Annotated in this window: 56 protein-coding genes (2 of these 56 cut by a window edge); 29 read left to right on the top strand and 27 right to left on the bottom strand. The window is 64.1% G+C overall.

Annotated elements, in window-relative coordinates; all coding sequences use genetic code 11:
* The 10 genes from IVB31_RS05780 to IVB31_RS05735 all read left to right on the top strand — a co-directional run.
* Positions 1-2,557, top strand: the 3' portion of a protein-coding gene (locus IVB31_RS05780; RefSeq protein ID WP_247319722.1) for a cell division protein. It extends 422 nt beyond the left edge of the window; the window shows 2,557 of its 2,979 coding nt (coding positions 423-2,979); its start codon lies off the left edge, out of view; its stop codon occupies positions 2,555-2,557.
* Positions 2,558-2,696: 139 nt separating this feature from the next.
* Positions 2,697-2,849, top strand: coding sequence for an aa3-type cytochrome c oxidase subunit IV (locus tag IVB31_RS05775; RefSeq protein WP_008136857.1), 153 nt, complete (start codon positions 2,697-2,699; stop codon positions 2,847-2,849).
* 137 nt (positions 2,850-2,986) lie between these two features.
* Positions 2,987-4,114, top strand: coding sequence for a Re/Si-specific NAD(P)(+) transhydrogenase subunit alpha (locus tag IVB31_RS05770; protein WP_247319719.1), 1,128 nt, complete (start codon positions 2,987-2,989; stop codon positions 4,112-4,114).
* A gap of 11 nt (positions 4,115-4,125) precedes the next feature.
* Positions 4,126-4,443: a proton-translocating transhydrogenase family protein gene (locus IVB31_RS05765; protein ID WP_247319717.1), complete on the top strand. Its 318-nt coding sequence runs from the start codon at positions 4,126-4,128 to the stop codon at positions 4,441-4,443.
* A gap of 39 nt (positions 4,444-4,482) precedes the next feature.
* Positions 4,483-5,883 carry an NAD(P)(+) transhydrogenase (Re/Si-specific) subunit beta gene (locus IVB31_RS05760; protein WP_247319715.1) on the top strand — a complete coding sequence of 467 codons (1,401 nt, stop codon included), beginning with the start codon at positions 4,483-4,485 and terminating at the stop codon, positions 5,881-5,883.
* Positions 5,884-6,034: 151 nt separating this feature from the next.
* Entirely contained in the window at positions 6,035-6,832 is a 798-nt protein-coding gene (locus IVB31_RS05755) for an alpha/beta hydrolase (RefSeq protein ID WP_247319713.1), read from the top strand.
* The gene (locus IVB31_RS05750) at positions 6,786-8,285 is read left to right on the top strand and encodes a sodium:proton antiporter (RefSeq protein ID WP_247319712.1); all 1,500 of its coding nucleotides are present in this window, start codon (positions 6,786-6,788) and stop codon (positions 8,283-8,285) included. Before IVB31_RS05755 ends, IVB31_RS05750 begins: the two co-directional genes overlap by 47 nt.
* 48 nt (positions 8,286-8,333) lie before the next feature.
* Positions 8,334-9,428 carry an ionic transporter y4hA gene (locus tag IVB31_RS05745; protein ID WP_247319705.1) on the top strand — a complete coding sequence of 365 codons (1,095 nt, stop codon included), beginning with the start codon at positions 8,334-8,336 and terminating at the stop codon, positions 9,426-9,428.
* A 35-nt stretch (positions 9,429-9,463) separates the two neighbouring features.
* Entirely contained in the window at positions 9,464-9,748 is a 285-nt protein-coding gene (locus IVB31_RS05740) for a cupin domain-containing protein (RefSeq protein WP_247319703.1), read from the top strand.
* 92 nt (positions 9,749-9,840) lie between these two features.
* Positions 9,841-10,815 carry a hypothetical protein gene (locus IVB31_RS05735; RefSeq protein WP_247319701.1) on the top strand — a complete coding sequence of 325 codons (975 nt, stop codon included), beginning with the start codon at positions 9,841-9,843 and terminating at the stop codon, positions 10,813-10,815.
* A 20-nt stretch (positions 10,816-10,835) separates the two neighbouring features.
* On the opposite strand, the gene IVB31_RS05730 is transcribed toward IVB31_RS05735, so the two are convergent.
* Positions 10,836-11,486, bottom strand: a complete 651-nt coding sequence (locus IVB31_RS05730; RefSeq protein ID WP_247319693.1) for a tetratricopeptide repeat protein — start codon at positions 11,484-11,486, stop codon at positions 10,836-10,838.
* Between the two features lie 129 nt (positions 11,487-11,615).
* On the bottom strand, positions 11,616-11,924 hold the full coding sequence (gene rpsU, locus IVB31_RS05725; protein ID WP_247319692.1) for a 30S ribosomal protein S21: 309 nt from the start codon (positions 11,922-11,924) through the stop codon (positions 11,616-11,618).
* A gap of 260 nt (positions 11,925-12,184) precedes the next feature.
* Here rpsU and aqpZ point away from each other — a divergent pair, with 260 nt between their 5' ends.
* Positions 12,185-12,907 (top strand): aquaporin Z, encoded by a 723-nt coding sequence (gene aqpZ, locus IVB31_RS05720; protein ID WP_247319691.1) that lies wholly within the window; start codon positions 12,185-12,187, stop codon positions 12,905-12,907.
* Positions 12,908-12,946: 39 nt separating this feature from the next.
* On the opposite strand, the gene IVB31_RS05715 is transcribed toward aqpZ, so the two are convergent.
* Both IVB31_RS05715 and purE read right to left on the bottom strand, forming a co-directional pair.
* Complete coding sequence (locus tag IVB31_RS05715; protein ID WP_247319690.1) at positions 12,947-14,053, bottom strand: 5-(carboxyamino)imidazole ribonucleotide synthase; 1,107 nt, start codon at positions 14,051-14,053, stop codon at positions 12,947-12,949.
* Entirely contained in the window at positions 14,050-14,538 is a 489-nt protein-coding gene (gene purE / locus IVB31_RS05710; protein WP_247319689.1) for a 5-(carboxyamino)imidazole ribonucleotide mutase, read from the bottom strand. The genes IVB31_RS05715 and purE overlap by 4 nt, the downstream gene beginning before the upstream one ends.
* A 141-nt stretch (positions 14,539-14,679) precedes the next feature.
* Between purE and IVB31_RS05705 the strand changes: the two genes are divergently transcribed.
* Positions 14,680-15,414, top strand: coding sequence for a GGDEF domain-containing protein (locus IVB31_RS05705; RefSeq protein ID WP_247319688.1), 735 nt, complete (start codon positions 14,680-14,682; stop codon positions 15,412-15,414).
* Positions 15,415-15,416: 2 nt separating this feature from the next.
* On the opposite strand, the gene IVB31_RS05700 is transcribed toward IVB31_RS05705, so the two are convergent.
* The 3 genes from IVB31_RS05700 to IVB31_RS05690 all read right to left on the bottom strand — a co-directional run bounded on the left by IVB31_RS05700 (position 15,417) and on the right by IVB31_RS05690 (position 16,233).
* Positions 15,417-15,668, bottom strand: a complete 252-nt coding sequence (locus IVB31_RS05700; RefSeq protein ID WP_247319680.1) for a hypothetical protein — start codon at positions 15,666-15,668, stop codon at positions 15,417-15,419.
* A gap of 23 nt (positions 15,669-15,691) precedes the next feature.
* Entirely contained in the window at positions 15,692-15,910 is a 219-nt protein-coding gene (locus tag IVB31_RS05695; protein ID WP_247319679.1) for a hypothetical protein, read from the bottom strand.
* 116 nt (positions 15,911-16,026) lie between these two features.
* Positions 16,027-16,233, bottom strand: coding sequence for a DUF465 domain-containing protein (locus tag IVB31_RS05690; protein WP_247319678.1), 207 nt, complete (start codon positions 16,231-16,233; stop codon positions 16,027-16,029).
* Positions 16,234-16,562: 329 nt separating this feature from the next.
* On the opposite strand from IVB31_RS05690, the gene IVB31_RS05685 reads away from it, so the two are divergent.
* The gene (locus tag IVB31_RS05685; protein ID WP_247319677.1) at positions 16,563-16,742 is read left to right on the top strand and encodes a DUF465 domain-containing protein; all 180 of its coding nucleotides are present in this window, start codon (positions 16,563-16,565) and stop codon (positions 16,740-16,742) included.
* Between the two features lie 113 nt (positions 16,743-16,855).
* On the opposite strand, the gene IVB31_RS05680 is transcribed toward IVB31_RS05685, so the two are convergent.
* Entirely contained in the window at positions 16,856-17,959 is a 1,104-nt protein-coding gene (locus IVB31_RS05680) for an NAD(P)/FAD-dependent oxidoreductase (protein WP_247319676.1), read from the bottom strand.
* A 200-nt stretch (positions 17,960-18,159) separates the two neighbouring features.
* Here IVB31_RS05680 and IVB31_RS05675 point away from each other — a divergent pair, with 200 nt between their 5' ends.
* Positions 18,160-20,847, top strand: coding sequence for an EAL domain-containing protein (locus IVB31_RS05675; protein ID WP_247319675.1), 2,688 nt, complete (start codon positions 18,160-18,162; stop codon positions 20,845-20,847).
* A gap of 136 nt (positions 20,848-20,983) precedes the next feature.
* Positions 20,984-22,444: a glycerol-3-phosphate dehydrogenase gene (locus IVB31_RS05670; RefSeq protein WP_247320365.1), complete on the top strand. Its 1,461-nt coding sequence runs from the start codon at positions 20,984-20,986 to the stop codon at positions 22,442-22,444.
* A gap of 118 nt (positions 22,445-22,562) precedes the next feature.
* Here IVB31_RS05670 and IVB31_RS33645 read toward each other — a convergent pair whose 3' ends face one another.
* Together IVB31_RS33645 and IVB31_RS05665 are read right to left on the bottom strand one after the other, a co-directional pair.
* Positions 22,563-22,730, bottom strand: a complete 168-nt coding sequence (locus IVB31_RS33645) for a type II toxin-antitoxin system RelE/ParE family toxin (RefSeq protein WP_346730854.1) — start codon at positions 22,728-22,730, stop codon at positions 22,563-22,565.
* Positions 22,727-22,957 (bottom strand): hypothetical protein, encoded by a 231-nt coding sequence (locus tag IVB31_RS05665; protein ID WP_247319674.1) that lies wholly within the window; start codon positions 22,955-22,957, stop codon positions 22,727-22,729. The genes IVB31_RS33645 and IVB31_RS05665 overlap by 4 nt, the downstream gene beginning before the upstream one ends.
* 122 nt (positions 22,958-23,079) lie before the next feature.
* On the opposite strand from IVB31_RS05665, the gene IVB31_RS05660 reads away from it, so the two are divergent.
* The 4 genes from IVB31_RS05660 to IVB31_RS05645 are packed head-to-tail and all read left to right on the top strand — an operon-like array spanning position 23,080 to position 26,493.
* On the top strand, positions 23,080-24,252 hold the full coding sequence (locus tag IVB31_RS05660; protein ID WP_247319673.1) for an ABC transporter ATP-binding protein: 1,173 nt from the start codon (positions 23,080-23,082) through the stop codon (positions 24,250-24,252).
* Positions 24,249-25,163: an ABC transporter permease gene (locus IVB31_RS05655; RefSeq protein WP_247319672.1), complete on the top strand. Its 915-nt coding sequence runs from the start codon at positions 24,249-24,251 to the stop codon at positions 25,161-25,163. The genes IVB31_RS05660 and IVB31_RS05655 overlap by 4 nt, the downstream gene beginning before the upstream one ends.
* A 4-nt stretch (positions 25,164-25,167) precedes the next feature.
* Positions 25,168-25,980, top strand: a complete 813-nt coding sequence (locus IVB31_RS05650; RefSeq protein ID WP_247319670.1) for an ABC transporter permease subunit — start codon at positions 25,168-25,170, stop codon at positions 25,978-25,980.
* A 12-nt stretch (positions 25,981-25,992) separates the two neighbouring features.
* Entirely contained in the window at positions 25,993-26,493 is a 501-nt protein-coding gene (locus tag IVB31_RS05645; RefSeq protein WP_247319668.1) for a DUF6622 family protein, read from the top strand.
* Here the strand turns inward: IVB31_RS05645 and IVB31_RS05640 are convergent.
* The 4 genes from IVB31_RS05640 to IVB31_RS05625 all read right to left on the bottom strand — a co-directional run bounded on the left by IVB31_RS05640 (position 26,490) and on the right by IVB31_RS05625 (position 31,840).
* Positions 26,490-27,341, bottom strand: coding sequence for a carbohydrate ABC transporter permease (locus tag IVB31_RS05640; protein ID WP_106942006.1), 852 nt, complete (start codon positions 27,339-27,341; stop codon positions 26,490-26,492). The two genes, IVB31_RS05645 and IVB31_RS05640, sit on opposite strands and share 4 nt — an antisense overlap.
* Positions 27,338-28,210 (bottom strand): sugar ABC transporter permease, encoded by an 873-nt coding sequence (locus IVB31_RS05635; RefSeq protein WP_247319666.1) that lies wholly within the window; start codon positions 28,208-28,210, stop codon positions 27,338-27,340. Before IVB31_RS05635 ends, IVB31_RS05640 begins: the two co-directional genes overlap by 4 nt.
* A 77-nt stretch (positions 28,211-28,287) precedes the next feature.
* The gene (locus IVB31_RS05630) at positions 28,288-29,673 is read right to left on the bottom strand and encodes an ABC transporter substrate-binding protein (protein ID WP_247319664.1); all 1,386 of its coding nucleotides are present in this window, start codon (positions 29,671-29,673) and stop codon (positions 28,288-28,290) included.
* A gap of 238 nt (positions 29,674-29,911) precedes the next feature.
* On the bottom strand, positions 29,912-31,840 hold the full coding sequence (locus IVB31_RS05625; RefSeq protein WP_247320363.1) for an AsmA family protein: 1,929 nt from the start codon (positions 31,838-31,840) through the stop codon (positions 29,912-29,914).
* A gap of 288 nt (positions 31,841-32,128) precedes the next feature.
* Here IVB31_RS05625 and IVB31_RS05620 point away from each other — a divergent pair, with 288 nt between their 5' ends.
* Both IVB31_RS05620 and IVB31_RS05615 read left to right on the top strand, forming a co-directional pair.
* Entirely contained in the window at positions 32,129-32,836 is a 708-nt protein-coding gene (locus IVB31_RS05620) for a CoA transferase subunit A (protein ID WP_247319662.1), read from the top strand.
* Positions 32,837-32,854: 18 nt separating this feature from the next.
* Complete coding sequence (locus IVB31_RS05615) at positions 32,855-33,505, top strand: CoA transferase subunit B (RefSeq protein WP_247319659.1); 651 nt, start codon at positions 32,855-32,857, stop codon at positions 33,503-33,505.
* 219 nt (positions 33,506-33,724) lie between these two features.
* Here IVB31_RS05615 and IVB31_RS05610 read toward each other — a convergent pair whose 3' ends face one another.
* From IVB31_RS05610 to IVB31_RS05600, 3 genes are all read right to left on the bottom strand, one after another.
* On the bottom strand, positions 33,725-34,603 hold the full coding sequence (locus IVB31_RS05610; protein ID WP_247319658.1) for an SUMF1/EgtB/PvdO family nonheme iron enzyme: 879 nt from the start codon (positions 34,601-34,603) through the stop codon (positions 33,725-33,727).
* Positions 34,604-34,655: 52 nt separating this feature from the next.
* On the bottom strand, positions 34,656-35,753 hold the full coding sequence (nirK, locus tag IVB31_RS05605) for a copper-containing nitrite reductase (RefSeq protein ID WP_247319657.1): 1,098 nt from the start codon (positions 35,751-35,753) through the stop codon (positions 34,656-34,658).
* Positions 35,754-35,988: 235 nt separating this feature from the next.
* Complete coding sequence (locus tag IVB31_RS05600; RefSeq protein ID WP_247319656.1) at positions 35,989-36,195, bottom strand: hypothetical protein; 207 nt, start codon at positions 36,193-36,195, stop codon at positions 35,989-35,991.
* Between the two features lie 158 nt (positions 36,196-36,353).
* Here IVB31_RS05600 and hemN point away from each other — a divergent pair, with 158 nt between their 5' ends.
* Complete coding sequence (hemN, locus tag IVB31_RS05595; protein ID WP_247319655.1) at positions 36,354-37,706, top strand: oxygen-independent coproporphyrinogen III oxidase; 1,353 nt, start codon at positions 36,354-36,356, stop codon at positions 37,704-37,706.
* A gap of 100 nt (positions 37,707-37,806) precedes the next feature.
* Entirely contained in the window at positions 37,807-38,004 is a 198-nt protein-coding gene (locus IVB31_RS05590; protein WP_211394734.1) for a DUF1858 domain-containing protein, read from the top strand.
* A gap of 87 nt (positions 38,005-38,091) precedes the next feature.
* Here the strand turns inward: IVB31_RS05590 and IVB31_RS05585 are convergent, their stop codons facing one another.
* On the bottom strand, positions 38,092-38,802 hold the full coding sequence (locus IVB31_RS05585) for a Crp/Fnr family transcriptional regulator (protein ID WP_247319654.1): 711 nt from the start codon (positions 38,800-38,802) through the stop codon (positions 38,092-38,094).
* A gap of 126 nt (positions 38,803-38,928) precedes the next feature.
* Here IVB31_RS05585 and IVB31_RS05580 point away from each other — a divergent pair, with 126 nt between their 5' ends.
* Positions 38,929-40,140, top strand: coding sequence for an NnrS family protein (locus tag IVB31_RS05580; RefSeq protein WP_247319653.1), 1,212 nt, complete (start codon positions 38,929-38,931; stop codon positions 40,138-40,140).
* 2 nt (positions 40,141-40,142) lie between these two features.
* On the opposite strand, the gene IVB31_RS05575 is transcribed toward IVB31_RS05580, so the two are convergent.
* Positions 40,143-41,180 (bottom strand): AraC family transcriptional regulator, encoded by a 1,038-nt coding sequence (locus tag IVB31_RS05575; RefSeq protein ID WP_247319652.1) that lies wholly within the window; start codon positions 41,178-41,180, stop codon positions 40,143-40,145.
* A gap of 200 nt (positions 41,181-41,380) precedes the next feature.
* On the opposite strand from IVB31_RS05575, the gene IVB31_RS05570 reads away from it, so the two are divergent.
* Together IVB31_RS05570 and IVB31_RS05565 are read left to right on the top strand one after the other, a co-directional pair.
* Complete coding sequence (locus IVB31_RS05570) at positions 41,381-42,001, top strand: response regulator (RefSeq protein ID WP_247319651.1); 621 nt, start codon at positions 41,381-41,383, stop codon at positions 41,999-42,001.
* 169 nt (positions 42,002-42,170) lie between these two features.
* Complete coding sequence (locus IVB31_RS05565) at positions 42,171-43,853, top strand: mucoidy inhibitor MuiA family protein (RefSeq protein WP_247319650.1); 1,683 nt, start codon at positions 42,171-42,173, stop codon at positions 43,851-43,853.
* Between the two features lie 118 nt (positions 43,854-43,971).
* Here IVB31_RS05565 and IVB31_RS05560 read toward each other — a convergent pair whose 3' ends face one another.
* The 5 genes from IVB31_RS05560 to IVB31_RS05540 all read right to left on the bottom strand — a co-directional run bounded on the left by IVB31_RS05560 (position 43,972) and on the right by IVB31_RS05540 (position 49,867).
* Entirely contained in the window at positions 43,972-45,327 is a 1,356-nt protein-coding gene (locus tag IVB31_RS05560; protein ID WP_247319649.1) for an esterase-like activity of phytase family protein, read from the bottom strand.
* 86 nt (positions 45,328-45,413) lie between these two features.
* Entirely contained in the window at positions 45,414-46,256 is an 843-nt protein-coding gene (locus tag IVB31_RS05555) for a carbohydrate ABC transporter permease (protein WP_247320361.1), read from the bottom strand.
* Positions 46,257-46,302: 46 nt separating this feature from the next.
* Positions 46,303-47,259 carry a sugar ABC transporter permease gene (locus IVB31_RS05550; protein ID WP_247319647.1) on the bottom strand — a complete coding sequence of 319 codons (957 nt, stop codon included), beginning with the start codon at positions 47,257-47,259 and terminating at the stop codon, positions 46,303-46,305.
* A 131-nt stretch (positions 47,260-47,390) separates the two neighbouring features.
* The gene (locus IVB31_RS05545) at positions 47,391-48,734 is read right to left on the bottom strand and encodes an ABC transporter substrate-binding protein (protein ID WP_247319644.1); all 1,344 of its coding nucleotides are present in this window, start codon (positions 48,732-48,734) and stop codon (positions 47,391-47,393) included.
* Between the two features lie 89 nt (positions 48,735-48,823).
* Positions 48,824-49,867 carry a C-terminal binding protein gene (locus IVB31_RS05540; protein WP_247319642.1) on the bottom strand — a complete coding sequence of 348 codons (1,044 nt, stop codon included), beginning with the start codon at positions 49,865-49,867 and terminating at the stop codon, positions 48,824-48,826.
* Positions 49,868-50,119: 252 nt separating this feature from the next.
* Between IVB31_RS05540 and IVB31_RS05535 the strand changes: the two genes are divergently transcribed.
* The gene (locus IVB31_RS05535; RefSeq protein WP_247319640.1) at positions 50,120-51,805 is read left to right on the top strand and encodes a methyl-accepting chemotaxis protein; all 1,686 of its coding nucleotides are present in this window, start codon (positions 50,120-50,122) and stop codon (positions 51,803-51,805) included.
* Positions 51,806-52,018: 213 nt separating this feature from the next.
* On the opposite strand, the gene IVB31_RS05530 is transcribed toward IVB31_RS05535, so the two are convergent.
* Both IVB31_RS05530 and IVB31_RS05525 read right to left on the bottom strand, forming a co-directional pair.
* Positions 52,019-52,996: a tripartite tricarboxylate transporter substrate binding protein gene (locus tag IVB31_RS05530; RefSeq protein ID WP_247319638.1), complete on the bottom strand. Its 978-nt coding sequence runs from the start codon at positions 52,994-52,996 to the stop codon at positions 52,019-52,021.
* Positions 52,997-53,094: 98 nt separating this feature from the next.
* A complete protein-coding gene (locus IVB31_RS05525) occupies positions 53,095-54,030 on the bottom strand; it encodes a DMT family transporter (RefSeq protein ID WP_247319627.1) in 936 nt (311 codons plus the stop codon).
* A gap of 93 nt (positions 54,031-54,123) precedes the next feature.
* On the opposite strand from IVB31_RS05525, the gene IVB31_RS05520 reads away from it, so the two are divergent.
* Complete coding sequence (locus tag IVB31_RS05520; protein ID WP_247319625.1) at positions 54,124-54,525, top strand: DUF1330 domain-containing protein; 402 nt, start codon at positions 54,124-54,126, stop codon at positions 54,523-54,525.
* A 73-nt stretch (positions 54,526-54,598) separates the two neighbouring features.
* Here the strand turns inward: IVB31_RS05520 and IVB31_RS05515 are convergent, their stop codons facing one another.
* Positions 54,599-55,222, bottom strand: a complete 624-nt coding sequence (locus tag IVB31_RS05515; RefSeq protein ID WP_247319624.1) for a TetR/AcrR family transcriptional regulator — start codon at positions 55,220-55,222, stop codon at positions 54,599-54,601.
* Between the two features lie 73 nt (positions 55,223-55,295).
* Here IVB31_RS05515 and IVB31_RS05510 point away from each other — a divergent pair, with 73 nt between their 5' ends.
* Positions 55,296-55,697, top strand: partial view of a hypothetical protein gene (locus tag IVB31_RS05510; protein ID WP_247319622.1) — the 5' portion only. 3 nt of this gene lie beyond the right edge of the window; only the first 402 of its 405 coding nucleotides appear in the window; the start codon lies at positions 55,296-55,298; the stop codon falls past the right edge of the window.

The following is a 55,697-nucleotide window of genomic DNA, read 5'->3' as shown; positions in this document are numbered from 1 at the left end:
TTCGGTCGGACATCTCCGCAACTATTCCAACTATCTGATACCCGCAGGTGCACGCGATCTTCTGACCGGAGTTGCGATCGTCGTGCGGGGCCTGGTCGCCAATATCGGGCTGACGTTGCCCATCGTGCTGCTGCTTGCCGCCGTCACCATCTGGTCAACGCCTCTGCGCAGCTGCCTGACGGTTGCCAACATCCTTGGTATCGGCCTCAACGATCGAAAACTGTGCGAATTGCACGATTTCAACAGCATCGATCGTTATGGTTTCAGTACTCTCGGCGCGTCCATCGCCTTGGCGATGCTTCTTTGCAGCGGGTTCGCTTATCTAATTTCCCGCTCGAACCGCGGCAGCGGCCCCAGCGTCGTGTTCGCCTACCTCGCCGGGATCGCGTTGCTGCTGGGCGTCGCGTGCGACTTCGCACGGTTTCTCAAGGTCCAGCATTTTGCGCTGACCCTGGCCATCGCAATCATCGGGGTCGTGCTGTTCTTCGGATGGGCTCTCAAGCAGTCGCTCGCGAGCCCGGGAAAGCGGCAGGAGTTTCGTTCGCACTGGCCAAGCATGGGGGCGACGTTTCTGGTGCTGCTGGCGGCGATTGCATTCTTCGAATTCCAGCCCTTCATGCTGGAGCAAATGTTCGATGTTGCCGAGAGCAACGCAATCGGCGGACCGGCTGCTGCAGTTGCGATCACCTGGGTCAAGTCGCTCGCGGCAGTTGCTGCGCCAATCGGGGTGGTCGTCACCGCATTCAGACAGCAGTTCGTGGAACTGTTGAAGGGCAACAGCGCATCTTCGCAATGGGGTTCGCTGGTGCTCGCGATAGTCGCCAAGGTTGCGCTGTGGATTGCGGGCCTCGCACTTCCGCTCGTCATCTGGGTCGTGTACCTCAATCTGTCGTATTGGGGCATCGCCAACGACTTGTTCGAGAGATGCCCGTCGGCTCTGGGGGCTGCCTCGCAACGAGAGTGCCTGGCCAACGCCAAATCGAACACGCTGTCCGGCAACTTGGCAGGCAAGATCCAGTTCGATGCCAGCAACGGCACTTTGTCGGCGGAGATTACGCCGAAGGCCGTGCCGCCGCTCGTGGCGGATACCGAGCGGTTGACGCCCACCTGGCATGCCCCTGCATGGCTCGAATTCCTGGCCCAGAAAGCGGGACATGTGGTTCAGGAACGCTTTCCCAGCCTGTTCCAGGGGGCGGCTTCAGAACTCAGCTACTCGTTCAGTCTTCCGATGGTGATCCTCTACACGTTCACCAGCGTCCTGCTGTTCGTCATCTCGTTCTGCCTGACGCCGAATGCGAACTCTTTGCATCGGCTCTATCGTGATCGCCTGAGCAAGGCCTTCCTGTTCGATCCGACGCGTTCGGCAGACGGTGCCATCGCGCGCGCCGAAGCCAGCCTCGATCAGGGGCGTGATTTCAAGGCGCTCGATAGCATGAAGCTGACTGATCTCTACGCGGCTTCGGTCGAGCCTGCGGGGCAGGCGGGCATTCCGAAGCTGTACGCGCCCTATCAGCTCATCAACACGGCCTTGAATATCCAGGGCTCGGATTTTTCCAACCGGCGCGGGCGAAACGCGGACTTCTTCATGTTCTCCGCTCTGAACGTCGGTAGCGAGGCGACAGGGTATGCGGCGACCGGGTCGGTCCAGGACGACGAGCAAAGTCTCGACCTCGCGACCGCAATGGCTATTTCCGGCGCCGCGGCCTCCGCGAACATGGGCTCGAACTCCATCAAGGCGCTGACCCCCACGCTCGCGCTGCTCAACGTGCGGCTTGGCTACTGGCTGAAGAACCCGCGTTACGTCGATGCGCGAGTGCGGCCGCAGCGCCGCTCCACACCGCTTTATTTCTGGTCCGAAATCTCGGGGCGGCTGTACGAGAACAGCGACAGTGTCTACCTGACGGACGGCGGCCACATCGAAAATCTCGGCGTCTACGAGCTGTTGCGACGCCGCTGCAAGGTGATCATCGCAGTCGATGCGGAAGCGGATGCGCCAATGAATTTCGGCTCCCTGATGACGTTGCAGCGTTACGCTCGCATCGATCTTGGCGTCCGGATCGACTTGCCGTGGACGCCGATTCGCGAGCGCACGCGCGCGTTGATGAAGCGCAATGCCGACAAGGCTGGCGACCCGTCGTCTCCCGATCAGGACGATGGTGCACCGCGCGACCACGTTCACGTCGCAATCGGCACCATCGATTATGGGGGAGAGGAGAAGGGTTATCTCGTCTATGTCAAATCCTCGCTCACCAGCGATGAGAACGATTATATCCGGGATTACGCACGACGAAATGATCGCTTCCCGCACGAGACCACCGGTGACCAGTTCTTTTCCGAGGAGCAGTTCGAGGTCTACCGCGCGCTGGGTTTCCACATGGCCCACGGTTTCCTGTCCGGTGACAATCCGGTGGTGGTCGGGTGCGGCGTCAATCCGCATACGGCCAGGTTCACCGAGGCGGGCGAGCCGGCGATCGGGGCGGTACGCGAGGCGCTCGGCCTTCCGGCAGCCCCGCGACCGACCGCGAGCGTCACCGCCGCGATGATCGATCCGGGCTGAACGGCGCGAGCGCTGGATTCCCGGCAATCGGAATTGCAAATGACCTGATTTGCGGGAAACCGCGCCCCGGTGCCGTTGCCCTGCCCGAAGGTTTGCGGTATCCCACCCCAAGAATTCGACTTTCGACTGGGGACAATCGATGGCTGACCATAGCGAAGTGGCGTACACCACCGCCGACGGCAACGACTACGTTGCCCACGAGCAGACCTATGAGGGCTTCATCAAGCTGGTGAAGTACGGCACGGCCTCGGTCGCGCTCATCGTGATCCTGATGGCGATCTTCCTGACCTGATCCATCGCCTGCCGCACCGACAGCGCCGTCGGTGCCCATAAAATTTGCATACAAGCCGGTTCCAAAACCGGTATCCAACGTTGCGGGAGTAACGCTAAGTTCGCGTGCGCGTTTTTGCCCGCGTCGCCGGAGGGCCTATGAAGATCGCCGTTGCCAAGGAAATCGATCCGTCGGAGCCGCGCGTTGCCGCTTCGCCTGATACGGTGAAGAAGTTCAAGGCGCTGGGCGCCGAGATCGCCGTCGAGCCGGGCGCCGGCCTCAAGTCGGGCCTGCCGGATTCCGAATTCACCGCCGTGGGCGCCACCGTCAGCGCCGATGCGCTGAAGGATGCCGACATCATCATCAAGGTGAAGCGTCCTGAGGCGTCCGAGCTCGCGCAGTACAAGCGCGGCGCACTCGTCATCGCCATCATGGACCCCTACGGCAACGAGGCCGCGCTGAAGACGATCGCTGATGCCGGCGTCTCCGCCTTCGCGATGGAATTGATGCCGCGCATCACGCGCGCGCAGGTGATGGACGTGCTGTCGTCGCAGGCGAACCTCGCCGGCTACCGTGCCGTGATCGAGGGCGCCGAGGCTTTCGGCCGCGCTTTCCCGATGATGATGACCGCGGCGGGCACCATTCCGGCCGCAAAAGTGTTCGTGATGGGCGTCGGCGTCGCCGGCTTGCAGGCGATCGCCACCGCGCGCCGGCTCGGCGCCGTGGTCACCGCGACCGACGTGCGGCCCGCCACCAAGGAGCAAGTGGAATCGCTCGGTGCGAAATTTCTTGCCGTCGAGGACGAGGAGTTCAAGAACGCGCAGACCGCCGGCGGCTATGCCAAGGAAATGTCCGAGGAGTACCAGGCCAAGCAGGCTGCGCTCACCGCCGAGCACATCAAGAAGCAGGACATCGTGATCACGACCGCGCTGATTCCGGGCCGGCCGGCGCCGAAGCTGGTCTCGGCCGAGATGGTCAAGTCGATGAAGCCCGGGTCGGTGCTGGTCGATCTCGCCGTCGAGCGCGGCGGCAATGTCGAGGGCGCGCGGCCGGGCGAGGTCGCCGATGTCGATGGCATCAAGATCGTCGGCTACACCAACGTCGCCGGCCGCGTCGCGGCGTCGGCTTCCAGCCTCTACGCGCGCAATTTGTTCAATTTCATCGAGACCATGATCGACAAGGGCAGCAAGGCCCTGGCCGTGAACTGGGACGACGAGCTGGTCAAGGCCACCGCGCTGACCAGGGACGGCGCCGTCATTCATCCGAACTTCCAGCCGAAAGCGTAAGGAGAGCCGCCATGGAGCATGTTGCACAGGTCGTCGACCCCTTTGTCTTCCGGCTGTCGATTTTCGTTCTCGCCGTTTTCGTCGGTTATTTCGTGGTGTGGTCGGTGACCCCTGCGCTGCACACGCCGCTGATGAGCGTGACCAATGCGATCTCCTCGGTGATCGTGGTCGGCGCGCTGCTGGCAGTCGGCGTCGGCATGATCTCGAGCGGCTCGGGCTGGGCGCGCGGCTTCGGCTTCGTCGCACTCATCTTTGCCTGCGTAAACATCTTTGGCGGCTTCCTTGTCACCCAGCGCATGCTGGCGATGTACAAGAAGAAGTCGAAGTAAGCGGCCACCTCGGGCTGAAGGGACAGATGGGGACCTGAGATGAACGCTAATATCTCTGCATTCTTGTATCTCGTGGCGGGGGTGCTGTTCATCCTGTCGCTGCGCGGGCTATCGAGCCCGGCGACGTCGCGCCAGGGCAATTTGTTCGGCATGATCGGCATGGGGATCGCGGTTGCAACCACGCTCGCCAGCCATCCGCCGGCGGACGGCGTCGCCTGGATCCTCGTGATATCGGGTATTGCCATCGGCGGCACGATCGGCGCGGTGATCGCCCGCCGCGTGCCGATGACCTCGATGCCGGAACTGGTCGCCGCCTTCCATTCGCTGGTCGGCATGGCCGCGGTGCTGGTCGCCGCCGGTGCGTTTTACGCGCCCGAAGCCTTCGACATCGGCACCCCCGGCAACATCCATCCGCAGAGTCTGGTCGAGATGTCGCTCGGCGTCGCCATCGGCGCATTGACCTTCACCGGCTCGGTGATCGCGTTCCTGAAGCTGTCCGCGCGGATGAGCGGCGCGCCGATCATCCTGCCGTTCCGTCACATCATCAACATTGCGCTCGCGATCGCGCTCGTCGTCTTCATCGTCGGGCTGGTGATGTCGGGCAGCGCGCTCGATTTCTGGCTCATCGTCATCATCGCGCTGGCGCTCGGCGTGCTCATGATCATCCCGATCGGCGGCGCCGACATGCCGGTCGTGATCTCGATGCTGAACTCCTACTCGGGCTGGGCGGCTGCCGGCATCGGCTTCACGCTTGGCAACTCCGCGCTGATCATCACCGGCGCGCTGGTGGGATCGAGCGGCGCGATCCTGTCCTACATCATGTGCCACGCGATGAACCGGTCCTTCATCTCGGTCATCCTCGGCGGCTTCGGCGGTGAGACCGCCGCGGCCGGCGGTGGAGCAGGCGGCGAGCAGAAGCCGGTCAAGCTCGGCTCGGCCGACGACGCCGCCTTCATCATGAAGAACGCGCAGAAGGTCATCATCGTGCCCGGCTACGGCATGGCGGTGGCGCAGGCCCAGCATGCGCTGCGCGAAATGGGCGATATCCTGAAGAAGGAAGGCGTCGAGGTGAAATACGCCATTCACCCGGTCGCCGGCCGCATGCCCGGCCACATGAACGTGCTGCTGGCCGAGGCCAACGTGCCCTATGACGAGGTGTTCGAGCTCGAGGACATCAACTCCGAATTCGCGCAGGCCGACATCGCCTTCGTGATCGGCGCCAATGACGTCACCAACCCGGCGGCCGAAGAGGACAAGACCTCGCCGATCTACGGCATGCCCGTGCTCCAGGTCTGGAAGGCCGGCACCGTGATGTTCATCAAGCGCTCGCTCGCTTCGGGTTATGCCGGCATCGACAATCCGCTGTTCTACCGCGACAACACCATGATGCTGCTCGGCGACGCCAAGAAGGTCACCGAAAGCATCGTCAAGGCAATGTAGCGCGGAAGGAAACGACCGTGGCGTGTCGCCCGGCACGCCGCCCATGTGGCGGCGTGCGGCCGCCGCGACGTTCCGGCGAGTCTCCCGCCCGATGTCATGAAATTGCTGCGGAGCGGTCGCAAGCCCTGAGCCGGAAACCGGCCGCGTCATCATGACCATCGTCAAGTGGATCGCCATCCTGCTCGTGACCGGCTATTGCGCCGGTCTCCTCGTGCTGTATGTCCGGCAGCGCGAGATGCTGTTTCCGATCCCGCCCGTCGCTCGCACCGCGCCGGATGCCGCTGGCTTCCCCGAGGCCGAGGAGCATGTCCTGGCTACCTCGGACGGTGAGAAGGTGATCGTCTGGCACGTGCCGGCGAGGCCCGGTCGGCCCGTGATCCTGTATTTCCCGGGCAATGGCGATTTTCTCGCCGGCCGTGTCAGCCGCTTCAAGGCCATGACGGCGGACGGCACCGGCCTGGTCGCGCTTTCCTATCGCGGCTACGCGGGCTCGAGCGGTGCGCCGAGCGAGGATGGCCTGCTGCGCGATGCCGCGGCCGCCTACGCCTTCACCACTGCGCGCTACGCGCCGGAACGAATCGTCGGCTGGGGCTTTTCGCTCGGGACGGGCGTGGCGGTGGCAACCGCTTCGGAGCATCGTTTTGGAAAATTGATCCTGGAAGCTCCCTATACGTCGACCGTCGACGTTGCAGCTTCCTCGTTTTGGTTCGTTCCGGTGCGCCTGCTGATGCGCGATCCGTTTCATTCCGACCAGCGCATCCCGCGCGTCACTGTGCCGCTATTGGTGATGCATGGCACCCATGACCTTGCCATTCCGATCCTGTTCGGAGAGCGTCTGTTCGCGCTCGCGCATGAACCGAAGCAGTTCGTTCGCTTTGCGGACGGCGGACACGACAATCTCGATGCATTTGGTGCGATCGAAACGGCGAGGCGCTTCATTGCTTCCTAGACGGCTTGCTCTTCGGCGCGGGAGCGTACTCATCACTGCGATCCTAGCGCTGTTGCCGCAGCATGCATGGGCGGCACCCGTCCTCGACGGCGCGGCGATGCGCTGGCCCTATGCGCTGCCCTTTGCAGGCCTGCTGCTGTCGATCGCGCTCGGACCGCTGCTGTTTGCAAAATTCTGGCACCATCATTACGGCAAGATCGCCGCGGCCTGGTCGCTGCTGGCCTTGGCCCCGCTCGTCATCCTTGCCGGAAGCATGGCGACGCTGGCGGCGCTCGTCCACGCCATGCTTGCCGAATATCTCGGCTTCATCGTGCTGCTGTTCTCGCTCTATGTCGTGGCCGGGGGCGTTCTCATCACGGGCGACATCAAGGCGACGCCGGCAGCCAACGCCGGCATCCTCGCGCTCGGCACGCTGATGGCGAGCATCGTCGGCACCACGGGGGCGGCCATGATCCTGATCCGCCCGTTGGTCCGGGCCAACCGGCCGCGGCGCCACAACGCGCATGTCGTCATCTTCTTCATCATCCTGGTCGCCAATGTCGGCGGCGCTTTGAGCCCGCTCGGCGATCCTCCGCTGTTCGTCGGCTTCCTGCACGGCGTCGACTTCTTCTGGACCACGCGGACCATTTGGCTGCAGACGGCGGTCGTCGCCGGACTGCTGCTTGGGATCTTCGTCGCCATCGACGTCTGGCGCTTCCGCAGCGAGTCGCCGCGCGGCGACGCAGGCCCCGCGCCGAGCGGCACAGGCCTCGCGGAGCCAGTCCGTATTCGCGGCCTCGTCAACCTGGTGCTGATCGCAGCCATCGTCGCCAGCCTGCTGGCCTCGGCGATGTGGAAGCCCGGCATCGCCTTCGACATTCTCGGAACCAGGATGGAGCTGGAAGACATCGCCCGCAACGCGGCGCTGCTGGCTATCGCGGCCCTGTCGGTGTGGTTGACGCCGGACGAGCACAGGCAGGCCAACGGCTTCACCTGGGAGCCGATCCGCGAAGTCGCAAAACTGTTCGCCGGCATTTTCGTCGCGATCATTCCGGTCATTGCCATGCTCGATGCCGGCCATCACGGCGCGTTTGCCTGGCTGTTGTCGGCCGTGACGGCGCCGGACGGTACGCCGCGCGAGGTCGCCTATTTCTGGTTCACCGGCCTGATGTCGGCGTTCCTCGACAATGCGCCGACCTATCTGTTGTTCTTCGAGCTCGCCGGCGGCGACCCGCAAGTGCTGATGCATGAGCTCTCGGGCACGCTCGCCTCCATCTCCATGGGCGCGGTCTACATGGGCGCGCTCACCTATATCGGCAATGCGCCGAACTTCATGGTCAGCAGCATCGCCAGCGAGAACGGCATCGAGATGCCGAGCTTCTTCGGCTATCTCCTGCGCGCCGGTGCCGTGCTGATCCCGCTTTTCCTGCTGCTGACGCTGCTGCCGGTCGCGCCGGTCCTGCACTGGCATTGAATCTGCCGGCCGATTTGCTACTGCTCGCATCCAACAGTGGAGCAGTGGATGAGCGCGCATAGCCCGATGCCCCGGTCGGCCTGGATCTTTCCGGCGCTGGCCGTGCTGATGTTCGCCGCCGTCAGCGCGACGGGCTACGTGTTCACGCTGACGTTCGGCGGGCTCGTCTTCGCCCTCGTGCTCCTGGTCATCCTGTTCGGCACGGTGTTTGCCGCGGTTCATCATGCCGAAGTGATCGCCGAACGGGTCGGCGAACCCTATGGCACGCTGGTGCTGACGCTGTCGGTGACCATTATCGAGGTAGCGCTGATCACCACGATCATGCTCGGCGACAAGCCTGCCCCGGCCCTGGCGCGCGACACGGTGTTCGCCGTGGTCATGATCGTCTGCAATGGCCTCGTCGGCCTCTGCATCTTCATCGGCGGCCTGCGCTATCGCGAGCAGGGTTTTCAGCTCTCCGGGGCCAACGTCTATCTCAGCGTCCTGTTCGCGCTCGCGACCATCACGCTGATCATGCCGAACTACACGACCACCACGCCGGGCCCGGTCTATTCGGCGGTTCAGCTCGGCTTCGTCGACGTCGTCACGCTCGCGTTGTACGGGGTGTTTCTCTACACCCAGACCGTCCTGCACAAGGATTACTTCATCCACGAACGGGCTGACGGCGGGAGCGAGGCGCATCTGTCGGCCCGGACGTTCGTGCTCAGCGTCGTGCTGCTGCTGATTGCACTGCTGGCGGTTGTGCTGCTGTCCAAGAAATTTTCGCTGGTGGTGGACGCCGTCGCGGCCCGGATCGGTGCGCCGCCTGCCTTTGCCGGCCTTCTGGTGGCGCTCCTGATCCTGCTGCCGGAAGGTGTCGCGGCCGTCTCGGCGGCCCGCAAGAACGACCTCCAGAAGAGCATCAACCTCGCGCTGGGCTCGTCGCTGGCCACCATCGGGCTGACCATCCCGGCGGTCGGTGTTGCCACCTATGCGCTCGACAAGGAGCTCACGCTCGGCCTCAGTGGCCAGGGCAGCGTGCTTTTGCTCCTGACCTTCTTTTTGAGCATGCTGACCTTCGGCACGGGCAGGACCAATGTCCTGTTCGGGCTGGTTCATATGGTGGTATTTGCCGTCTACGTGTTCATGGTTTTCGTGCCCTGACCCCTTTCACCGGATGATGTCCCAGGAGAGTTCCGATGCTTGCCGCCAGGTCCGAGGTTCAGATCGACAATGAGGAGGTTCGGGTCACCGAGTGGCGGCTTGCTCCAAACAGCGCGACCGGACATCACACTCACGGCATGGACTACGTCATTGTTCCCGTGGTTGCGGGCGAAATGACCATCGTGGCGCCTAATGGCGACCGGTCGAAGGCGCAGCTTGCGGCTGGAAAATCCTACTTTCGCAAGGCCGGCGTCCAACATGACGTACTTAACGAAACCTCAACCGAGATCGTGTTCCTTGAGATCGAGCTGAAGCCGTAAGTCCGGCGTACCCCTTTGCCATTGATCCGTCGCAGTTGATCCCTCACTATGCCTCAAAGTTCCCGCATCAGATCGCGCGGGGAGTGGCCGGAATGCTGAAATACGTCGCTAAAATCTCGATGGATATCTTCCCCTCGGTGCTCGCAACGATCATCGGGGCGTACATCGTTAATCATTACATCAACGCCAAGCCCGCGACGGATGCCCCCGCGGCCATGGTCGCGCCTGCCGAAGCCGGCAAGAACGGCAAGCCCGCTGATGTGGCCAAGCTCCCGGCGCCCGGCATCAAGGCCAAGGGCATCTCCGAGAAGAGCGTGACGGACAAGCCGGCGGCCGAGAAGACTGCCGATCAGGCGGGCGCTGAGCACAAGACGACTGACAAGTCGACTGAGAAGGCGGCGGCGGACGTGGCACCGGCGGAGGCCGCCCCGCGCGGCAAGCCGTCCGCGCGCGAGAAGACGGTCGCCAAGTCTGCCCCGGCCGTGTCCACCCCGGCCGTCACTGCACCCGCGACCGCCCCGGTGGTGGAGGCTAATTCGACGCCGGCCGCTGCCGCTCCGGCCGCAACCCCCGACGCCAACGATCTCGTGCGCGCCGCGATCGAGCGCCTGCGCAAGTCGCCTGAGGGCAAAGCCGCTGAGGCCAAGCCTTTTGAAGCCAAAGCTGTTGAGATCAGGTCCTCCGAGACCAAGTCGCCCGAAAGGATTCAGGAGCCTGCGGTGCGGGAAGCTGCCCGCACCCCCGAGGCCCCGCGTATCGTCCCCGTGGATCCGTCCATGGTGCGTCCGTTGCCGCCGCCGATCACGGTTTCGACGCCGGCACCCGATACCTATGGCAATGGTGGCTCGTCGCCGTCCTACACGGCCTCGGTCGGTAACGACGATCCTAACCGGATGACTCCGCCAGCTGATATCCCGGTCCCGATGATCGCGCCGCCGCTCGATCTGCGTGCCGATGCCGGTGCGACCATGCCGCGGCCGAAGAAGACCAATGTGGCCGACGAGATGCTGTCGGGCATGAAGTCGATGTTCCACTCGGTCCTGCCGAAGAACTCCACCCCCGACTAAGAGCGGTACCTGTTGCGCCGTCAGCCGCCGACGCGGGCGAGGCCGCTGCGGGCGGCGTCGTCGCGTGGACGAAGCGAGACCGCCTTGGTGTAGGACGCCACCGCCTTGGTCCTGTCGCCCAGCCGTTCATAGGCTTGTCCGCGCGTGGTCCAGACCTGGGCATTGTGCGGATCGGCCTCGGAGGCCTCATCCAGATCGGCCGCGGCCTCCTTGACCTTGCCGAGGGCGAGGTAGCTGTTGGCGCGGCCGAGCAGCGGCTCGACCTTCTGCGGATTGAGTCCGCTCGCGGCGCTGAAATCGGCGATCGCAAAGTCGTGCTGGTTATTGCCCTGGTAGATCAAGGCGCGGCCATAGAGCGCCTGCGCATTGTATGGATCGAGCCCGACCGCGCGATTGAACTCATCGAGCGCGGCCGCCGTCTCGCCGGACTTTGCCAGGGCCTGGGCCTTTGCCGTATGGGCCTGGGCCTCGCTGACGTTGCCGGCGCTGACCGCGTTCTCGGCGGTCGTGGTTGCCTTGGGGACCTCCTGCGGCTTGTCCTTCTCCGGCATCAGCGATCCCAGGTCGAAGGAGCAGCCGCACAGCGCGATCCCCATCAAAGCCAGCGCGAGCGGCTGCTGCCAGACCTGGCGCAACCGCGCCACGCGGCGCTTGGGGAAAGAGGAGGCCATCTACGGTTCGCTCGCGCTGGTGCCGCATCGGTAGAGTGCCCCGTCCCGGAAAAGGCACCGCTCATAAAACAATAACGCGGGCCAAGGGCCCGCGTCATCGAAAACTGAAGTCTATTCAGGTCCGGTAAATCAGCGCGGTCCGCGCGGACCTGCACCGGCACCAGGACCTGCACCGGGGCGACCGCCACGATCACCGCCGGGGCCGGCGCCGAACACCGGCTTCGGCTTCATCGGCAGCAGGCCTTCGCGCTGCAGCTTCTTGCGGGCCAGCTTGCGCGCGCGGCGCACGGCTTCGGCCTTTTCGCGGGCCTTCTTCTCGGAGGGCTTCTCATAGTGACCGCGGAGCTTCATCTCGCGGAAAATGCCCTCGCGCTGCATCTTCTTCTTCAGCGCCTTGAGGGCTTGATCGACATTGTTATCGCGAACGAGAACCTGCACGCGGCATCCTCTTCAGTGGATCGGATTTGAATTCTGGTAAGTCAAAGGGGATGGCGCACGCGCAAGCCCTTAACCTTGAGGGCGCGGATGTATCAGACAAAACCGGGGATGTCCACCGGCCAACCGCGTTTTCGGGCCAAGTTCAGCCATTAAATGAGGCACAAATACCGCCGTACGGCCCCGATTTGGGAGATTTGACGCCAAGGGTGGGGCCGTTTCCGGAGCTTTGTTCCGGAATCTTTGAAAGCAGGGGACGACACATGGATATGAAAAAATACGCGGCCGAGGCTATCGGCACCTTTTGGCTCACCTTCGCAGGTTGCGGAAGTGCGGTGATCGCAGCCGGCTTTCCGCAGGTCGGTATCGGTCTGGTCGGAGTCTCGCTCGCATTCGGCTTGAGCGTCGTCACGATGGCCTATGCAATCGGCCACATCTCCGGCTGCCATCTCAACCCGGCTGTCACCGTCGGTCTTGCGGCCGGTGGGCGATTTCCGGCCGGACAGATCCTGCCCTATGTGATCGCGCAGGTCGCCGGCGCGATCGTGGCCGCGTGGCTCCTCTACGTCATCGCAAGCGGAGCTCCCGGGTTCGACGTCAGCAAGGGCTTCGCCTCGAACGGCTACGACGCGCATTCGCCCGGCCAGTACAGCATGATCGTGTGCTTCATCACCGAGGTGGTGATGACCATGATGTTCCTGTTCATCATCATGGGCTCCACCCACGGCCGCGCCCCCGCGGGCTTTGCGCCGCTGGCGATCGGGCTCGCGCTGGTGATGATCCATCTCGTCAGCATTCCCGTCACCAACACCTCGGTGAACCCGGCGCGCAGCACGGGACCGGCCCTGTTCGTCGGCGGCTGGGCGCTGGCGCAGCTCTGGCTGTTCTGGGTCGCACCGCTGATCGGCGGTGCGCTGGGCGGGGTGATCTACCGCTGGCTCAGCGAGGAGCCCACCGGCGTCGTCGCGGGCGCGAAGACGGCTTGATCGGCAAACGGGATCGCGGCGCTGATCGCCGCGGTCCCGTTACTTGACTGTTGCCGGCCTGACTTCGGTGACGTGGCCCATCTTGCGGCCGGGGCGCGGGGCGCCCTTGCCGTAGATGTGCACGGTCGCGCCCGGCACGCTCAGCCACTTTTCAAAATCATTGATCTCGTCGCCGATCAGATTGGTCATGGTGACGACCTCGCCGTGGCGCACGGGCTTGCCGAGGGGCCAGCCGGCGATGGCGCGGATGTGCTGCTCGAACTGCGAGACGGACGCACCGTCGAGCGTCCAGTGTCCGGAATTGTGCACGCGCGGAGCGATCTCGTTGACCAGCACCTTCGGTCCGGTGCCGTTGGTGAGCACGAACATCTCGACGGCGAGCACGCCGACATAATCGAGCGCGCTCGCGATCTTGCCGGCGATGCTGCGCGCTTCCTCGGCGAGCACGTCCGGGATACGGGCGGGCGCACGGGAGATCTTCAGGATGTGGTCGCGGTGCTCGTTTTCGGTGACGTCGAAACACTCGACCTGGCCTGTGGCGGCGCGGGCGGCGATCACGGAAATCTCGCACTCGTACGGCACGAAGGCTTCCAGGATCGCCGATTTGGTGGCGAGACTGGTCCACGCCTTGGCGATGTCGTCACCCTCGCGGATGATGGTCTGGCCCTTGCCGTCATAGCCGAAGCGGCGGGTCTTCAGCACCGCCGGAAGGCCGATCCTCGTGATCGCTTCGCGCAGCGAGGCGACGGAAGTGACGTCGGCATAGGCCGCGGTGCCGATGCCGAGGCGCGTGACAAAATCCTTCTCGGCGAGGCGGTCCTGGGTGGTCTCCAGGATCTTGCGGTTGGGCAGCACGGGGCGGCGCGCATCCAGCACCATTGCGGCCGCGGACGGCACGTTCTCGAATTCGTAGGTGATGACGTCGACGTCGTTGGCGAACAGCTCGAGCGCTTCGACGTCGGCATATTCGGCGCAGGTCGCGTTCAGGACCACGTCGAAGGCCGGGGAGTCCGGATCGGGCGAGAACACCTGGCAGCGCAGGCCGAGGCGAGCCGCTGCCGTGGCCAGCATCCGCCCTAATTGTCCGCCGCCGAGGATTCCGATGGTGTCGCCGGGCTTCAGCTTCACCTGCTTTGCGTCAGTCACGCCTTGTCCTCCGGGCGCTCGGCGACCGCTTCGGTCTGCGCCTTGCGCCAGGCGGCCAAGCGATCGGACAATGCCGGGTCGGACAGAGCCAGCACGGCAGCCGCCAGCAGCGCCGCATTGATCGCGCCGGCCTTGCCGATGGCGAGGGTGCCGACCGGGATGCCTGCGGGCATCTGGACGATCGAATAGAGCGAATCGATGCCCTTGAGCGTCCTGGATTCGACGGGAACGCCGAACACGGGCAGTTCGGTCAGCGCTGCCGCCATGCCGGGCAGGTGCGCAGCGCCACCCGCTCCGGCGATGATGAGCTTGTAACCGGCCGCCTTGGCGCCCTTGGCGAACGCAAACAGACGGTCGGGGGTGCGGTGCGCCGAAACGATGCGGGTGTCGGCGGCGACGCCGAGCGCTGCGAGCGTGTCGGCGGCATGCCGCATCGTCTCCCAGTCCGACTGGCTTCCCATGATGATGGCGATCGGCGCGGTCATGACGTCAATTGTGCTCGAAAAACAGAAAGATAGGCCAGATTAACGGTTCCGGCCGGCGGATCGCAAGGCGGTGGCAAGGAGAAGGGAATGCACTATCCTGTCTTGGTGAATCCCCGCAAGCCTTCATTGAGCAGGATGCCCATGAAGAAACCAAAAAGGGCAAGCGCTGCGAAGGCCAAAAAGGGCCGGAAGACCAGCGCCAGCCACTCCAAACCCGCCCCCAGCCGTCCGGCCAAACGTGTGCTCAAGCGTCCGACCAGACCGTCGCGTCGCGAGGCGCCGGCCGATGACGGCGCCGCGACCATCAAGGCGACCATCCGCGACCTGCGAAGCAAGCTCAAGGGGGCGCTGCGGCGGGTCGCGGAACTCGAGGCGGCCGCCGACACCGACTTCCTGCTCGATATCCCGAACCGGCGCGGCTTCGAGCGCGAGCTCGCGCGCGCCGTCGCCTACATGAAGCGCTACCGCGCCAGCGGCGCGCTGATCGTGCTCGATGTCGATCGCCTGAAGCCGATCAACGATTCCTTCGGCCATGCCGCCGGCGACGAGGTGCTGAAGGCGATTGCCACCACGCTGACGCGGCAGGTCCGCGCCTCGGACGTGGTCGGCCGGCTCGGCGGCGACGAGTTCGCGCTGCTGCTCTGGAATCTCAGCGAGACCGACGCCAAGGCGAAGGCCGCGGCCTTCGAGCAGGCCATCGACGAATTGTCCTTCGTGTTTCGCGGCCAGCACGTGAGCGCGGGCGCCTCAGCCGGGGTCGCGCTGCTGGGGGCGCAGTCCGACGCCGCTCGCGCCCTGGAGGAGGCCGATGCAGCCATGTATGTGCGCAAGGCGCACCGGCGGCACGAGCCGCGCATCAGGCTCGTCAGCAGCTGATTTTAAAGCGTGCCGAGGTCCTTCGGTACGTTGCCGAAGCTGCGGAGCAGTTTGGCGTCACCGAATTCGCCGGTCATGGGATCACCGCTGCGGCTGAACGCGACCGCGCCGATGTGGCCGGCGCCATGCGACATCATCTCGGCGCGCCGTAACGCGGCCGCCGAGGTCTGGCATTCCTCGGCTGCACCTGCGACCGGCGATCCGTCCTCGTCGGTCAGGAAAGGCAATGCAACGTAATAGGTGACATCGGACATGGTCGGCTCCGATAGCTGACAGCTCAGGCGGCGCTGCTCTTGCTCCGCATCTTGCTGCGCGAGGTCTCCGGAATGCAGCCGGCGGAAATCGCCGCCTGCAATTGCTCGAGCTCGGCCTCCAGATATTCATTGGCCATGATCAGCGCCTTGATGGTGCTGCGCAGATTGCCGTCGCACATCGCGATCGCCTGATCGCAGGCTTGTTCATAATGGCTGTTGTCGAGAAGGGCGGTTGCCGACATCTGCGTTTTCCTTGGACGTTTTCCTGGGGGCTTTGGTGCTCGAATGTTCTTATTTTGTTCCTTTCGAGTCAAGCGGATTCACATGCGGGAAGCCGCCATAAAGCTTTCCCTGTGGATCAGGCGATGATGTCGGGCGTGATCTGGTCTTCGATGAACGCGATACGGTCACGCAGCAACAGCTTGCGTTTCTTCAACCGCTGCAACCGCAACAGGTCGGGGGCGGGCGATTGATGCAGTGCATCGATCGCCGCATCGAGATCTCGGTGTTCCTGCTGCAACCGGGCGAGCTCGGATTCGAGTTCGCGCTCGTCTTCATTGGTCATGTCTGCGGTGGCCGAAAAACCGATAGGCGTGAGATTAAGGCTGTGGATGCCCTGTGGAAACTATCGTCCTTGCGCGGCGTGATCGCAAGCGATCTGCGACCATTGCTCGCCGATCTCCCGCGACATATTTCTGCGGCTCGCTCCGGCGCTGCGCAAGCACGTTGATATCATGTATTTTTCCCGCGTGGTTCCCTTACTCACGCTTCATTACATATGAATTTTCAAAAATGACGGTGCGACGACGGATACCCATCGACAGAACGAATCGGTGATGTACACTTGCTCGTCCGGATCGAATCCAAGGTTCACCCCTACCGAGGAGGTTTCGAATGACAATTCAGGCACATCTGGTTGAATTGGAACGGAAGCACAAAACTCTCGAAAACGAATTGCACGACGCTCTCGTGCACCTTTCAACAGACGACCTGCAAATTGTTGAGTTGAAGCGCCGGAAGTTGATGGTCAAGGACCAGATCGAGCGTCTGAGGCACGGCGACACGCTCCACTAGTAACCCCCGTAACAGCGTAGAGTTGATCGTACCCTTTCACGCAGGGGTGGGAGCTTTTGCGCTCATCCCTGCCACAAGGGGCATGGGCTCGCGGAATCATCATTGCGCAAGACCTAGAGGCCTGCGAGCTCGGCGACGTGATCCGCGATCGCGAGCGATGACGTCAGTCCGGGCGATTCGATACCGAACAGATTGATCAGGCCTTCGACGCCGTGATCGCGCGGGCCCTGCATCAAGAAATCCTGCGTGGCCACCGCCGGCGGCACGATCTTCGGGCGGATGCCCGAATAGCTCGGCATCAGCGCGCCGTCAGGCAGCGTGGGCCAGTATTTGCGGATCGCCGGGTAGAAGCGCTCGGCGCGTGAGGGGTCGACCTCGTAATCGATCGTCTCGATCCACTCGACGTCAGGGCCGAAACGCGCCTGCCCTGCCATGTCCAGCGTCAGATGCACCCCTAGCCCGCCCGGCTCGGGCACCGGATAGATCAGGCGCGAGAACGGCGCCCTCGCATTGCAGCTGAAGTAGTTTCCCTTGGCGAGATAGGCCGGCGGAATCCGCTCCAGCGGCATGCCGTCGATGTTGCGCGCCACATTCGTCGCCGAAAGCCCCGCGGCGTTGATGAGGAGGCTGCATTGCAGCGTCATCGGCGCTTCGCCGCCCGCCTCGATCTCGATGATTCCGGCGGTCGCTTTGGCGCGGATCAGCGGGGTGTGAAACGCGAAGGCTGCACCTGCTTCCTCGGCTTCACCGCGCAGCGAGAGCATGTAGGCGTGGCTGTCGATGATGCCGGTCGAGGGCGACAGCAGCGCGGCGTCGCAGGCCAGGGCCGGTTCCAGCGCGCACGCCGCCTCGCCCGTGAGCAGCTGCATGTCGAGCACGCCATTGGCTTCGGCATGCGCCTTGATCGATTGCAGCTTTTCGGTCTCTTTCGGATTGGTCGCGACGATCAGCTTGCCGCAATTCCTGTGCGGGATGCCGCGCTCGGAGCAGTAGCGGTAGAGTGCATGCTTGCCGTCGACGCACATGCGCGCCATCCAGCTCCCGGCGCGGTAGTAGATGCCGGCATGGATCACCTCGCTGTTGCGCGAGGAGGTGATGGTGCCGATGGCCTCGGCCTCCTCGAGCACGATCACTTCGCGCCCGGCCTGCGCCAGCTTTCGAGCCACCGCGAGCCCGACCACGCCGGCTCCGATGACGACGCAGTCGACCCTATCCATGGTTGTGCAGGACGTCCGCTCGAAGCGACGGTGGCCTCAGGCCCGGGAACGACGGCGCGAGGGCGTTTTCTATTAAGGAAGCATTTATCATGTCAGGGCAATTGCCGTATTTGACGTCACATTTTTCTTTTGCGCGTACAGGCGTTTACCCGATCCAAACCCGCGAGGCCAGACAATCCGACGTTGAAATTGGGTGGCTGATGGCTGAGAAGAACTGGCACGTGGGCAGCACGCTTCCGATTGCAGTGCAGGCCGTCGTGTGCCTGGCCGCAGCGGTCGCGCCTGCGCGCGCCTTTGCCCTCTCGGACAGCTTCGCCCCTCCGAGCTATCTCGGCGAGCTCAACCCGAGCGTGATCTGGGAAGCCCTGATCGCGGGCGTCGTCATCTGCTCGTTCCTCGCCGCGATCGCGCTGTGGATCCATTCCTCGCTGCGCCGGACCAGACGCCTGCAGTTGCGGCGCAACGCGTTCGTCTCCTCCGCCATGAACAATCTCAACCAGGGCGTGGTGATGACGGATGCGCAGCGGCGCATCATCTTCTGCAACGACCGCTATCTCGAGATTTACGGCCTGGCGCGGTCGGATCTCTGGGCCGACATGACCGGCCCCGATATCCTCGAACTGCGGCGCAATCGTGGGGTGCTCGGTGGCGCCTCCGACGACGAGTTCTACGAAAAGGCTACAAGCCCTAATGGTTTGATCACCGAACTGCCCGACGGGCGGGCCATCCTGGTGAAATATTTCGTGCTGCCCAATGGCGGCTCGGTGGCAACGCATCTGGACGTCAGCGAGCAACGCAGATTGTCGCGACAGCTCGCCTCCACCAAGCAGTTCCTGGAAACGGTGCTGGACAACGTGCCGGCCTGCGTGGCCGCGAAGAACATCGAGGATGGCCGCTATATCTTCGCCAACAGCGCCTATGAGCGCTTCTGGGGGTTTTCGCGGGACCAGGTCGTCGGCAAGAACGCACGCGAGCTGTTCGCGCCGAACTCGGCGGCCAGCATCGAGGCGACCGATCGGGCGGCGCTCATCGCGCCCGCCGGCCAGTACCGCAACGAATTCGAGGTCGAGCGCGGCGCCACCCAGCGGATGGTGGCCTCGATCCGGATCGTGGTCCGCAACGAGAGCAACAAGCCTGAATTCCTGCTCGTGGTGTTCGAGGACATCACCGACCGCCGCTCGCTGTCGCAGGAGCTGGAGAGCACGAAAAAATTCTTGGAGCTCGTGGTCGACAACATCCCGGTGGCGCTGATCGTCGAGCAGGTCAGGGACGGCCGCTATCTGCTCGCCAATCGTAGCGCCGAGACGATCCTCAACCGCAGACGCGAGGACGCCACGGGCCTGACCGCGTCCGACATCTTCAATCCCAAGGAAGCAAAGCTGATCATCGCGCGCGACGAAGCCGCGATCAAGAAGCGCGGGATGATCACAGAAGAGCATCCGATCTCGACCAAGGACGGCTTGCGGCTGTTCCTGACCCGCCGCGCCACCGTGCTGAACGACGCCGGCGAGCCGCAATATCTGATCAAGACCCACGAGGACGTCACCGATCGCCGGCAGACCGAGTCGCGCATGGCGCATATGGCCTATCACGACGGTCTCACCGATTTGCCGAACCGTGCCGCTTTCTTGCAGGCGCTGACCCAGATGATCGAGGCCTGCGAAGGCACCGGCGAGGAGTTCGCGGTTCTGTGCGTCGACCTCGACGGCCTCAAGGAGGTCAACGACGTCTTCGGTCATGCGCACGGCGACAAGCTTCTGGTCGAGGTGGCCCAGCGGCTCCAGGACTCCGCGCGCGGCGGCGTAGTGGCGCGCCTGTCCGGCGACGAGTTCGGCCTGATCATCGACGGCAAGCAGCCGGAGGCAGGTCTCGCGCTGGCGCAGCAGATCGGTAATGCCATCGCCGGGGAATTCCAGATCGACGGCCGGCCGGTCCGCGCGGGCGTCACCACCGGCATGTCGATCTTCCCGCACAACGGCGCTGATGCCGCCTCGCTGCTCGCCAATGCCGGCGCGGCGCTGTTCCGCGCCAAGCAGAAATCGCGCGGCACGATCAGCCTCTTCCAGCCGGAGATGGACCAGCAGATCCGCGATCGCCGCGTGCTGCATCAGGACCTCTCGATGGCGATCAAGAACGGTGAGCTCTCGCTTGCCTTTCAGCCGCAGGGAGCCACCGGCCACAGTGTCGCCGAGAGCGAGATCATCGGCTTCGAGGCGCTTGCGCGCTGGCAGCATCCGGTGCGCGGCCAGGTCTCGCCGGCGGAATTCATCCCGATCGCGGAAGAAAGCGGCCTGATCGTCGAGATGGGCGAGTGGATCCTGCGTGAGGCCTGCCGCGAGGCGGCGTCCTGGCCGAAGCCGCTCCAGATTGCGGTCAATTTGTCGCCGGCGCAATTCATGCACGGCGACGTCGTCGGGCTCGTCCATGCGATCCTGATCGAGACGGGTCTCGCACCCGGCCGGCTCGAGCTCGAGATCACCGAGGGCGTGCTGATCGAGGACTTCGATCGCGGTCTTGCGCTTCTGCGCCGGCTGAAGGCGCTCGGCGTGCGCATCTCCATGGACGATTTCGGCAGCGGTTATTCCTCGCTGAGCTATCTCCAGGCGTTCCCGTTCGACAAGATCAAGATCGACCGCGCCTTCATCATCAATCTCGGCCGCAACCCGCAATCGGCGGCGATCGTGCGCGCAGTGATCGACCTCGGCCATGGCCTGGAAATGTCGATCGTCGCCGAGGGCGTCGAGACGCTCGAGCAACTCGCCTTCCTCGCCGAGGAAGGCTGTGACGGCGTGCAGGGCTATCTGCTCGGCAAGCCCCTGCCGATCGGGAAATATGCCGGCCTCGTCGGCCGCGCCGAAGTCATGGAGCTTGCGCTCAAGACCGGCTAAAGCGTTTTCGAGCGAAGTGGATACCGGTTCGCGTCAAGAAAACGCGTCAAAACAAGAATCTAGAGCCCGTTCCGATTTAATCGGAACGGAAATGGCTCTAGAGATGGAGAGCGCTTCGCTCCCATTCGACGGCTTCATGGCGGATTACGACCTTGCGATCATCGGCGGTGGCCTGAACGGTGTCAGCCTCGCGCGTGATGCGGCCGGCCGCGGCCTGCGGGTCATCCTGTTGGAGCAGGGCGATCTCGGCGGTGCGGCGTCGTCGGCGACGCCGCGGCTGATCCACGGCGACCTGTCGGTCCTGGAACGGCGCAACTTCTGGCGGGTGCGCCGGGCGCTCGCCGAGCGCCGGACCTGGCTCCGGATCGCGCCGCATCTGGTCCGGCCGATGCGTTTTGTGATCCCGGCTCATTCCGCCGAGCGTCCGCCATGGCTGCAGCGCGCCGGCCTGTTCCTCTACGACAGCCTCGCCAGCCGGAGCGACCTTCCGGCAGCGACCACGCTCGACATCACACATCATCCGGTCGGCAATGCGCTGAAGCGTCCGTTCGGCACGGCCTTCGAATATTCGGACTGTGTCGTCGACGATTCGCGCCTGGTGGCGCTCACGGCACTCGATGCGGGCGAGCGCGGCGCTGCGATCCGCACCGGGGCGCGCTGCGTGCGTGCCGATCGAACCGAGACATGGCGGCTCGCGGTGGTCGATCGCGGCCATCGCCGCACGATCACGGCCCGGGCACTGGCCAACGCCACCGGCGCCTGGACCTCGATGGTCGCGGAGACCGTGTTGCGACAGCCGCAGCCATCAATGGCGGCGATGCAGATGAGCCAGATCATCGTGCCCAGGCTGTTCGAATCCGACAACGTCTACGTCTTCCAGAACAGCGATGGACGGCTGATCTTTGCGAGTCCCTTCGAGCGCGACTTCACCCTGATCGGCACGGTCACGCATGACTTCACCGGCGATCCCGCGATCGTGGCGATGCCGGGGGCCGATGTCAGCTATCTCTGCGAGGCGGCCAGCCGCTATTTTCGCGAGCGTGTCGCGCCGACCGACGTGGTGCGCGCGGTCTCCGGCGTCAATTTGACGCCGGCGTCCGCGCGGCGACGCGACGGCACCACGCTGTTCCACGCGCGCCGGCGCAAGGCGCCGCTGATCACCATGTTCGGCGGCGACGTCACCACCTCGCGCCTGCGCGCCGAACGGGCGGTGACGCGCCTCACACCGTTCTATCCGATGTCAGCACCCTGGACCGCCGGCGCGGCGCTACCCGGCGGTGATTTTGCCTGGGACCGTTTCGACACCGAGGTCGATCTCGCGCGTGACCGCTGGAGGTTTCTCTCGGAGCCAGAGGCCCAGCGCCTGGTCGCGGCCTATGGCTCGCGGCTATCGGCTGTGCTTGGCGAGGCCAAGAGCCACGACGAACTCGGCCCGGCCTTCGGCCCTGAACTGAGTGGCGCCGAGGTGCGCTATCTCATGACCTACGAATGGGCGCGCTTTCCAGAGGACATCTTGTGGCGCCGCTCTAAGCTCGGCCTGACCTTGTCGGCGGCGGACCGTGACGCGCTGGCCGCGTTCATGGCGAATGTGAACTAGACCGAGCCACGCTGGCCTGGCATTCCGCCGGGATCGCGAGCACCATGACGGATGGCGTGGATAATAATCTCCTCGTTCCCAATCTCGTAGAAGACGAGAAATGGGTAGGGAGTCGTGGTCAGTCTTCGGACGTCCGGAGACCGATTTCGGGATGCGTTGGCAATAGGCCGATCACGTCCTGAATGCGCTTTTGGACGCGCGCTGCTGCTTGCGGTGACGTTGCTGAGATGTAGGTGAGAATAGAATCGAGGTCGGCCAGCGTGGGAAGCGTGTAGCGGAGTTTCACAGGCCGTGTTTGGCCCAAGCCGCGCGGACCTGAGCCTCGGTTGCAAATTCGTCTCGCTGGGCCGCCTCTTTGGATACGGCAATTGCTGACCTTTCATCATCCGATAGGGTGACGGGAGCAGTTGCCTCCGCGCCGGCCAGTTGCAGTACGATCCTGGCAATGTCGTCCTGCGCGTCTGCCGGCAGACTGCGCGCGATCTCTAGGGCCTGATCCAGCAACTTTGTCATGTCTGTGATCATACGCCTTTTGACGTCCCGCATGAAGCTCAATTTAGGACGCCCGCTCCGAACTAGTTGAGCTAGGGACGATCGGCCGCTAGCGTGCGGCGGAATCGGGGTTGGCGGGGACCATGACGGACGAGTTGCCCAGAACAGACGTCACGGCGGACACGGTCGGCGCGGGTGCGCTTCCTGCGGCCGGCGAGCCGCTGCTGCGCATCGAGGGCGTTGCCAAGACCTTCGGGACCTTCCGCGCCGTGAACGGCGTGTCGCTGGACATCATGGCCGGCGAGTTTTTCGCGCTGCTTGGGCCCAGCGGCTGCGGCAAGACCACGCTGCTGCGCATGCTCGCCGGCTTCGAGGCGCCTGACGAGGGGCGCATCCTGCTCGGCGGCAAGGACATCGCGCAGGCGCTACCACATGAGCGGCCGATCAACATGATGTTCCAGAACTATGCGCTGTTTCCGCATCTCACGGTGCGCGACAACATCGCTTTCGGCCTGAAACGCGCGCGTCTGGCGCGCGCCGACATTGCCACCCGGGTGGCCGAGATGGTCGCGCTGGTGAAGCTCGAGGGGCTGGAAAAGCGCAAGCCCGACCAGCTCTCCGGGGGGCAGCGCCAGCGCGTGGCGCTGGCGCGGGCTTTGGCGCGACGCCCGCAACTCCTCCTGCTCGATGAGCCGCTCGCAGCGTTGGACAAGAAGCTGCGCGAAAGCACCCAGGGCGAGCTGATGGAGCTTCAGCGCCGGCTCGGCATGACCTTCATCATCGTCACCCACGACCAGGAAGAGGCGATGACGATGGCGAGCCGGATCGGCGTGATGAGGGACGGCAAGCTCGCGCAGGTCGCAAGCCCGCGCGAGCTCTACGAGGCGCCGCGCTCGCGCTGGATCGCGGAGTTCGTCGGCGACATCAATCTGTTCGACGGCGAGTCCAAATTGCGCGACGGTCATCGTCTGGTCATTGGCACGCGTGATGCGGGCGCGCTGGTTGTGGACGAGCCGCGCGAGCCTGTCGGTGCAGGAAAATTCGCGGTTGCGATCCGTCCTGAGAAGGTCAAGCTCTCGCGCCGCGGTCCCGTGAGCGAGGCCGGTCATGAAACCGCGATCAACCGGCTCGACGGCGTGATCGCCGACATCTGCTATCTCGGCGGCACCACCACCTACAAAGTGAAGCTCGATGCCGGCGGGACGGTGCAGGCTTCGGTCGCCAACAGCGCGCGCCTCGACGTCAACGCCTACAGCGTGAACCAGCATGTCGTCGCTTGGTTCACGCCCGACGATTGCGTGGTGCTGCCGTCATGAGCGGGCGTCGCATCTTCGCGCGACCGGCTCGCCTTGCCGCGATCGCGCCCTATGTCTGGATGGTGCTGTTCTTCCTGGTGCCGTTCGGCTTTGTGCTGAAGATCAGCCTGTCGCAGACCGCGATCGCGCAGCCGCCTTACGAGCCGGTGTTCGACCTGACGGCGGGATGGGAGGCGCTGAGGGCCGCCTTTGCCGCGCTGTCGCTCGACAATTTCAGGCTGCTCGCCTCCGACGACATCTATGTGTTCGCCTATGTGCGCAGTCTCACCGTCGCCGTCACCGCAACCGCGCTGCTGCTCCTGGTCGGCTATCCCATCGCCTACGGCATGGCGCGGCTGCCGACGCGCTGGCAGGCGGTGGCGATGGTGCTGGTGATCGTGCCGTTCTGGACCTCGTTCCTGATCCGCATCTATGCCTGGATCAACATTCTCCAGCATGACGGCCTGCTCAACCAGATCCTGCTGGCGCTGCATCTGGTCAGCCAGCCTGTGGTGTGGCTCTCCACCGACAGCGCGATGTATATCGGCATCGTCTATTCCTATCTGCCGTTCATGATCCTGCCGCTCTACGCCACGCTCGCGAAAATGGAGCCGGTGCTGGAGGAGGCGGCCTCCGATCTCGGCGCTCCGCCCTGGCAGGTGTTCTGGCTCGTCACCTTCCCGCTGTCGCTCCCCGGCGTCGGTGCCGGCGTGCTGCTTTGCTTCATCCCGATCGTCGGTGAGTTCGTCATTCCCGACCTTCTGGCCGGCTCGAATTCGCTGATGATCGGCCAGACGCTGTGGCTCGAATTCTTCACCAACAAGGACTGGCCGGTCGCCTCCGCGGCGGCCATCGTGCTGCTGGTGGTGCTGCTGGTGCCACTGCTGCTGTACGAACGGCTGCAGCGCCGGCAACTCGAGCAGGGGCGGTGAGGTGATGCGCAAGCTCTCCCGCCTGTCTCGCTTCAACATCGCCTCGCTCGCGCTGGGGCTGGCGTTCCTCTATCTGCCCATCCTCATCCTCGTCATCTATTCCTTCAACGCCTCGCGGCTGGTGACGGTGTGGGGCGGCTGGTCGCTGCGCTGGTATCATGAGTTCTTTGGCGACCGTGCCATGATCGAGGCGGCCTGGATGAGCCTGCGGGTCGCGGCCTCCTCGGCGACCATCGCCACCCTGCTCGGCACGCTCGCGGCCGTGGCGCTGTCGCGCGGCGAGCGCTTCCGCGGCCGCACCCTGTTCTCCGGCATGCTCTATGCGCCGCTGGTGATGCCGGAGGTGATCACCGGCTTGTCGCTGCTGCTGCTGTTCGTCGCGCTGAACGCCGAGCGCGGCTTCTGGACCGTGACGATCGCGCACACCACGCTGACGATGTGCTTCGTCGCCGTGGTCGTGCAGTCCCGCCTCGGCTCGCTCGACCGCTCGCTGGAGGAGGCGGCGATGGATCTCGGCTGCAACCCGGTGCGCGCGTTCGTCGCTGTCACGCTGCCGCTGATCGCGCCCGCAATCGTCGCCGGCTGGATGCTGGCGTTTACACTGTCCTTGGACGATCTCGTGATCGCGAGCTTCACGACCGGTCCGGGCTCGGCGACCTTGCCGATCCGGATCTATTCGGAGGTGCGGCTCGGCGTGAAGCCCGAGATCAACGCGATCTGCACGCTGGTGATCGCCCTGATCGCGGTGGTTATCGTCATCGCCTCGCTCGCCTCGAAATTGTCGAGCTCGCAGGGCGAGAGCGCGGCGCCGCTTTAGACGGGAGACATTGTGATATTCACCTACCAGGTCCTCGTCCATACGCCGCTCTGGGTCTGGACCTTGTTCGCCTATCTGGTCTGGCAGGGCATCAAGGCGATGCAGCCGCGCAGGACGCCGATCTGGCGCGCGCTCATCGTGCCTGCCGTGTTCATCGTCTGGGGCGTCTCACGGATCGGCTTTGGACATCAGGACGGCACGTGGCCGCTGATCGCCTGGATCGCGGCCGCACTGGCGCTATTGCCGCTCGGCGTGCTGACACCGCGTCCGTTCGATGTCGATCACACGACCGGGGAGATCATTCGTCCCGGCAGCGCGTTTGCGCTGGTCCGCAATCTCGTCGTGTTTTCTCTGCAGTACACGGTTGGCGTGATCACGGCGATCAATGCCGGCGATCGCGCGCTGGCCTTCATCGCCGGCCGCGCGATTTCGGGCGCGACCGCCGGCTATTTCATCGGCTTGACGATCGCGCTTCTGATCGCGTATCGCCGCAAGAGCGCGGCCGATGTTTAGGACTTCACCGCACCCGCCGTGAGCCCGCCCACCATGTAGCGCTTGAAGGCGTAATAGACCGCGGCCGGCGGCAGCGCGTAGATGAAGCCGGTGGTCATCAACAGCTCCCACGGCGAGTCGTCGGCGGCGAGGAAGTTGCCGAGCGCGACCGGCAGTGTGATGTCGGTGTCCTTGGACAAGAGCAGGAACGCGTAGAGATATTCGTTCCAGGCTAGCAGCACGGCATAGGTGCCGATCGCGACCAGGGAGGGCATCATCAGCGGCACATACACCAGGCGGAACAGCTGCAGCGTGGTCGCGCCGTCCATCACGGCGGCCTCGTCGAGCTCGACCGGCAGCTTGTCGGACGCCTGCTTCAGCACCCAGATCGCGTAAGGCGAGGCGATCGTCACCATGGCCAGGATCAGCGACCAGTGATTGTTGAGCAGGCCGTAATTGCCCATGGTGCGGTACATCGGCACGGCGAGGAACGCCGCCGGGATGAAGTAGGTGAATAGCGCGAGATTCATCACCCAGCGGCCGCCCGGCACCTTAAGCCGCGAGATCGAGAATGCGGCGGCGGTCGCGATGAACAAGGTCAGCGCGCCTGCGGCCAGGGCGATCACAGTCGAGTTCCAGAACTGGATCCAGAAGTCGCGCAGGAAATAGTGCTCCTGGTAGAACACGATGTGGAAGTTGTGCAGCGTCGGATGATCCGGCCACAGCTTGCCCGAGAACGCGTCCTCCTTCGGTGAGATCGCGAACAGGAACATGTGGTAGATCGGAATCATGGTCCAGATGAAGACCGGGATGCCGATCAGCAGGAGCTTGGCTTCGGTGCCAACTTCGCGGAGGGTGGGAAGCTTCATCGCGACAACCGTTTCATCATGAAGTACATCAGCGGCAGCACGAGCGGTATCGCGCAGACGATGGAGGCCATCGCGAGCGAGAGCTGGTCGAGCCGGAGATAGCGGATGCCGAGTGTCGACAGCACATGTGTGAGGTCGGCCGGCCCGCCGCCAGTGAGCAGATAGACGCTGTTGAAGTCGCCGAGCGTCCAGATCATCGAGAGCAGCGTGCAGGTGACGTAGAGCATCTGCATCGACGGCCATGTGATGAAGCGGAATTTCTGCCAGGGGCTGGCGCCGTCGACCTCGGACGCCTCGTACAGATCCTGCGGGATCGCGAGCCGCCCGGTCAGCAGGATCAGCGTCCAGAACGGCAGCGACTTCCAGATATGCACGGCGATCGCCATGGTCAGCGCGACCGTCGGATCGTTCAGCCAGTTCGGGCCGTCATCGCCGGTGAGGGAGAAGATGAAATGGTTGACCATGCCCCATTCGGGATTGAGCATGAATCGGACCGACAGGATGGTCGGGATCGACGGCACCGCCCAAGGCAGGATGAAGATCACCGACAGCCATTTGATCCAGGGGCGCTGCTGGGCGAAGAAGCCGGACAGGAACAGCGCGATCAGCATCTTCACGTTGATGCCGATGACCAGGAAGATCAGCGTGTTGACCGCGGCGCGCGCGAAGATCGGGTCGTTGTACAGCGCGACATAGTTCGCCGGATTGCGCGCCAGCCACAGCCCGTAGCCGACGGGATAGACGACGAAGGCCAGGAAGACGAGGAGATAGGGCACAATTAGCAAGATGCCCCAGACCTGCTGCGTGGTCAGGCGCGCCGACAGGGGAGGGGCCGAAATTGTGTCTGAGCCGGAAAGTGTGATCGCCATATCGCATACCCACCGAAAGCAACCGGTCGCGGAGAGCCGCGACCGGTATTAGCATATAACCTTATCGCAGTCCGGGATCAGCCCGCGACCGCCTTGATGCGGGCGATCAGTTCGTCGACCGCCTTGTCCACCGGCACCTTCTCGCTGACCACGCGGTTCATCGCCTTGGCCCAGACGTTCTCGTTGTTCAGGATGGTGAACTTCCAGTTCTTGGTGAAGTCGAACGGGGCGGTGCCGCCCTTGAACTGCGCGTAAACCGCCTTGCGATGCCGGTCGGCCTGCCAGAACGGGCTCTCCTGGCTTTCCTTCGTCACCGGGAACCAGCGGCCGAGCGCACCCTCGATATAGGGGCGGACGTTCTCTTCCTGGAGCAGGAAGGCGATGAACTGCTTGGCCTCGGCCTTGTTCTTGGCCACGGAGAAGACCAGCCCGGTCTTGACGTCCGAGCGGTAGCGAATCGTCGAACCGTCCGGAGCCTTCGGGAAGGACGCGGTGATGATGTCCTCGCCATAGGCCTTCTTGCCGGCTTCGCGCTGCTCGGGCGTGAGCGTCTGGTTCTGGGAGTCCTCGAACCACTTCGCCGCGATCGAGATCGTGAAGTTGTGTGTCATCACGATGGTCTTGTTGTGGAACGCGACGTTGTTGTCGGGATCCTTCCAGGTCGTTGAGGACGGCGGCGTGCAGCCCTTGATGTAGGTGTCGGTGTAGTCCTTCAGCGCGCCGATCAGGTTCTCGCGCACCTTGGGATCGTCGACCGTGAGCTTGCCGTCGTCGTCGACCAGCTTGACGTGGTAGGCGTCCATGAAGGTGTAGAACGACTGGAAGGCGTCGGTGGATTCGACGCCCATCGGCTGGCCGACGCCATAGATGCGCTGGCCCGTGGCCTTGCGGATTCCCGGCTGCACCTTGTCGCACCAGAATGTCCAGTAGCCCGCCCAGTCCGTCGGGATGTCGGCGAGCTTGAAGCCGGCCTTCTCCAGCATGTCGTTCCAGATCTCGACATGCATGCTCTGCTGCTTCAGCGGGAAGCCGTAATAGGCCTTCTTCTTGGTGACGTCGTTGTAGAGGATCGACGCATCCAGCGTGTTCTGCACGAACCGATCCTTGATCGGCTCCATGATCTCGGAGAGGTCCTCGAGCTTGCCTTCATAGGCCCACTTGCCCTGCACCTGCACGTCGTAGGTGTCGGAATAGGCAACATCGGGCACCGTGCCTGAATCGAGTGCGGCCACCGTCTTCGGAATCATGTCCTGGATCGCGTACTGCGACAATTCGACCTTGATGCCGGTCTTGGCTTCGAACTTCTTGATCGTGTCGAGCAGCGCGTCGTCTTCGGAGCGGTAGAAGCCCTTGCCCCACCAGACCGTAATCGTCTTCTGCTGCGCAAATGCGGGTGCAGCGGCTGCAAACAGCCCGGCCGCAGCGACCGCCAGTGATACTGCGCCAATAACCTTGGATTTCACGTTTTTCTCCCTCAAACGGCCGGTGTTTTTAACCGGTCGCATAAAACACTAGCGCATGGCCGTCAGCCGATCTAGCGGCATCTTGTCAGACCTAGGTCGTGGGGTGTCGGGCGAAGGGAGATGCTTAATGCGTGCATCGATCCAATCGCCGCATCAATTCGGCCGGATCAATTCGCGATGGTCGGGCAAGGCCGGACGATCGCCGTCCTCAGTCGGACTTCGCTCAATTGGACTTGGCTTAATTAGACTTGGCGCCGTCCTTGCCATTTTCCGCCGTGGGCGATTCGGCCGGCGCGGAGCGTTTTCCGCTGCCGGTGATGCGCTCGATTGCGGAGCGCACCGCGTCGCCCGCCTTGCGGTCCTTCAGCATGTCGAGCAGGGGCGCGGAGGCCGGCGAGCGGCGGATCAGGCTTTCCGGATCGGGGAAGACCAGGGGATCGTCCCAGGGGCCCTGCACCACGAAGGGCAATTCGAAGCCCGAGGCGCTGTTGAGGCTGGCCACGCCCTTCATGTCATATTCGCGCGTCGGTACCGAAGCGGTGCCGGTGAGCGTGATCTTCGCCGCTGGCCCTTCGACGCGGATGTCCTCGGCGGTGGCGACGCCGTCGGAGAACTTCACCGCGATGGTGAGGGTGTCGTAAGGGGTGGAGCCGTTGCGGAAATTACCGCCGCCGGACAGCGGCCGCCGCTCCAGCCGCTTCAGGAGCTGCTCGGCGTTAAAGCCCGAGATCGCGCCGTCATGCCCGATCACGGTGGCGCTGCCGTCGAGCGACTGCACGAGGCCGAACGGGCTCGAGCCGGAAGCGAGGAGCGAGACGTTGATGTTGCCGCGGCCGGACAGCTTGTTGAGGCCGAACAGCTCGGAGGCGCAGGCCTGGAGGTCGACGTCGGTGAACTGGAATTGCGCCTTGATGTCGGCGACGGTGTCGGAGCGCGCGATGCCGAACGAGCCCTTGGCAATGCCGCCATAGACCTGGGCCTCGCCGACCGAGAGCGCCAGCGTGCCGTTGCGCAGGTTCGCGCCGATGGCGGTGCGGCCGAGTTTCGAAGCCCCGACCGTCAGCTTGGCTGCCGACAGCCGCATGTCGAGGTCGGTGGTCGACAGGGCGTTGAGATCGAACAGCTGCCTGTTCCAGTCGCGCGCGCCGCTCGCGAGCAGGCGGAAGGTCGAGATATAAGGTGTGAAGTCGAGTGCGTCGGCGGCGAGCGTTGCCTGCAGGGTCTGCCGGCCGTTATTGGCGTAGGTCATCACGCCCTCGGCGGTGTTGCCGTCGAGCTCGACATTGACGTTGGTGAGCGCGATCGAGGCACCCACGACATTGGCGCGCGCCTTCAGCGCGAAGCGGCCGAAACCGCCGCTGGCGGGCTGCGGCTGGCCGGTCCAGCGCAGTGCATTGCGCAAGGACGGGCTGTCGATGGTGAGCGTGCCCTCCATCATCGGGCTGGTGCGGTTGGCGACGCTGCCGTCGAAGGCGAGCTTGAGCGGGACGCTCGCGATCCGCGCCTTCAACCCCGATCGCTCGCCGGAGAGGGCGGCGACGAAATCGGAAAAGCTGATCGAGCCGTCGACCCGTTCGCCGCGCCAGTCGAACTGTCCGGTCGCAGCAAAGGAGCGCGAGATCGAGGGCCAGGCCAGCGACAGGTCGATGTCCTCGAACTTCTCGGTGCCGTGCGTGGCGGCGTCCTCGTAATCGAGCACGCCGTCCTGGATCCGGATTTCGGAGAACGACACCTGATTCTCGGCGCCGGGCTTCATGGTGCGTGCGATGGTCTGGATGAAGGGCGTCCAGTTGCTTTCGCCGTCCGGCTTCAGGCTGACATGGATGCGCGGCCGCAGCAGCGTCAGGTCGGCGATCTCGAACCGCTGCAGCAGCAGCGGCAGCAGCCGCAGGTTCGCGGTGAGCACGTCGACGTGGAGCGCCGGATCGCTGGTGCCGCCGCCCTTCAGGCCAACGTCATGAAAGGAGATGTAGCTTGCCGGCAGCAATGAAATGTCGATCGTGCCTTCGAAACTGAGCTCGAGCCCGGTGACGTTGCGGATCTGCGTTTCCACCGCCTGGCGCAGCGCGTCGCGGTTGATAAGCCAGGAGGTCGCGATCAGGGCCATCAGCGCGACGCCGAGTACCGCCGCGATCGGCGTCCCGAGGCGCTTCATTCCTTGGGCCATGGTCAATGGCATGTCCTGATCGGGTTGGTCGTTGGAGCCGGAAGGGCGGGCAGGGAAACCTGCGCGCCCCACGCCCAAATCCTGTTATGTTAAGTGCCGCAACTTGATGGGTTTTCTTGTCGCTTTCAAGGCCGCAGACGGTTCTGCCCACGGCGTGGGCAGCTTCTACCACCAGGTGACGGGGCGGAGAACCCCGTATCATTGACGGCTTCGGACGATTTCGCCTAATAATCGCCGCCAATAAGGCGCGACGCCTGCAAGCCGAAGGTTCACTCGAAGGTTATTTGCATGAACAAGGTCTATCCCGACGCCAAGTCGGCTCTCGAGGGCGTTCTGAAAGACAACATGATGATCATGTCGGGCGGCTTCGGCCTCTGCGGCATCGCCGAGGAGCTGTCGGACGCGATCCGCGAGTCCGGCGTCAAGGGCCTGACGGTCGTCTCCAACAATGCCGGCGTGGACGGCATCGGGCTCAGCCGCCTGCTGGAAACCCGGCAGATCAAGAAGATGATCTCGTCCTATGTCGGCGAGAACAAGCTGTTCGCCCAACAATTCCTCGCCGGCGAGCTGGAACTTGAATTCAACCCGCAGGGCACGCTGGCCGAGCGCATCCGTGCGGGCGGCGCCGGCATTCCGGCCTTCTATACCAAGACCGGCGTCGGCACGCTGATCGCCGAGGGCAAGGAAGTGAAGGAATTCGACGGCCAGAAGTACCTGATGGAGCGCGGCCTGTTCGCCGATCTCGCCATCGTCCATGCCTGGAAGGGCGATACCGCCGGCAACCTCATCTACCGCAAGACCGCGCGCAACTTCAACCCGATGATGGCGACCGCTGCCAAGGTCACGGTGGCCGAGGTCGAGCACCTGGTTCCGGCCGGCGAGCTCGAGCCCGACCACATTCACACGCCCGGTCTTTTCGTAAAGCGCATCGTCGAGGTCGGATCGGCCAAGAAGCGCATCGAATTCCGCAACACCCGCCCGCGTAGCGCTGCTTAAGCGTATCAGGAGACCCACATGGCCTGGACCCGTGAACAGATGGCCGCGCGCGCCGCGAAGGAACTGCGTGACGGCTATTACGTCAATCTCGGCATCGGCATCCCGACGCTGGTCTCGAACTACATCCCTGATGGCATGGACGTCAGCCTCCAGAGCGAGAACGGCATGCTCGGCATGGGCCCGTTCCCCTATGAGGGTGAAGAGGACGCCGATCTCATCAACGCCGGCAAGCAGACCGTGAGCGAGCTGCCGTCGACCTCGTATTTCTCGAGCGCGGATTCTTTCGGCATGATCCGCGGCGGCCACATGGATCTGTCGATCCTCGGCGCTATGCAGGTGGCCCAGAACGGCGATCTCGCCAACTGGATGATCCCCGGCAAGATGGTCAAGGGCATGGGCGGCGCGATGGATCTCGTCGCCGGCGTCAAGCGCGTCATCGTGGTGATGGAGCATTCCGCCAAGGACGGCGCCAAGCTCCTGAAGCAGTGCAATTTGCCGCTGACCGGCGAGCGCGTGGTCGACATGGTGGTGACGGACCTGGCCGTTTTCACCATCGACAAGCACGGCGCCGGCGGCATGGCGCTGATCGAGCTCGCCGACGGCGTCTCGCTCGACGAGGTCAAGGCCAAGACCGAAGCCGAATTCCGCGTCGCGCTGAAGAACACCTGAGATAGCGTTCGTGATAATCGTTAAATGGCCGGGCTTCGTCCCGGCCATCTTCGTTTGGGCGTGGGGACACGCGCTGCCTCTACACCGTCATTGCGAGGAGCTCTTGCGACGAGGCAATCCAGGCCGCTTCCGCGGAAAGATTCTGGCTTGCTTCGCTGCGTTCGCAATGACGGAACATGAGGGGCGGCCGTCGTTCCTACAATTTGCGGATCGAGTTCGCTAAGACCTCGCCGCCCACACCTTGCCCCATCGCGCCGATACGCTCGCGACCCAGGACGTCTCCTCGCGCACCAGGCGGAAGCCGAGATTGGCGGGCGGCACGCCTTGGGCGCAGCCGCCGGCGCGGGCGTCGCGGATGAAATCGGTGACATAGGCGCGGTGCGCGCCCTCGGCGATACGCACGCCGCAGTTCACGGTGGCGCTGCCGGCATTGCCGGCCTCGTCGATCCGCGAACGCACGAAGCAGGTCGAGGTCCACTCCCAGACATTGCCGGCGAGATCTTCGATGTCGTGCTCGTTCACGCCGAACTTGCCGAACGGATAAGCCGTCGTGTCGAAGAGGTCACGCTCGGATTCACGCTCGTAGCGGCCGATCCAGCGCTTCGATGGATCCGCTGCGTCCACCGACCCGCCGTCGTCCTTGAACCGGGTTCCCGCCGCAAAGGCCCATTCCGCGTCGCTCGGCAAGCGGTAGTGGTGACCGGTCTTGCGCGATAGAAAGCCCGCATAAGCTTGCGCATCGTGCCAGCTCACCTGCACCGCGGGCCGATCGGACGCGATTGCTACGCCGCGATCGAGCGCGCGACACGCGCCCTCCTGCACGCAAATCTGATAGTCGGATGACGAGACCTGATGCCGCATGATGTGCAGCGGCCTCTCGAAGCGCATCGCGCGCAGCGGCGCTTCCGCCTGGTGCCCGGCGCGCGTGAAATCGCCGGCCTCGCGATAGGACAGGCTGCCCGGCGCGACCCTGACGATGGCAGGCTGCGCCGCGGTGCCATGGGTCGCGATGTCCGACACCAGCGGCACCACCGCGATCGGTCCTGCAAGCCCGGCGGCGCAGGCGAGTAGCAGTTTCAGCTTGAATGCGATCAGCATGGTCGTTCCCCGAAGTAAAAAGGGGCCGGTAATCACCGGCCCCTCGTCGCGTCTAATTGGTGTTGGGGGCCGGGATATCCGCAGGGGCCTTCACCTGGGTCATCAGATCGTCGTTCCACTTGCCTTCGACCTTGAAGTGCGCGGTGGCGCCGAGGTCGGCGGCCTCGATCAGATTGTGCGTGACATAGGCGTAGATGCCGGGCTGCATGAACTTGTACAGCGCAGCTCCCGCCGAGCCGCCGCGGATGAACCAGGTCTCGAGTCCTGTCTCCGGTGCGTTGGAGAACTTGCCGGTCTCCCAGACATAGTCGCCATGGCCGCCGATAAGATGCGGACGGCTGTCGCGATTGGCCTGCGAATGCACGATCAGCACGTTCTCGCCGACATTGGCGGTGAGTGCATTCTTGCCGGTGAGCGCGCCGACCTTGCCGTTGAAAACGACGTGGGAGGGGATCAGCTTCTTCATCACCTCTTCAGTGTCGGTGAAGGCTTCGCCCGGCGATTCATAGGATTTGAAATTGCCCTTGTCGTCGCGCGGCACGTACATGTCCTGCTCGCCGATATAGTAGATCTTGTCGTATTTCAGCGGGTGACCCTTGCCGTCGTTGAGGCCGTCGCGGGGCAGCACCATCACGGCGCCGTTCATGCCGGAGACGACGTGCCAGGGGATCATCGGGCCGCCCGGCGCGCAATGGTAGACGAACACGCCGGTCTTGGTCGCCTTCCAGCGCAGCACAACCTGCTCGCCGGGATTGATCAGCGTTAGCGCGCCGCCGCCGAGCGCACCGGTCGCGGAATGGAAGTCGATGTTGTGCGGCATGGAGTTGGTTGCGGGATTGACCAGCGTCGTTTCGACGTAGTCGCCCTCATGCACGACCATCATCGGACCCGGCATCGAGCCGTTGAAGGTCGTCGCCTGGAAGGTGGTGCCCTTCTCGTCGATGACGACCTTCTTCTCCTCGATCGTGAGCTTGAACTCCAGGATTTTGGGCCCCTGCTTGGTTGCTTGCTCGTGCGCATGCACGAAGGGTGGAGCGACCAGCTCAATCTTCTGGCGCGGCAGTTTGAGATCATCGGCAGCCAAGGCGGGTGTCGCCAGCATCAGTGCGGTCGCGGCGGCGCTGATCAATGCGGCTCGGCGGGTGAACATCGGAAGTATCCTTCATCTGGAATGGTTTTGATGACGGATGCAGTGTGCGCCTGTTACGGCAAGCCCGTTTGCGCTGCGACAAGCTCTTGCCGGATTCGCCTCCGGTAAAATCCTTAGGAGTTTTCCGAAGATCGCATCGGCGATACGAAAGACACGACGGCGCGCGACGTCAGCCGCGTCGGCCGCAAATTGTTCGCATGTTCAGTCGCGTTTACTGCGAATGGATTGGTGTCGACTAGAGCAACTGGATCGCAATCCAGACCGTGCCCCAGACGGCGAGCGACACTGTGGCGACGACCGCGGCCGTGATGATCATCACGCGTACGAGGTGGCCGGTGCCAGCGGCGGGCGCGGAGGGAACGGGACGAAAATCGTCGAAACGCGGGATATGGTCGCGAACGCCGGTGAGCCACAGAACAAGATCGAGCGCGAACGACGCCATAACCTATCTCCAGAGGGCAGTAGTCAAATGTCACCATGGCTCCAATCCGACGCTCGGACTTTGAGCGAGCGCAAGGTAGCGCGCCCGAAAATGGGTGATCTAGTGCCATCCGGGATGCGCCGCCCCACTGCGCAGCATCGATTTACGAATGGTAAGATATGAGGACCGATCTTGCGGCGAGCTACGGCGAAGAACGATTGCCGCGCTATACGAGCTATCCGACCGCACCGCATTTCTCGCCGGCGATCGGCGAGGGCGCCTACGCCCGGTGGCTGGCGGAGCTCCCGGCGGGGGCCAGCGCGTCGCTTTATCTGCATGTGCCGTTCTGCCGTGAGATGTGCTGGTATTGCGGCTGCCATACCCAGATCGTCCGTCGCGAGGGGCTCATCGCGGCCTATCTGCGCACGCTGCGCAGTGAGATCGCGCAGGTGTCGGAGACCATCGGCCGCCGCATCAAGGTCGAGCACATCCATTTCGGCGGCGGCACGCCGACGATCATGGCGCCGGAGGCTTTTGCCGAGTTGATGGCGGCGATGCGCCACTCGTTCTTCGTGCTGCCGTCGGCCGAGATTGCGGTCGAGATCGATCCCCGCACGCTGACTGCCGACATGGTCGAGGCCATGCGGCTCTCCGGCGTCAACCGCGCGAGCCTGGGGGTGCAGAGCTTCGACCCGGTCGTGCAGCGCGCGATCAACCGCGTGCAGAGCTATGAGCAGACGGCTTCGGTCGTTGACATGCTCCAGCGCGCCGGTATCAACGGGATCAACTTCGATCTGATCTACGGACTGCCGCACCAGACCGTTGCCTCGTGCCTGGATACCGTGCGACGTTCGCTCGAGCTTGGGCCCGACCGCTTCTCGGTGTTCGGCTACGCGCATGTGCCCGATTTCAAGAAGCACCAGCGCATGATCAACGAGGCCGTGCTGCCCGACGGCCCCGCACGCCACGACCAGGCCTGCGCAATCGCCAATGCGTTGAAGGAGGCCGGTTACGTGCAGATCGGGCTCGATCATTTCGCGCGGCCCGACGATTCCATGGCTGTTGCCTTCGAGGAACGCACGCTGCGGCGCAATTTTCAGGGTTACACCACCGACAAGAGCGAAGTTCTGCTCGGCTTCGGCGCCAGCGCGATCGGACATTTGCCGCAGGGCTATGTCCAGAACGAGGTGCAGATCGGCGCATATGCGCAGAGCATCGCCGCGGGCCATTTGGCCACCGCGAAGGGCTATGGGCTCACCGACGACGACCGGCTGCGGGCCGATATCATCGAACGCATCATGTGCGAGTTCAGCGCTGATCTCGGTGACATCTGCGCGCGTCATGGCGCTGAGGCCGGGGCTATGCTGAAATCGGCGTCGCGTCTGAAGCCACTGATTTCCGACGGCGTCGTGAGACTGGACGGCGACCGCATCGCAGTCGCCAAGGACTCGCGCTTCCTCGTACGCAGCGTCGCAGCCGCGTTCGACGCGCATCTGGATCCGGCGAAGCAGTTGCACAGCCGGGCGGTGTGAAATCACCTTGCTGACACTCACCGAAATGACGAGCCAGCTTGCGCTTCGACAAAGAGACTCCCGCCCGCTCCGCTATCGTCGTTTCGGAACGGAGTTGTCCATGCCTTTTGGATCCGACGATCTGGTCGATGACATCATGCGTACGGCGCCGCACACCATCCGCGTGTTTCTCGCCTTCAGGATGGCTTGCGTCGGCTGTCCGATCGCAACCTTCCACACGGTGGATGACGCCTGCCGCGAGCATGGCATCGACCGCGACAAGTTCCTCGCCGCGCTGTGCGATTGCGTACCGGCGTGAAGCGGTCTGGAATTCGCGCGGGCCGCGCGCGGATTCCCGGGTGAGGGTGAGCTTCGCCGTAAGCGGAAGCAACCCTCACCCCTATTTTCAAGCCGCGCCGCTGTCGGCGCTGCGCTCCGCCAGCACGACGATCCCATGCGGGTCGCGCAGGATGATGCGTTGACGGCCGCTCTCGACGAGGCCTTGGCTTTCCCAGCTACTCAGGATGCGGCTCACGGTATGCAGCGTGGTGCCGGTCATCTGCGCGATGTCCTGGCGGCTGATCGGGAAGTCGATCTCGATGCCGTGGTCGAGCTTCTTGCCGGATTGCTTGGCGAGGCGCAGCAGTGCATGTGCGACGCGCTGCTCGACCTGCTGGGTCGACATTTCCAGGATCCGGGTGTGGCTCTCCTGGAGCCGTGTGCCGACAGTCTGGAGCGTGCTGGCGGCAAGAGAGGGAAATCGCTCGACCAGCCGCGGCCAGGCCGAGGTCGGCCAGATCAGCGCGACGCTGTCGTCGACCGCGATCGCAGTGGCCGGATAGCGCGCCGCTCCGATCGCCATCGCAAGACCGAACGTTTCGCCCGGCGCGACATAGCGCACCACGATCTGCTCGCCGGTCGGCGTGGTCTTGGCCGCGCGAACATGGCCGTGCAGCAGCAGGAAGAAGGATTGCGCGTCCGCGCCCTGCTCGAAAATGGCACTGTTCCTGGGATAGCGCGCCGAGCGGGCCTCGCGCAGGATCTCCTCGAGGTCCCCCGGTTTGACGCCCCCAAACAGCGGCAAATGCGCAACCAGCGATGTGTCGACCTTGGCCATTCTGCCTCCTCGGCGCTGGGGAGTGTGATGGCACCTGCAATCGTCCGGGTGTTTGCGATAGCTCAAAACGGGCCGGCCGGACGGCAGTATTTTTCCAGTGACGGTTTGAATTGACTGGAGTTGACCATGGCTGGTGCCCGATCCCGTAACTTTGAGGGCTGGCCGCTGTTTGCGAACAGCTTTCGGCCCTTTTTCCTGCTTGCCGCGATCCAGGCCGGGCTTTCGATCCTGGCCTGGCTGCCGATGTTCTATGGCGAATTGTCGGTGACATCAGCCCTCGCGCCGCGCGACTGGCACGTCCATGAGATGCTCTACGGCTTCCTGCCGGCGGTGATCACAGGCTTCCTGTTCACGGCGATCCCGAATTGGACCGGGCGACTGCCGATCCAGGGGACGTCGTTGGGCGCGCTGTTGGTGGTCTGGCTCGCTGGCCGGGTCGCGGTGATGTTGTCCGCCGATATCGGCTGGGCGTTTGCGCTTGTCGTCGATACCGCCTTCCTGACGCTGGTCGTCGCCGCTGCAACGCGCGAGATCATCGCCGGCCGCAACTGGCGCAACCTGCCCGTGGTGGTGCTGGTGCTCGTGCTGCTCGCCGGCAATGTTGCCTTCCATCTCGAAGCCCATTATGAGGGCGCGGCCGATGTCAGCATCCGTGTCGGCATCGGCGTGGTCGTGCTGATGATCTCGCTGATCGGCGGTCGCATCATCCCGAGCTTCACCCGCAACTGGCTGGTCAAGTTCAATCCCGGACGCCTGCCCGTGCCGTTCGGACGCTTTGACGGCGCGGTGATCGGATGCAGCGCAATTGCGATCATCGCGTGGATCGTAGCGCCGTTGAGCACCTTCACCGGCCTGGCGATGGCGCTCGTCGGCATGCTACATTTGCTGCGGCTCGCACGCTGGGCCGGTGATCGCACCTTCCGCGAGCGGCTGCTGCTGATCCTCCATGTCGGCTATATGTTCGTGCCGCTCGGCTTCCTCCTGCATGCTTTTGCCGTCTTCGGCGCGTTGCCGCCCAGCGCGGGAATTCACGCCTGGATGGCGGGCGCGGCCGGAACCATGACGCTCGCGGTGATGACCCGTGCGAGTCTCGGCCATACCGGACAGGCGCTGACGGCTTCGCCGCCGACACAAGCCATCTATGCCGCGATCATCGTCGCGGCGCTGGTGCGGGTCGCGGCGGTGGTTTGGCCTGCGCACAGCGATGAGTTGCTGCACATCGCTGCCTGCGGATGGATCGTCGCGTTCCTCGGCTTTGCCATCGCGTTCGGCCCGCTGCTCGCCGGCAGCCGCCGCCGCGCGCTTGCCATCATGGGTGTGCCCGTCGCGGCACGCTGAATTTAAGCCGCGCTTGCCGGGGGCACCGTGGTCGTTGCTGCCGGTGGCCGCACACCTTTGCGCCACGCAGTGATGGTGCAGCCGAAGCGACCGCGGAACCAGCGCGCCATGGCGCTCTGCGCGGAGAATCCGAGCTGCACGGCGATGTCGGCCAGCGGCCGGCCGGGGTCGTCGATCAGCTGGATCACGAGATCGGCGCGCTGTGCGTCGAGAATGGCCGAGAAGCTGGTGCCTGATGCGGCGAGGTGGCGGTGGATAGTGCGACGGGTGCAGGCGAGGTGCTCGGCGACGCGCTCGACCGTGCAGTCGCCGCTGGCGAGCAGGAGACGCACGACCTCGTCCACCTTCTCCTCCCAGCCCGCCGGCCGCGTCTCGATCGCCTCGATCCGCTTGCGCAGGTAGCTCGCGATCAGCGGATGCGCGCTCGGGATCCGGCGCTCCATGTCGTGGGCCGACAACAGGATCGAATCGTCCTCCGCGTTGAAGGTCACACGGCAGCCGTAGAACTCGCGGTAGCGCTTGCGGTCGTGCGGCGATGGATAATGCAGGTGCACTTCCTGCGGCCGCCAATCGCTGCCGAACAGCGACTGGATGATGCGGTGGACGCTGCCGAGGGCCATGTCGATCGACTGGCGCGGCGCAGTCGGTTGCCGGCCGCGCAGATGCAGCGTGACGGTCACGGTGTGCTTGTTGCGGGTGACGCCCAGCTTCATGCCGTCGTGATGGATCGGGATGAAGCGCGAGAATGCTTCGATCGCCTCGCCGACGGTCGCCTGTTCGCGCACGATCAGGCCGACCGCGCCGAAATTGGTCAGGCCGCCGCGCTCGGCGAGCCGCAAGCCGAAATCTTCGGCACCTGAAGCCTCTGCCGACAATTCGAGCAGGCGGCGCAGGCCCGTGACGGCGATGGGCGTGTCGGGCTTGTCGAGGCAGGCTAGCGGCAGCCTGACCTTGCGCATCATCTGTTTGGGGTCGAGCCCAACCGACCGGGCCACCTCCGGGTAGTAGCTCAAGCCTGCGCTGCGAATGAGGTCGATCATGCGACCGTTCCTGCCCGCCACTCCCGCCGATGTCCCGAAATGTAAAGTTTCTGTCCCGATCCGTCAAATCCGGGAACAGGGTGGAACATACATAAGTAAAACCGAAGCACGGGCGTGAATGCCGTGCACATGACGGCGCGGCGCGATGGGCCCCGCAGCCGTCTCGGATCATTTGACCAAGACATTATTGGATCGGGATTATGCCGGGAAACATGCTTTCCAAGGGTGAGGTATTCGTCATCGACACCGACGCCGCCTCCCGCGAACAACTTTCCACCGCGCTCCAAAAGAGCGCCTATGACGTGATCTGCTTCGCCGACGGTGCGTCGTTGTTGTCCGAAGCGAAGGCACGGATGCCGGCCTGCGTGTTGTTGGAGATGCCACCCGATCGCTCCGGTCTCGAGGTGCTCAAGCGCCTGCGTGAGGAAAATTGCATGGCGCCGGTGCTGGTGACTTCTGCGAACGGCAGCATCGCCATGGCGGTTGACGCGATCAAGAGCGGCGCGGCGGACTTCATCGAAAAACCGTTCCGCACCCACGACATCGTCGACCGGATCGATGCCGCCATCGACGAGTTCGCACAGCCCGGCTCTCACCGGCAGCGCTGGTTGCCCGGCTGCGAACCCCTGACGGGCCGCGAAGGCGACGTGCTCGAGCATCTGGCCGACGGCCTGACCAACAAGGAGATCGCCCGGCGCATGCATCTGAGCGCGCGGACGGTCGAGGGCTATCGTGCCAGCCTCCTGAAGAAGGCCGGCGCCAAAAACGTGACGGATCTGCTCCGCCGAATCTTCGGGCAGGGCACGCCGACCCAGGCCTAAAGGCTTCCGCTGCGGACGAGGAGGCGTTCCGCAGCCATGGTGCCGCCGCGGCGGCGCCCCACGGAAACCCCAATCGAACCAGTTCCTTTCCTGCCGCGTCCAATCATGTTGGCGAGGCATTTGATCGCGCGTCCGGCTGGCGGCGCGGCGATACCGCAGGAGGGACTTGATGCGCATCACCGCAAGATATTTGGCAACGACGAGCCTGGTTCTGATGACCACGGCATGCGCGTTGCCGTCATGGGCCGCCGATGTGGACGCCACATCGGCCATCGACACCGTCACGGTTTACCCGGATGGCGCCACCGTTACCCGTGTGATTGCACTGGACCTCGCCTCAGGCGAGAGCACGTTGGTCGCCAAGGATTTTCCGCTCTCGCTCGATCCGTCCTCCCTTCGCGTCGAGGGCGAGGCGGGCGCAAAACTCACCATCGGTACGATCGATGCGCGGCCGCCGCGTGCGGCGCCGCCGGTCAACCTGTCCGAGATCGACAAGCGCATCGAAACGCTCAAGGACGAGCGCTCCGATTTGCAAGGCGCAATCGATGCGGCGGTCGCGCGGCGTAAATTCGCTCAGCGGTTTGCCGAAGCGTCCCCTGCCGGCCTCGGCGAAAAGGGCGAAGCGCGGCCGATCACCGAATGGCGGGCAGCCTTTGGCGCGGTCGGTGAGGAGGTCGCGATCGCCGACACCGCGATCCGCGACGCCACGCGAAAACAGCGCGAAATCGATCGCCAGATCGCGCAGCTCGAAGCCGAGCGCTCGGCCAAGCCGCCGAGCAAGCTCGAGGTGCGGATCGACGTCGCCTCGGCAGCCGCAACCAAGGCAACCTTGCGGGTGACTTATGCGGTGCGTAACGCGCGCTGGTTGCCGCTCTACGACGCCCGGCTCGACACCGGCGCCAAGGACCGCAAGCCGCAAGTCGAGCTGGTCCGCCGCGCCGAGGTCACGCAATCGACCGGCGAGGACTGGTCGAACGTGACGCTCGGCGTCTCCACGGTGCGCATCGGCCGCGGCGGCAGCGCGCCGGAGCTGAATTCGCTGGTCGCGCAGTATCCGCAAGTCCCGAAGCCGCGCGCGCTGGGTTCAGTCTCCGATACGGTAATGCCTGCGGCGGCCCCGATGCAGCGAAAGGTGGAAGCCCCGGCCCATGTCAGCAGATCCAGGGAAGATCTTGCGGAACGCGCCGAAGAACAGCAGGCGGTTGCCGAGATCGGAGATTTCCAGGCCACCTTCCGGATTCCAGGCCGCGTTAGCCTCGGCGCCGCCGAAGGCGCCAAGAGCCTGCGCATCACTTCGATGAACGTGCCCGTCGATCTCATGGTGCGCGCGGCACCGGTGATGGACCCGACCGCCTTCCTCGAAGCCAGCTTCAAGCAGACCGACGACACGACGTTGTTGCCGGGCAAGGTCGCGATCTATCGCGACGGCGTCTTTGTCGGCCGCGGCAAGCTCTCGGGCTCGGCCAAGGATGACATCGTGCGGCTCGGCTTCGGCGCCGACGACAAGGTCAAGGTCGAGCGCGCCGTGCTCAAGCGCAACGAGGGCTCGGCCGGACTGATCGTCACGACCTCGAAAACCGACGAGCGTTCGTTCAAGACGACGATCCGCAACGGTCACGACTTCCCGATCAAGGTCGCGATCGAGGACCAGTTGCCGGTCAGCGAAAGCGAGGACATCGTCGTCGAGATGCTGCCCGCGACCACGCCGCCGACCGCGAGCAACATCCGCGACAAGCGCGGCGTGCTGGAATGGTCGTTCGACACCAAGCCCGGCGAGGTCAAGGACATCAATTTCGCCTGGCGCATCCGCTGGCCGAAGGACAAGAGCATGGTGATCGTGCCGGCGGGTTAGCTTTCCGCAACAGGCACCGCCGCCCGCATCGATTGCTTTGCGATTCAATCACAGGCGCCGCGGCGTGCTGGATCGCCCGGTCGAGCCAGGCGATGACCATGTTGAGAGTGCGTCGGCCTTACTTCGCCTTCAGGAAATCCGCGACCTCGAGCAGCATGAACTCGTCGTCGTCGGCCTTGTTGGGATCGCGGCTGGAGGAGAACGGCAGATTGTTGTCGTTGCCGACGATGATGTGGGTCTCGTCGACGCGATCGACGTTCTCGATGGTGAAGAACGGGAAGGTGTAGACGCCGTCATTGAGCGGCTTCTTCGCCTTCTTGTCGGGGTCCTTGATCTTCATCAGGTCGATATAGCCGATCTTGCGCACGGGCTTGCCGACATTGGCGTCGGTGAGCTCGATCTTGTAGACGCGCTTGAACTTGGCCACATCAGGGAAGCAGTTCTCGCCGCGGGTGCCCTGCGGGCAGGCCTTGTCGGGCGTGCCTTCGCCGTTGTCGCGCTCGATGATGAGGCCGGCGCTCGGGTCGATCATGTTGAAGTCGCCGATGGCGTTGCCGTTCTGCTCGAACACATATTGCCAGTAGCGGCCGGTGAACTTTTCCGCGGCGACGTCGAATTCGAGGATGCGCGAGGCTTCCTTGCCGTCGACCTTCTCCCAGTCCTTCTTCTCGGCATCCCACAGCGGACCCTCGAGCAGGCCGTAGAGGAATTTGCCGTCCTTAGAGGACGCAAAGCCCTCATAGCCCTTCGAGCGGCGGAGGTTGACGTTGGTGTAGGTCGCCCCCGGCGCGCCCGGCGTCGCCACCGCCCAGTTGTCCGGCGAACGCACCGGCTTGCCGTCGGCAACCGTCTCGAACACGCCGAGGATTTTTCCGGTCTTGTCGGCCTTCAGGATGTAGGGGCCGAACTCGTCGCCGATCCAGAAGGTATCGCCGATGATCTGGAAGCCTTCGGTGTCGAAGTCGGAGCCGGTGAGATAACGCGTCTGGGTGTCCTCGTGCACGATGCGGAAGGGCACCTTCTTGTCGGGATCGTGCAGGAAGATCGTCTCCAGGCGCTCGATCTTGCCGCCGGCCCAATCCATCTTGTAGTGGTTGAGGTATAGCATCGAGTCCGGCGAGTTGGCGCGCGCGCCCATGCCGTTGTCGGTGATGACCCAGAAGGTGCCGTCGGGCATGGTCTTGATGCCGGAATGGCCCTGGAGCGGCTGGCCCTTGAACGGCAGCGACACGCCGGTCGCCCGCTCAAACGACTTGCCCATCACGGTGCCGAGCGCCTCGACGCGCTTGCCGGTGGTGTATTTGCCGGAGGTCTTGAGGTCAACGGGCGCATCCGCCGGCGCGTCGATGAAAGACTCGGCCGGCATCACCACGTGGCCGGCGAGCTTGGCCGGGAATTCGCCCTCGCTCTGCGCGAGCGCGCTGCTCGCGGTCAGAATGATCGTAGCGACGGTGCTGAGAAAAGTCGCGCGCATGTGCGTCTCCTGTTGGCGGAAGCACGCCTTATGCGGTTCGCGTGTTGCAGATTTGTGAAACCGGGGCCAAACGCCGCAGTGGCCGGTTACTCCTTTACCGCGCCGGTCAGCGACGACACGTAATAGTCCACGAACAGCGAGTAGAAGATCGCAACCGGCAGCGAGCCGAGCAGCGAGCCCGCCATCAGCGCACCCCATTGGTAGACGTCGCCGGTGACCAGCTCGGTCAGGATCGCGACCGGCACGGTCTTGTTGGCGCCGCTCTGGATGAAGGCGAGTGCGTAGATGAACTCGTTCCAGGACAGCGTGAAGGAGAAGATGCCGGCCGAGATCAGGCCGGGCACCGCGAGCGGCAGCGTGATCCGGCGCAGGATCTGCAGCCTTGTGGCCCCGTCCACCAGCGCGCATTCCTCGAGCTCGTAGGGGATCGACTTGAAATAGCCGATCAGCAGCCAGGTGCAGAACGGCACCAGGAAGGTCGGATAGACCAGGATCAGCGCGAGTGGACTGTCGAACAGGCCGAACTGCACGACCACGGTGGCGAGGGGAATGAACAGGATCGACGGCGGCACCAGATAGGCGAGATAAATGCCGAGACCGACATAGGAGCTGCCGCGGAAGCGCAGGCGTTCGATCGCATAGGCGGCAAGCGTGCTCGCGATCAGCGACAGCGTGGTCGAGCCGATCGCGACCATCATGGTCGTCCACAGCCAGCGTGGATAGGCGGTGTCGAACAAGAGATGCTTGATATGGCCAAGCGTCGGCGAGGAGATCCAGAACGGGTTGTGTTCCTTGTAGTTCATCAGTTCGGCGTTTGGCTTGAACGACGTGATCGCCATCCAGTAGAACGGAAACAGCAGGATCAGCACGAAACAGCCGAGCGGCAGATAGATCATCATCAGCCGCCGCATCCCGGAATCCCAGGCCATGGTGTCGGGGGCGGCCTTGGCGTCGGCGGTCGATTGCACGACGGTGTCAGTCATTGCTCTCTCCCTGCTGCCATTTGCGGCGCGCCAGGCCGAAATAGGAGAACAGCGTCGCGAACACCAGGAACGGGATCATCGACACCGCGATCGCGGCGCCTTCGCCGAGCTCGCCGCCGGCGATGCCGCGCTGGAAGGCCAGCGTTGCCAGCAAATGGGTCGAATTCACGGGGCCGCCACGCGTGATCGCGTAGACGAGCTGGAAGTCGGTAAACGTGAAGATGATCGAGAAAGTCATGACGATGGCGAGGATCGGCATCATCATCGGGAAGGTGATGTAGCGGAAACGTTGCCAGGCGCTGGCGCCGTCGAGCATCGCGGCCTCGTAGAGCGAGGGCGAAATGGTCTGCAGGCCCGCCAGCAGCGAGATCGCGACGAATGGTATGCCGCGCCAGATGTTGGCCGCGATCAGCGAGAAGCGCGCCGGCCAGGGCGAGCCGAGGAAGTCGACATTGCTCGACCGCCAATGCAGCACGTCGACCAGCAGGTAGGAGATGATCGAGAATTGCGGGTCGTAGATCCACCAGAACGCCAGCGCCGAGAGCACCGTCGGCACGATCCAGGGCAGCAGGATGATCGCGCGGAGCAGGCTCTTGAACGGAAAATGGTTGTTGAGCAGCAGCGCCAGCCAGAAGCCCAGCGCAAATTTTCCGAAGGTCGCGATTCCCGTGTAGACCACGCTGTAGAACACCGCGTTCCACCACAGGGGATCGGTGAGCAGATACTGGAAATTCTCGAAACCCACGAAGACACCGCGTCGGCCGATCGTGGTGTCGGTGAAGGCAAGCCAGATGCCGAGGCCGAGCGGATAGGTCAGGAATACCGCGAGCAGGCCGATCGCGGGCGCAAGGCACATCACGATCAGAAACGGCTTGTAGTCGAACAACCGCACCAGCCACGACGGCTGCCGCTGCACCAAAGCGGGAGAGGAGAGGGTGGTCACGGACATCGGGTCGTTGTCCTGTCGTTGAGGGTCACCATACCGTCATTGCGAGCGAAGCGAGGCAATCCAGTCTGTTTCCGCGGTTGCAGTCTGGATTGCTTCGTCGCTTCGCTCCTCGCAATGACGATCGCTCCGTCTTACCTCTGACGCCGGAAGTACCGCTTGCAACGTTGCTCTGCCTCCGCGGCCGCCGTTTCGGGTGTCGATGCACCGGTCGCGACCGAGGCGAACATCTGCACCGTCACGTAGTCCGCGCGAACAGCACCGGTGGCGGTCGAAATCGGACCCCTGTAGCCGGCGTAATACGTGCTGTTCATGGTGTTCTTGAAGATCGCGACCTTGGGATCGCCTGACCACACGGCCGCATCAGCATAGGCCGCCAGCGGTTGCGACCAGTAGCCGCTGTTGGCGTTGAGCCACGGCTCGTACTGGTCCTTTTCCAGCATGTATTGCAGGAAGGCCTTCGCGGCATTGGGATACAGGCTGTGCTTGAACACCATGGCGTTGAGCGTCAGTCCCGACATCGGTGACGTCGGCGCAAGACCCTTCGGCAACAGCTGATGTTCGGAATCTTCGGCAATTGCCGCCAGCGCCGGATCGTTCTTCAGCGAAAAATACAGCGAGACGCCGTTCGCCGTCAGCGCGATTTCCTGCGAAGAATAGGCGCGGTTGTTGCTGACGTCGTTCCAGGACGGTGTGCCGGCGATGAAGGTCGGATAGAGTTCCTTGACATAGTTCAGCGCCGCGATGGTCTCCTTGCTGTTGATGGTGACATTGCCTTCCTCGTCCAGCAGAGCGGCGTTGTGCGACCACATCATCCAGTCCGCAAAGCCGTTGCCGTCGCCGACGGCGTTGCCGAGCGCGAAGCCGGCGGGCTTGCCGGCCTTCTGCAGCTTCTTGCAGAGATCCAGAAGGCCGGCATGATCCTCCGGCGCCTTGTCGAACCCGACGGATTTGAGAATGGATTTGCGATAGATCAGGGGACCCGCAGTGGCCCCGAACGGAAGGCCGATCCAGGTATCGCTCTTGGCCTTCTTGCCGTAGGCCTTCGCGAGGTTCTGCCAGCCGCCATATTTCTTGCCGAGATAGTCGGCGACGTCGGTGAGCTCGACCAGCTTGTCGACATAGATGTGCGGTGCGTCGGAGAAGCCTATGATGATGTCGGGACCGGCGCCGGAATTCGAGGTCACCGCCGTCTGCTGATTGATGTCTTCCCAGCCGACGAAGTCAACCTTGACCTCGACGCCGGTCTCCTTGGTGAATTTCGCCGCATTGGCGCGGAACACGTCTTCGTCGGCCTGGACGAAGCGCACCGGGCGCAGCATGCGCAGGGATGCGCCTTTCTCGATCGGCAATTTCGGGGCGGGGACGTCCGCCGCCTTGATCGCGGATTGGGCGTTCGCCGGAGCGCCGGTTGCCGCGATTGCCGCAGCGGACAGGCCCAGCGCCAAGGCGTCACGACGTGTGATGTCGCTCCTCATCGGTTCCTCCCTATGATGTCTCCCTTCCCGGCGTTGATCGCCGGTGAAGGGTCGTTCCGTTGCCCTGCGCGCTTTGCGCGCCGGGCGCCTTAGCTGTTCGGTCCGCGATCCATGCTGACGGGCTGCCAGCGGCGGAGCGCGGTGTCTTGCAGCACCGACGGATTGACGCAGCTTACCGGCCACATGCCCTGAAGCACCAGTGACAATTCGTAGCCCACGCGACGCTTGCGCGCCTCGTCGAACCGTGCCGAGGCCGAGGCGACATGGGCGGTCAAGGTCACGTTCTCCATGCCGAGCAGCGGATTGTTGTGCGACGGCGGCTCCTTCTCCAGCACGTCGAGGGCGGCGTGCGCGATCCAACCCTCCTGCAGCGCCTTGATCAGGCTTTCCTCGTCCACGGTGGCGCCGCGGCCGGTATTGATGAAGACCGAGCCCTTCTTCATCAGCCGAAAATGCTTCTCGGTGAGCATGTGATGCACCTCGGGCCGGGCGGGAGCGTGCATCGACACGAAGTCGGATTGCGACAGCACCTCGTTGAGCGTCGCCGGGATCACGCCATGGTCGGACATCAGCGTCTCCTGGATGAAGGGATCGTAGGCCATCATGCGCAGGCCGAAGGGGGCCGCGCGCTTCGCAACCGCACGCGCCACGCGGCCGAACGAGACGAAGCCGAGCGTCTGGCCCATCAGCCGCGGAATCTTCGACAGCGCCGGCCGGCCCTCGGCCCAGCGGCCGCTGCGCACCATCCGGTCCTGCTCGACCAGCCGGCGGAAGCCCGCGAGCAGCAGCATCATGGCGTGGTCGGCGACCTCCTCGATGAAGGTGTCGGGGATGTTGGTGACGGGAATACCGCGCGCGGTCGCGGCCTTGATGTCGACGCTGTCGACACCGACCGAACCGAGCGTGATGACCTTGCAGCTCTCCAGTGCGTCGATGATGGTCTTGGTGATCGGGATGCCTTTGGCGTAGATGGCGTCGGCGCTTTTCGCGGTGGCGATGAACCCGGCCTCGTCGGCGGGCGCCTCGACGATCTCGGCGTCGATCGGATCGAGCGCCTCGCGCTCGTAGGAATAATCGCCGCTCGCGACCGTGAAGCTCGCGCCCTTCGGCGTCACCACCCTGTATTTCGGCATGTCGTGCTCCCGATTTGGTTTCTTGTTGTGACCCGGACTTGGCGCGGGCCTTTGCGTCTTTTACGCGAAATCGAGGTGGGTGCGTACAATCGGCGGTTGCCGATGCGGCGATTTGTGCGACGGCCCCGACGTTCCCTCCGGGCTTCTACGGGGCGCTCCGTAACAGGTTGCTAAGGGCTCGCCACTAAAAGTTGATTCAATTGTGATCGATTCCCTCGCGCCTCCTTATCCCTTTGTTGCCGGAGCCATCCCGTGAAATTGAGCAATCTGAAGATCGCCCCCAAGCTCGGCATTCTCGTCGGCGTCACCTTGTTCGGCCTCTGCATCTCCGGGGTTCTTGCCGGCTATCTGATGAAGCAGGAGATGGTGAACGCGCGGATCGAGCAGGCCAAGGCCATCGTCGACATGGGCCGCAACTATGCGGTAGCGCTGAAGAAGCGGGTGGATGCGGGCGAGATGACGAAGGACGCCGCGATGGCTGATCTTCGCCGCTACGGCAACGCGATGACCTATGACAAGGGAGCCGGTTATCTCTTCGGGACGTCCTACGACGGTATCACGCAGCTGGCGCCAGATCCAAAGCAGATCGGCACCAACCGCATGGAAGTTCTGACCAATGGACGCAAACTGTCTTGGGAGCTCATGAACGGCGCGAAGGCTAACGGTTCGGTCCTTCTGACCTATGAATACGCGAAACCGGGCCAGGAAGGCTTGATCCGGAAGATGGGCTACGCGGTCGCCGTCCCCGAACTCGACATGTATCTCGGCACGGGAGCCTATCTCGATGACATCGACGCCAAGATGGGCCCGGTCTACTGGCTGCTCGGCTTCGCCATGCTCGGCATCATGATCGTCGCCGGCAGCGTTGCCTGGCTGCTCGGCCGCAGCATCAGCGGTCCGCTAGTTCTGCTCGGAGCCCGCATGAAGGATCTGGCCGACGGCAAGCTCGACGGCGACATTCCCGGCGTCGGCCGTGGCGACGAGGTCGGCGCGATGGCCTCGACCGTCCAGATCTTCAAGGACAGCGCACTGCGCATTCGCGAGATCGAGAAGAGCGAGGCCAATAGCAAGGATCGCGCCGCGGCGGAACGTCGCAGCGCGATGGAGGGCATCGCCAGCGATTTCGAACGCAGCGTCAACGGCATCGTCCGCTCGGTCTCTTCGGCGGCGACGGGCATGCAAGCCACGGCGCAGTCGATGACCGCGACCGCCAGCGACGCCTCTTCGCGCGCGGCGACCGTCGGCGCGGCCTCGCAGAGAGCGTCTGGCAATGTCGGCACGGTCGCTGCGGCTGCCGAAGAGCTGTCGAGCTCGGTTTCGGAAATCTCCCGTCAGGTGACGCGCTCGACCGAAGTGGCGAGCCGCGCCGTCAACGACGCCGAGCGTACCAACGCCACCGTGCAGGAGCTCTCCACCGGCGCCGAGAAGATCGGCGAGGTGGTCAAGCTCATTCATTCGATCGCGGCGCAGACCAATTTGCTCGCCCTCAACGCCACCATCGAGGCGGCCCGTGCCGGTGAATCCGGTCGCGGTTTCGCCGTCGTCGCCTCCGAGGTCAAGGCGCTTGCCAACCAGACCGCGAAGGCGACCGAGGAAATTTCCGCCCAGGTCGCAGCGATGCAGACCTCGACCAGCGATGCGGTCGCAGCCATCGGCGGCATCACCCAGACGATCGCCGAGATGAGCGAGATCACCGCGGGCATCTCCGCCTCGATCGAGCAGCAGGGCGAGGCGACCCGCGAGATCGCCCGCAACATCCAGTCGGTCGCTGCCGGCTCGAGCGAGATCAACACCCATATCGGCGGCGTCACCTCGGCCGCGGAAGCGACCGGCAGTGCAGCTACCGACGTGCTCACCAACGCCCGCGAGCTGGACCACCAGTCCGGCGCGTTGCGCAGCGCGGTCGACGGCTTCCTCGCCAAGGTGCGCGCGGCGTAAGTCGTCGCGTTTCAGGAAAATGTCGTCATGCCCGGGCTTGTCCCGGGCATGTGCGTTCTAGCGCTGAGAAGTTAGGCCTCGTGCCCCGGACGCAGCGCAGCGCTTCTTCAGCGGTGCGCTGCAGAGCCGGGGCCCATGCCCGCACTATGCTGGGTCCCGGCTCGGCGTCGCCTCATTGCATGCCGCGCCGCGTCCGGGACACGAGACCGTCCTTCACTGCTTCTCGATCCCCGCTTCCCGGATCAGCTTCTCCCACAACACCAGCTGTTCGTTCACGAATGTGCCGAGCTGCTCCGGCGTGCCCGAAAACGCGTCCATGCCGAGGGTGGCGAGCTGGGCTTTGATCTCCGGCTTCTCGACGATCTTGCGGATCTCGGCGTTGAGCCGCGTCACGATCTCCTTGGGCATGCCGGCGGGGCCGAAATAGCCCTGCCACGACGAGATGTCGAAGTCCTGCACGCCGGCCTCCTGCATCGAGGGCAGGGTCGGCACCAGCGATGAGCGGTCCTTCGTCGTGACGGCGAGCGCACGTAGCGCGTTGCCCTGGACGTGGGGCAGGCCGGTCAGGATGTCCACGAACATCATCGAGACGCGACCGCCCATGACGTCGTTGAGCGCCGGCGGCGAGCTCTTGTAGGGCACGTGCAGCAGGTCGAGCCCGGCATTGTGCGCAAAGGTCGCACCCGACACGATCGCCGAGGACGAGCCCGAGGCGTAGCTCAGCTTGCCCGGATTGGCCTTGCCGTAGGCGACGAGCTCGCCGACGGTCTTGGCCGGCACCTCCGGGTGGATCACCAGCATGAAGGGCAGGTCGCCGGTGCGCGCGATCGGGGTGAAGTCCTTGACCGGATCATAGGTCAGGCTCTTGAGCAGATAGGGATTGGCCGAATGCGTGGTGTTGGTGGTCACCAGCAGCGTGTAGCCGTCGGGCGCGGCGCGCGCGACATAGGTCGCGGCGATCATGCCGTTGGCGCCCGCCTTGTTCTCGATGACGATGCCGACGCCGAGGGCCTGCGACAAATGCTGCGAGATCAGCCGCGTCGTGGTGTCGGTGCCGCTGCCGGCCGCAAACGGCAGCACCAACGTGATGTTGCGGCTCGGATAATTGTCGGCCTGCGCGGCGGATGCGGCGGCGAGACAAAGCGCGGCCGTGCCGACGGCACGCAGGTTTCGGATCAACGCTGAAAGCATGTCTGGTCGTTCCCTCTTTTTTCGTTGGCGGGGAACCTAGCGTCTCCTCGCCGAAATCGGAAGGCACGAGTTTGTCGCCTTGTCTCCGCGACGCGGAATTACTTTGCCGCCGAGCCCTGGCGCGAGGCGATCACGACGCCGGCAAGCACCAGCGCGTAGCCGATCAAATGGAACGGCTGGAGCTTTTCGCCGAGCAGCAGGATCGCCATCGCCGAGCCGAACACCGGCACCAGATGGAAGAATGGTGCGGCGCGGTTCGGACCGATCAGCGCCACGCCGCGGTTGAAGAACAGGTAGGCCAGCGTCGAGGGAAAGATCAGGATGTAGCCCAGCGTCGCCAGAGTGATCCCGTCGAATTGCAGGACATGGCCGCTCCAGGTCTCCCAGATCGCGGTGGGCAGCAGCATGGTCGCGCCGCAGCAGGTGGTGAAGGACAGAAAGGAGAGCTGATGGATCTTCGGCCGCCGCGGAATGAAGGCGGAGTAGATCCCGAACGCCACCAGCGAGGAGGCGAACATGATGTCGCCCCTGTTGAAGCTGATGCTCGCGAGCGCGGCGAGATCGCCATGCAGGATGATGATCAGCACGCCGAGAAGCGAAATCGCGATGCCGGCGAGCTGCGCCCGGGTCAGCCGCACGCCGAACAGCACCAGCGACCACAGCGCCACGAACAGCGGTCCGGCCGACTGGATCAGCAGCGCGTTCAGCGCCTCCGTGTATTGCATCGCCCAGTACGAGATCGCGTTGTTGAACGCAAAGCCCACCAGCGACAGGAACAGCATCAGCGGCAGGCTTTTGCGCAAATTCGGCCAGTCGCCCTTCAGATGCGGCCAGGCGAACGGCAGGAGGATCAGGAACACGCCGAACCAGCGGATCGTGGTCACCGTCAGGGGAGGCACATGCGCGCCGACATGGCGTGCGAGCACGATGTTCCCGGCCCAGAACAGCGAGCTCAGGCTGAGCAGCAGATAAGGCTGGTTGTTGAGCCAACTGGCCGGATTGGAGGCCTTTGGCGCGGGCGGAGCGATCGTCATTGGCGTTGGATAGAAGCTTGCGCCGGATTTGCGTCGTGGCACAAGTCACGTCGTCGCAATGCTACAATGCAGGCTTGACCAGAGGAGGCGGCATTGGCGGTTAATATGTTGAACGTGCAGGGCCTGGAGCGGCTCGATCAGGATGCGCCGGTGATGATGCTGAACCTGATGCGCTTCCACGAGCGTTCGCGCGACGGTGACGGTTCCGGCCGGGACGCGTATTTGCGCTACAGTGCGATCACCGTGCCGATGATCAAGGCGCGCGGCGGCACGCTGCTCTGGACCGGCGATGCCAAGGCGGTCGCGCTCGGCGCGCATGACGGCAATGATTGGGATTTCGTCGCTCTGGTCTACTATCCGACTGTCGCAGCCTTCCTCGATATGATGACGTCGGAGGCCTACGAGACGCAGGCCGATCCGCATCGCGTCAACGCCTGCGCCGAGCACCTCATCATTGCGACGAGCGAAGCGTACAGCAAGTTCAAGACGAAGTAGCGTGCGCTCATTGTGCGGCGCGCCTGCTTCCCCCTCCTTACAAGGGGAGAAAGAAAAGAAAGCGCCGTGATACTCATTTCTTTCGTTCATTTTGAGCGATCACATCCACCGCCGCGTGGCAAGCCGCCTGCAACAGGCTGCAGATCTCGCCCGCCGACCGCTGCGGGCTCAGCGCTGCAAAAGTCGGATAGCTCGTCAGCACAAAGATCAGATCGGCCGCGTCCCGCACAGCGCGCTTTGCCGCGGACTTGCCGGCGATCCGCGACAGCAGCGCGGTCAGCAATTCGCGCCGTCGCTCGTTACGCTCGATCAGCGCCTCGCCGAATTCGGGATCGGTCGCGATGGCCTGGTTGAGCCCGCCGATGGCGGGATCGTGCCCCCAGAACGCACAGAAGATTTCGACGACGCGGTCGAGCGCGGCGCGCGGATCCGCCATCGCCATCGTATCGGTCAGTTCGAACAGCCCGCCCTGGCGCGCGATGTCGTCGAACACGGCCTCCAGCAATCCGCGCCGCGATCCGAACTGGTTATAGACCGTCAGCCGCGTGACGCCGGCCGCCTTCGCGACGAGGTCGAGGGAGAAGTTCGCAATGCTCGCGTCCTTGCGCAACAGGCGCGCTCCGGCCGCGATGATGCGCTCGCGCGTCTCCGCTGCCGCGACAGCCCGCGCGGAGCTCACATAATTGCGCTTCGGCATGGCCTTGCCATCCAGTTGACGTATTGACTATACATGATGTATATCCAATTCAGAAGCCGGTTCGGAGCTTGCCATGCAAACTGCCCTCGTGATCACCCTGTCGCTTCACGTGTTGTCGTCCGTGTTCTGGGCGGGATCAAGCTTCGCGCTGGCCCGCACCGGCGGAGCCGGCGGTGAGCAACTGGTCTTTCCACAACTCGGCGCCGCGATGATTGCGATCCTGACCGGTGGTTATCTCGGGCATCTCGTTCATTCCGGCAGTTTCGGCACGACCGAGCAGGTACTCGCGGTCGGTGCCGTCAGTGCCCTGATCGCGGCCGGTGTTCAGGCGGTCATCGGTCCCCGTGCGCTGATGGCCTTGCGTCGTGGCACCGGCAATCCGGAGGACCTCCGTTCGCGTATCGCTGGCGCCCAACGTGCCGCGGCGGGCCTGCTGGGCATCGCCGCGCTCTGCATGGGCGCTGCGCGCTACATC

It is taken from the genome of Bradyrhizobium sp. 21, from assembly GCF_023073335.1.
Classification (GTDB): domain Bacteria; phylum Pseudomonadota; class Alphaproteobacteria; order Rhizobiales; family Xanthobacteraceae; genus Bradyrhizobium.
The sequence above is the reverse complement of the archived record's forward strand: the minus strand, read 5'-3'. Positions and strand labels throughout refer to the sequence as shown.

Bases quoted from the DNA above. Each gene is read 5' to 3' on its own strand.
- IVB31_RS05775 (WP_008136857.1), top strand. From the start codon at position 2,697: ATGGCTGACCATAGCGAAGTGGCGTACACCACCGCCGACGGCAACGAC.
- IVB31_RS05770 (WP_247319719.1), top strand. From the start codon at position 2,987: ATGAAGATCGCCGTTGCCAAGGAAATCGATCCGTCGGAGCCGCGCGTT.
- IVB31_RS05765 (WP_247319717.1), top strand. From the start codon at position 4,126: ATGGAGCATGTTGCACAGGTCGTCGACCCCTTTGTCTTCCGGCTGTCG.
- IVB31_RS05760 (WP_247319715.1), top strand. From the start codon at position 4,483: ATGAACGCTAATATCTCTGCATTCTTGTATCTCGTGGCGGGGGTGCTG.
- IVB31_RS05755 (WP_247319713.1), top strand. From the start codon at position 6,035: ATGACCATCGTCAAGTGGATCGCCATCCTGCTCGTGACCGGCTATTGC.
- IVB31_RS05750 (WP_247319712.1), top strand. From the start codon at position 6,786: ATGCATTTGGTGCGATCGAAACGGCGAGGCGCTTCATTGCTTCCTAGA.
- IVB31_RS05745 (WP_247319705.1), top strand. From the start codon at position 8,334: ATGAGCGCGCATAGCCCGATGCCCCGGTCGGCCTGGATCTTTCCGGCG.
- IVB31_RS05740 (WP_247319703.1), top strand. From the start codon at position 9,464: ATGCTTGCCGCCAGGTCCGAGGTTCAGATCGACAATGAGGAGGTTCGG.
- IVB31_RS05735 (WP_247319701.1), top strand. From the start codon at position 9,841: ATGCTGAAATACGTCGCTAAAATCTCGATGGATATCTTCCCCTCGGTG.
- IVB31_RS05730 (WP_247319693.1), bottom strand. From the start codon at position 11,486: ATGGCCTCCTCTTTCCCCAAGCGCCGCGTGGCGCGGTTGCGCCAGGTC.
- aqpZ (WP_247319691.1), top strand. From the start codon at position 12,185: ATGGATATGAAAAAATACGCGGCCGAGGCTATCGGCACCTTTTGGCTC.
- purE (WP_247319689.1), bottom strand. From the start codon at position 14,538: ATGACCGCGCCGATCGCCATCATCATGGGAAGCCAGTCGGACTGGGAG.
- IVB31_RS05705 (WP_247319688.1), top strand. From the start codon at position 14,680: ATGAAGAAACCAAAAAGGGCAAGCGCTGCGAAGGCCAAAAAGGGCCGG.
- IVB31_RS05700 (WP_247319680.1), bottom strand. From the start codon at position 15,668: ATGTCCGATGTCACCTATTACGTTGCATTGCCTTTCCTGACCGACGAG.
- IVB31_RS05695 (WP_247319679.1), bottom strand. From the start codon at position 15,910: ATGTCGGCAACCGCCCTTCTCGACAACAGCCATTATGAACAAGCCTGC.
- IVB31_RS05690 (WP_247319678.1), bottom strand. From the start codon at position 16,233: ATGACCAATGAAGACGAGCGCGAACTCGAATCCGAGCTCGCCCGGTTG.
- IVB31_RS05685 (WP_247319677.1), top strand. From the start codon at position 16,563: ATGACAATTCAGGCACATCTGGTTGAATTGGAACGGAAGCACAAAACT.
- IVB31_RS05680 (WP_247319676.1), bottom strand. From the start codon at position 17,959: ATGGATAGGGTCGACTGCGTCGTCATCGGAGCCGGCGTGGTCGGGCTC.
- IVB31_RS05675 (WP_247319675.1), top strand. From the start codon at position 18,160: ATGGCTGAGAAGAACTGGCACGTGGGCAGCACGCTTCCGATTGCAGTG.
- IVB31_RS05670 (WP_247320365.1), top strand. From the start codon at position 20,984: ATGGCGGATTACGACCTTGCGATCATCGGCGGTGGCCTGAACGGTGTC.
- IVB31_RS05665 (WP_247319674.1), bottom strand. From the start codon at position 22,957: ATGACAAAGTTGCTGGATCAGGCCCTAGAGATCGCGCGCAGTCTGCCG.
- IVB31_RS05660 (WP_247319673.1), top strand. From the start codon at position 23,080: ATGACGGACGAGTTGCCCAGAACAGACGTCACGGCGGACACGGTCGGC.
- IVB31_RS05655 (WP_247319672.1), top strand. From the start codon at position 24,249: ATGAGCGGGCGTCGCATCTTCGCGCGACCGGCTCGCCTTGCCGCGATC.
- IVB31_RS05650 (WP_247319670.1), top strand. From the start codon at position 25,168: ATGCGCAAGCTCTCCCGCCTGTCTCGCTTCAACATCGCCTCGCTCGCG.
- IVB31_RS05640 (WP_106942006.1), bottom strand. From the start codon at position 27,341: ATGAAGCTTCCCACCCTCCGCGAAGTTGGCACCGAAGCCAAGCTCCTG.
- IVB31_RS05635 (WP_247319666.1), bottom strand. From the start codon at position 28,210: ATGGCGATCACACTTTCCGGCTCAGACACAATTTCGGCCCCTCCCCTG.
- IVB31_RS05625 (WP_247320363.1), bottom strand. From the start codon at position 31,840: ATGGCCCAAGGAATGAAGCGCCTCGGGACGCCGATCGCGGCGGTACTC.
- IVB31_RS05620 (WP_247319662.1), top strand. From the start codon at position 32,129: ATGAACAAGGTCTATCCCGACGCCAAGTCGGCTCTCGAGGGCGTTCTG.
- IVB31_RS05615 (WP_247319659.1), top strand. From the start codon at position 32,855: ATGGCCTGGACCCGTGAACAGATGGCCGCGCGCGCCGCGAAGGAACTG.
- IVB31_RS05610 (WP_247319658.1), bottom strand. From the start codon at position 34,603: ATGCTGATCGCATTCAAGCTGAAACTGCTACTCGCCTGCGCCGCCGGG.
- nirK (WP_247319657.1), bottom strand. From the start codon at position 35,753: ATGTTCACCCGCCGAGCCGCATTGATCAGCGCCGCCGCGACCGCACTG.
- IVB31_RS05600 (WP_247319656.1), bottom strand. From the start codon at position 36,195: ATGGCGTCGTTCGCGCTCGATCTTGTTCTGTGGCTCACCGGCGTTCGC.
- hemN (WP_247319655.1), top strand. From the start codon at position 36,354: ATGAGGACCGATCTTGCGGCGAGCTACGGCGAAGAACGATTGCCGCGC.
- IVB31_RS05590 (WP_211394734.1), top strand. From the start codon at position 37,807: ATGCCTTTTGGATCCGACGATCTGGTCGATGACATCATGCGTACGGCG.
- IVB31_RS05585 (WP_247319654.1), bottom strand. From the start codon at position 38,802: ATGGCCAAGGTCGACACATCGCTGGTTGCGCATTTGCCGCTGTTTGGG.
- IVB31_RS05580 (WP_247319653.1), top strand. From the start codon at position 38,929: ATGGCTGGTGCCCGATCCCGTAACTTTGAGGGCTGGCCGCTGTTTGCG.
- IVB31_RS05575 (WP_247319652.1), bottom strand. From the start codon at position 41,180: ATGATCGACCTCATTCGCAGCGCAGGCTTGAGCTACTACCCGGAGGTG.
- IVB31_RS05570 (WP_247319651.1), top strand. From the start codon at position 41,381: ATGCCGGGAAACATGCTTTCCAAGGGTGAGGTATTCGTCATCGACACC.
- IVB31_RS05565 (WP_247319650.1), top strand. From the start codon at position 42,171: ATGCGCATCACCGCAAGATATTTGGCAACGACGAGCCTGGTTCTGATG.
- IVB31_RS05560 (WP_247319649.1), bottom strand. From the start codon at position 45,327: ATGCGCGCGACTTTTCTCAGCACCGTCGCTACGATCATTCTGACCGCG.
- IVB31_RS05555 (WP_247320361.1), bottom strand. From the start codon at position 46,256: ATGGCCTGGGATTCCGGGATGCGGCGGCTGATGATGATCTATCTGCCG.
- IVB31_RS05550 (WP_247319647.1), bottom strand. From the start codon at position 47,259: ATGTCCGTGACCACCCTCTCCTCTCCCGCTTTGGTGCAGCGGCAGCCG.
- IVB31_RS05545 (WP_247319644.1), bottom strand. From the start codon at position 48,734: ATGAGGAGCGACATCACACGTCGTGACGCCTTGGCGCTGGGCCTGTCC.
- IVB31_RS05540 (WP_247319642.1), bottom strand. From the start codon at position 49,867: ATGCCGAAATACAGGGTGGTGACGCCGAAGGGCGCGAGCTTCACGGTC.
- IVB31_RS05530 (WP_247319638.1), bottom strand. From the start codon at position 52,996: ATGCTTTCAGCGTTGATCCGAAACCTGCGTGCCGTCGGCACGGCCGCG.
- IVB31_RS05525 (WP_247319627.1), bottom strand. From the start codon at position 54,030: ATGACGATCGCTCCGCCCGCGCCAAAGGCCTCCAATCCGGCCAGTTGG.
- IVB31_RS05515 (WP_247319624.1), bottom strand. From the start codon at position 55,222: ATGCCGAAGCGCAATTATGTGAGCTCCGCGCGGGCTGTCGCGGCAGCG.